This is a genomic window from Methylobacterium aquaticum, from assembly GCF_001043915.1.
GTDB lineage: Bacteria > Pseudomonadota > Alphaproteobacteria > Rhizobiales > Beijerinckiaceae > Methylobacterium > Methylobacterium aquaticum.
Map to the genome: position 1 here is coordinate 1 of NZ_LABX01000082.1, position 47,516 is coordinate 47,516.

At 70.4% G+C, this 47,516-nt stretch carries 45 protein-coding genes and 1 riboswitch; of the genes, 23 read left to right on the top strand and 22 right to left on the bottom strand.

Annotated elements, in window-relative coordinates:
• Positions 1 to 101: 101 nt before the first annotated feature.
• The 4 genes from VP06_RS11535 to VP06_RS11550 form a co-directional block, all read right to left on the bottom strand.
• On the bottom strand, positions 102 to 845 hold the full coding sequence (locus VP06_RS11535) for an ABC transporter ATP-binding protein (RefSeq protein WP_048463916.1): 744 nt from the start codon (positions 843 to 845) through the stop codon (positions 102 to 104).
• 16 nt (positions 846 to 861) lie between these two features.
• A complete protein-coding gene (locus VP06_RS11540; RefSeq protein ID WP_082167345.1) occupies positions 862 to 2,691 on the bottom strand; it encodes a branched-chain amino acid ABC transporter ATP-binding protein/permease in 1,830 nt (609 codons plus the stop codon).
• Positions 2,688 to 3,563: a branched-chain amino acid ABC transporter permease gene (locus tag VP06_RS11545; protein WP_048463917.1), complete on the bottom strand. Its 876-nt coding sequence runs from the start codon at positions 3,561 to 3,563 to the stop codon at positions 2,688 to 2,690. Before VP06_RS11545 ends, VP06_RS11540 begins: the two co-directional genes overlap by 4 nt.
• A gap of 107 nt (positions 3,564 to 3,670) precedes the next feature.
• Positions 3,671 to 4,831 carry an ABC transporter substrate-binding protein gene (locus VP06_RS11550; RefSeq protein WP_048463918.1) on the bottom strand — a complete coding sequence of 387 codons (1,161 nt, stop codon included), beginning with the start codon at positions 4,829 to 4,831 and terminating at the stop codon, positions 3,671 to 3,673.
• A 209-nt stretch (positions 4,832 to 5,040) separates the two neighbouring features.
• On the opposite strand from VP06_RS11550, the gene VP06_RS11555 reads away from it, so the two are divergent.
• The 4 genes from VP06_RS11555 to VP06_RS11570 all read left to right on the top strand — a co-directional run bounded on the left by VP06_RS11555 (position 5,041) and on the right by VP06_RS11570 (position 8,336).
• On the top strand, positions 5,041 to 6,111 hold the full coding sequence (locus tag VP06_RS11555; RefSeq protein ID WP_048463919.1) for a malate/lactate/ureidoglycolate dehydrogenase: 1,071 nt from the start codon (positions 5,041 to 5,043) through the stop codon (positions 6,109 to 6,111).
• Between the two features lie 74 nt (positions 6,112 to 6,185).
• Entirely contained in the window at positions 6,186 to 6,410 is a 225-nt protein-coding gene (locus VP06_RS11560; protein WP_048463920.1) for a BrnT family toxin, read from the top strand.
• A 127-nt stretch (positions 6,411 to 6,537) separates the two neighbouring features.
• Entirely contained in the window at positions 6,538 to 6,927 is a 390-nt protein-coding gene (locus tag VP06_RS34845) for a helix-turn-helix domain-containing protein (RefSeq protein WP_082167346.1), read from the top strand.
• A gap of 389 nt (positions 6,928 to 7,316) precedes the next feature.
• Complete coding sequence (locus VP06_RS11570; protein WP_082167347.1) at positions 7,317 to 8,336, top strand: SMP-30/gluconolactonase/LRE family protein; 1,020 nt, start codon at positions 7,317 to 7,319, stop codon at positions 8,334 to 8,336.
• A gap of 223 nt (positions 8,337 to 8,559) precedes the next feature.
• Here the strand turns inward: VP06_RS11570 and kce are convergent, their stop codons facing one another.
• From kce to VP06_RS11595, 5 genes are all read right to left on the bottom strand, one after another.
• Positions 8,560 to 9,489 (bottom strand): 3,5-dioxohexanoate:acetyl-CoA acetone transferase, encoded by a 930-nt coding sequence (gene kce / locus VP06_RS11575; RefSeq protein ID WP_048463922.1) that lies wholly within the window; start codon positions 9,487 to 9,489, stop codon positions 8,560 to 8,562.
• Between the two features lie 11 nt (positions 9,490 to 9,500).
• Positions 9,501 to 10,427: a 3-hydroxyacyl-CoA dehydrogenase gene (locus VP06_RS11580; RefSeq protein WP_048463923.1), complete on the bottom strand. Its 927-nt coding sequence runs from the start codon at positions 10,425 to 10,427 to the stop codon at positions 9,501 to 9,503.
• Positions 10,428 to 10,447: 20 nt separating this feature from the next.
• The gene (locus tag VP06_RS11585; RefSeq protein ID WP_048463924.1) at positions 10,448 to 12,973 is read right to left on the bottom strand and encodes a branched-chain amino acid ABC transporter ATP-binding protein/permease; all 2,526 of its coding nucleotides are present in this window, start codon (positions 12,971 to 12,973) and stop codon (positions 10,448 to 10,450) included.
• Positions 12,974 to 12,978: 5 nt separating this feature from the next.
• Positions 12,979 to 13,854 (bottom strand): branched-chain amino acid ABC transporter permease, encoded by an 876-nt coding sequence (locus tag VP06_RS11590; protein WP_048463952.1) that lies wholly within the window; start codon positions 13,852 to 13,854, stop codon positions 12,979 to 12,981.
• Between the two features lie 174 nt (positions 13,855 to 14,028).
• On the bottom strand, positions 14,029 to 15,309 hold the full coding sequence (locus tag VP06_RS11595) for an ABC transporter substrate-binding protein (RefSeq protein ID WP_048463925.1): 1,281 nt from the start codon (positions 15,307 to 15,309) through the stop codon (positions 14,029 to 14,031).
• A 165-nt stretch (positions 15,310 to 15,474) separates the two neighbouring features.
• Between VP06_RS11595 and VP06_RS11600 the strand changes: the two genes are divergently transcribed.
• Together VP06_RS11600 and VP06_RS11605 are read left to right on the top strand one after the other, a co-directional pair.
• The gene (locus tag VP06_RS11600; RefSeq protein WP_245291149.1) at positions 15,475 to 16,194 is read left to right on the top strand and encodes a GntR family transcriptional regulator; all 720 of its coding nucleotides are present in this window, start codon (positions 15,475 to 15,477) and stop codon (positions 16,192 to 16,194) included.
• A 15-nt stretch (positions 16,195 to 16,209) separates the two neighbouring features.
• Positions 16,210 to 16,977 (top strand): SDR family oxidoreductase, encoded by a 768-nt coding sequence (locus VP06_RS11605; RefSeq protein WP_048463926.1) that lies wholly within the window; start codon positions 16,210 to 16,212, stop codon positions 16,975 to 16,977.
• Positions 16,978 to 17,122: 145 nt separating this feature from the next.
• Here the strand turns inward: VP06_RS11605 and VP06_RS11610 are convergent, their stop codons facing one another.
• The 3 genes from VP06_RS11610 to VP06_RS11620 all read right to left on the bottom strand — a co-directional run bounded on the left by VP06_RS11610 (position 17,123) and on the right by VP06_RS11620 (position 23,622).
• On the bottom strand, positions 17,123 to 19,411 hold the full coding sequence (locus VP06_RS11610) for a putative bifunctional diguanylate cyclase/phosphodiesterase (RefSeq protein ID WP_048463927.1): 2,289 nt from the start codon (positions 19,409 to 19,411) through the stop codon (positions 17,123 to 17,125).
• 651 nt (positions 19,412 to 20,062) lie between these two features.
• A complete protein-coding gene (locus VP06_RS11615) occupies positions 20,063 to 21,484 on the bottom strand; it encodes a peptidase (protein WP_048463928.1) in 1,422 nt (473 codons plus the stop codon).
• Positions 21,484 to 23,622, bottom strand: coding sequence for a TonB-dependent receptor (locus VP06_RS11620; protein ID WP_048463929.1), 2,139 nt, complete (start codon positions 23,620 to 23,622; stop codon positions 21,484 to 21,486). Before VP06_RS11620 ends, VP06_RS11615 begins: the two co-directional genes overlap by 1 nt.
• Positions 23,623 to 23,888: 266 nt before the next feature.
• Positions 23,889 to 24,088, bottom strand: a riboswitch (cobalamin riboswitch).
• A 282-nt stretch (positions 24,089 to 24,370) separates the two neighbouring features.
• Here VP06_RS11620 and VP06_RS11625 point away from each other — a divergent pair.
• The 7 genes from VP06_RS11625 to VP06_RS11650 all read left to right on the top strand — a co-directional run bounded on the left by VP06_RS11625 (position 24,371) and on the right by VP06_RS11650 (position 28,685).
• Positions 24,371 to 25,585, top strand: a complete 1,215-nt coding sequence (locus VP06_RS11625; protein WP_048463930.1) for an ABC transporter substrate-binding protein — start codon at positions 24,371 to 24,373, stop codon at positions 25,583 to 25,585.
• A gap of 208 nt (positions 25,586 to 25,793) precedes the next feature.
• Positions 25,794 to 26,621: an aldo/keto reductase gene (locus VP06_RS11630; protein ID WP_048463931.1), complete on the top strand. Its 828-nt coding sequence runs from the start codon at positions 25,794 to 25,796 to the stop codon at positions 26,619 to 26,621.
• A 72-nt stretch (positions 26,622 to 26,693) separates the two neighbouring features.
• Positions 26,694 to 27,131 (top strand): acyl-CoA thioesterase, encoded by a 438-nt coding sequence (locus tag VP06_RS11635; RefSeq protein ID WP_048463932.1) that lies wholly within the window; start codon positions 26,694 to 26,696, stop codon positions 27,129 to 27,131.
• Positions 27,128 to 27,250 (top strand): ACT domain-containing protein, encoded by a 123-nt coding sequence (locus VP06_RS38725; protein WP_342586812.1) that lies wholly within the window; start codon positions 27,128 to 27,130, stop codon positions 27,248 to 27,250. The genes VP06_RS11635 and VP06_RS38725 overlap by 4 nt, the downstream gene beginning before the upstream one ends.
• Positions 27,223 to 27,531 (top strand): ACT domain-containing protein, encoded by a 309-nt coding sequence (locus VP06_RS11640; RefSeq protein WP_342586813.1) that lies wholly within the window; start codon positions 27,223 to 27,225, stop codon positions 27,529 to 27,531. Before VP06_RS38725 ends, VP06_RS11640 begins: the two co-directional genes overlap by 28 nt.
• A 169-nt stretch (positions 27,532 to 27,700) precedes the next feature.
• Positions 27,701 to 27,907: a hypothetical protein gene (locus VP06_RS11645; RefSeq protein WP_048463933.1), complete on the top strand. Its 207-nt coding sequence runs from the start codon at positions 27,701 to 27,703 to the stop codon at positions 27,905 to 27,907.
• A gap of 25 nt (positions 27,908 to 27,932) precedes the next feature.
• The gene (locus VP06_RS11650; RefSeq protein ID WP_048463954.1) at positions 27,933 to 28,685 is read left to right on the top strand and encodes a sulfite exporter TauE/SafE family protein; all 753 of its coding nucleotides are present in this window, start codon (positions 27,933 to 27,935) and stop codon (positions 28,683 to 28,685) included.
• Positions 28,686 to 28,692: 7 nt separating this feature from the next.
• Here the strand turns inward: VP06_RS11650 and VP06_RS11655 are convergent, their stop codons facing one another.
• Positions 28,693 to 29,262, bottom strand: coding sequence for a hypothetical protein (locus tag VP06_RS11655; protein ID WP_048463934.1), 570 nt, complete (start codon positions 29,260 to 29,262; stop codon positions 28,693 to 28,695).
• Between the two features lie 337 nt (positions 29,263 to 29,599).
• On the opposite strand from VP06_RS11655, the gene VP06_RS11660 reads away from it, so the two are divergent.
• The 4 genes from VP06_RS11660 to VP06_RS11675 all read left to right on the top strand — a co-directional run bounded on the left by VP06_RS11660 (position 29,600) and on the right by VP06_RS11675 (position 32,409).
• Positions 29,600 to 29,809, top strand: a complete 210-nt coding sequence (locus VP06_RS11660; RefSeq protein WP_063928379.1) for a hypothetical protein — start codon at positions 29,600 to 29,602, stop codon at positions 29,807 to 29,809.
• Positions 29,810 to 29,898: 89 nt separating this feature from the next.
• Positions 29,899 to 30,660, top strand: coding sequence for a 5-oxoprolinase subunit PxpA (locus VP06_RS11665; protein ID WP_048463935.1), 762 nt, complete (start codon positions 29,899 to 29,901; stop codon positions 30,658 to 30,660).
• Positions 30,661 to 30,664: 4 nt separating this feature from the next.
• Complete coding sequence (locus tag VP06_RS11670) at positions 30,665 to 31,387, top strand: 5-oxoprolinase subunit B family protein (RefSeq protein WP_048463936.1); 723 nt, start codon at positions 30,665 to 30,667, stop codon at positions 31,385 to 31,387.
• Complete coding sequence (locus VP06_RS11675) at positions 31,384 to 32,409, top strand: 5-oxoprolinase subunit C family protein (protein ID WP_048463937.1); 1,026 nt, start codon at positions 31,384 to 31,386, stop codon at positions 32,407 to 32,409. Before VP06_RS11670 ends, VP06_RS11675 begins: the two co-directional genes overlap by 4 nt.
• A 715-nt stretch (positions 32,410 to 33,124) precedes the next feature.
• Here the strand turns inward: VP06_RS11675 and VP06_RS11680 are convergent.
• Genes VP06_RS11680 through VP06_RS11690 form a run of 3 tightly spaced genes read right to left on the bottom strand, consistent with a single transcriptional unit; the run spans position 33,125 to position 35,443 of the window.
• On the bottom strand, positions 33,125 to 33,988 hold the full coding sequence (locus VP06_RS11680) for an intradiol ring-cleavage dioxygenase (protein WP_048463938.1): 864 nt from the start codon (positions 33,986 to 33,988) through the stop codon (positions 33,125 to 33,127).
• Between the two features lie 60 nt (positions 33,989 to 34,048).
• Positions 34,049 to 35,134, bottom strand: a complete 1,086-nt coding sequence (locus VP06_RS11685) for a maleylacetate reductase (protein WP_048463939.1) — start codon at positions 35,132 to 35,134, stop codon at positions 34,049 to 34,051.
• Between the two features lie 3 nt (positions 35,135 to 35,137).
• Positions 35,138 to 35,443: a Dabb family protein gene (locus VP06_RS11690; protein WP_048463940.1), complete on the bottom strand. Its 306-nt coding sequence runs from the start codon at positions 35,441 to 35,443 to the stop codon at positions 35,138 to 35,140.
• A 107-nt stretch (positions 35,444 to 35,550) separates the two neighbouring features.
• On the opposite strand from VP06_RS11690, the gene VP06_RS11695 reads away from it, so the two are divergent.
• Both VP06_RS11695 and VP06_RS11700 read left to right on the top strand, forming a co-directional pair.
• Positions 35,551 to 36,510 (top strand): LysR family transcriptional regulator, encoded by a 960-nt coding sequence (locus tag VP06_RS11695; protein WP_048463941.1) that lies wholly within the window; start codon positions 35,551 to 35,553, stop codon positions 36,508 to 36,510.
• A 121-nt stretch (positions 36,511 to 36,631) separates the two neighbouring features.
• A complete protein-coding gene (locus VP06_RS11700; protein ID WP_048463956.1) occupies positions 36,632 to 37,417 on the top strand; it encodes an IclR family transcriptional regulator in 786 nt (261 codons plus the stop codon).
• Positions 37,418 to 37,456: 39 nt separating this feature from the next.
• Here the strand turns inward: VP06_RS11700 and VP06_RS11705 are convergent, their stop codons facing one another.
• Entirely contained in the window at positions 37,457 to 38,263 is an 807-nt protein-coding gene (locus VP06_RS11705; RefSeq protein ID WP_048463942.1) for a sugar phosphate isomerase/epimerase family protein, read from the bottom strand.
• A gap of 106 nt (positions 38,264 to 38,369) precedes the next feature.
• The gene (locus VP06_RS11710; RefSeq protein WP_048463943.1) at positions 38,370 to 38,996 is read right to left on the bottom strand and encodes a nuclear transport factor 2 family protein; all 627 of its coding nucleotides are present in this window, start codon (positions 38,994 to 38,996) and stop codon (positions 38,370 to 38,372) included.
• A gap of 450 nt (positions 38,997 to 39,446) precedes the next feature.
• Between VP06_RS11710 and VP06_RS11715 the strand changes: the two genes are divergently transcribed.
• Both VP06_RS11715 and VP06_RS11720 read left to right on the top strand, forming a co-directional pair.
• Entirely contained in the window at positions 39,447 to 40,535 is a 1,089-nt protein-coding gene (locus VP06_RS11715; protein ID WP_053081725.1) for a Gfo/Idh/MocA family protein, read from the top strand.
• Positions 40,536 to 40,646: 111 nt separating this feature from the next.
• On the top strand, positions 40,647 to 42,008 hold the full coding sequence (locus tag VP06_RS11720; RefSeq protein WP_048463944.1) for an MFS transporter: 1,362 nt from the start codon (positions 40,647 to 40,649) through the stop codon (positions 42,006 to 42,008).
• 68 nt (positions 42,009 to 42,076) lie between these two features.
• Here the strand turns inward: VP06_RS11720 and VP06_RS11725 are convergent, their stop codons facing one another.
• A complete protein-coding gene (locus VP06_RS11725; RefSeq protein WP_425350905.1) occupies positions 42,077 to 42,748 on the bottom strand; it encodes a TetR/AcrR family transcriptional regulator in 672 nt (223 codons plus the stop codon).
• A 70-nt stretch (positions 42,749 to 42,818) separates the two neighbouring features.
• Between VP06_RS11725 and VP06_RS11730 the strand changes: the two genes are divergently transcribed.
• The gene (locus VP06_RS11730; protein WP_053081728.1) at positions 42,819 to 43,646 is read left to right on the top strand and encodes an alpha/beta fold hydrolase; all 828 of its coding nucleotides are present in this window, start codon (positions 42,819 to 42,821) and stop codon (positions 43,644 to 43,646) included.
• A gap of 105 nt (positions 43,647 to 43,751) precedes the next feature.
• Positions 43,752 to 44,669, top strand: coding sequence for an alpha/beta fold hydrolase (locus VP06_RS11735; protein ID WP_048463946.1), 918 nt, complete (start codon positions 43,752 to 43,754; stop codon positions 44,667 to 44,669).
• Positions 44,670 to 44,863: 194 nt separating this feature from the next.
• Here VP06_RS11735 and catC read toward each other — a convergent pair whose 3' ends face one another.
• From catC to catA, 3 genes are all read right to left on the bottom strand, one after another.
• A complete protein-coding gene (gene catC / locus VP06_RS11740) occupies positions 44,864 to 45,142 on the bottom strand; it encodes a muconolactone Delta-isomerase (protein ID WP_048463947.1) in 279 nt (92 codons plus the stop codon).
• 49 nt (positions 45,143 to 45,191) lie between these two features.
• Complete coding sequence (locus tag VP06_RS11745) at positions 45,192 to 46,331, bottom strand: muconate/chloromuconate family cycloisomerase (RefSeq protein WP_245291150.1); 1,140 nt, start codon at positions 46,329 to 46,331, stop codon at positions 45,192 to 45,194.
• A gap of 88 nt (positions 46,332 to 46,419) precedes the next feature.
• Positions 46,420 to 47,352, bottom strand: a complete 933-nt coding sequence (catA, locus tag VP06_RS11750; protein ID WP_048463949.1) for a catechol 1,2-dioxygenase — start codon at positions 47,350 to 47,352, stop codon at positions 46,420 to 46,422.
• Positions 47,353 to 47,516: the final 164 nt, after the last annotated feature.

A 47,516-nucleotide genomic window follows, 5' to 3' on the forward strand; every position in this document is an offset into this window, starting at 1 on the left:
AGAGCGCTTCACGATGGCGTTGCCATCGCGAAGCTTCTCTCGCTCTTTGATCTTGCCGCATCTTCTGCGACCAACCGGTGTCCATTTGGTCGAAAAACGCTTTAATGCGCCAAAGCCTCCACCTTGGCCCGCCCGCCGAGATACGCCGCGCGGATGTCGTCGTTGGCCCACAGGTCCTGCGGCGCGCCGCTGAGCACGAGCTGGCCGGTCTCCAGCACGTAGCCGCGATCGGCGACCGAGAGGCCCATCCGGGCGTTCTGCTCGACGAGGAGCACGGTGGTGCCGCGCCGGCGCACCTCGGCGATGATCGCGAACACCGCCTGGACGATGACCGGGGCGAGGCCGAGCGAGGGCTCGTCGAGGAGCAGGATGCGGGGCTTGGCCATCAGCCCGCGGGCGAGCGCCACCATCTGGAGCTGGCCGCCCGAGAGCGTCCAGCCGAGCGCGTCGCCGAAGCGGCGGATATCGGGAAACAGCTCGAACATGCCCTCCGCCTCGTCGCGGATCTGGCGGCTCGTGAGCCCCGTCCGGTTCGAGGCGCCCAGCATGATGTTCTCGCGCACCGTGAGGCCCGGGAAGACCCGGCGCCCCTCCGGCACATGCGCCACGCCGCGGCGCACGATCTCCTCGGGCTTGAGGCCGAGAAGCGACTGACCCTCGAACAGGACGTCGCCGCCGGCCGGCTTCACCAGCCCCGAGATGGTCTTGAGCGTCGTCGACTTGCCGGCGCCGTTGGAGCCGAGGAGCGTCACGACCTCGCCGGCCTCGACCGAGAACGAGATGCCGCGCACGGCCTCGATCTCGCCGTAGCGCACGGTCAGGTCGCGGATATCCAGGAGTGCCATCGTGTGTGTCTCCTGCTCACGCGGGGGCGAGATCGGTCTTGAGGCCGGCGCCCGGCCCCTCTGTGCTCTCCTGACCGAGATACGCCTCGATCACGGCGGGCTCGCGCAGCACCGTGACCGTCTCCCCGTCGGCGATGCGCCGGCCGAAATTCAGCACCGTGATGTGGCTCGCCACGTCGCTCACCAGGGTCATGTCGTGGTCGATGATCAGGATCGTCAGGCCCTTGGCGGCCATCCGGCGCAGGAGCACGGTGAGCGCGTTCTTCTCGGTCGAGTTGAGGCCCGCCGCCGGCTCGTCCAGGAGCAGCAGCACCGGGTTGCCGGCGAGCGCCCGGGCGATCTCGACGAGGCGCTGGTGGCCGTAGGAGAAGGACGAGATCGGCTCGTCGGCCCGCGCCTCCAGCCCGACGAAGGCGAGCGCCGCGCGGGCCCGCGCCTCCAGGGAGGCGCGGTCATGGGCGACGATGCCGTTGCCTGGCCGCTCGGCGCCGATCACCACGTTCTCGAGCGCGCTCATCGAGCGAAAGAGGCGGATGTTCTGGAACGTCCGCCCCAGCCCCGAGCCGGCGCGCTGGTGTGGCGCGAAGCGGGTGATGTCCTGCCCGTTGAGCCGCACCCGGCCGCCGGTCGGGGTGTAGAGGCCCGACAGCACGTTGAGCGTCGTGGTTTTTCCAGAGCCGTTCGGGCCGATCAGGGCATGGATGCCGCCGCGGGTCACCGTGAAGCTGACCTCGTCCACGGCCTTGAGGCCGCCGAAATGCTTGGACAGCCCCTCGACCTGGAGCACCGGGGCCGTCGAGGCCGCGTCCTGCGTCAGCGTCAGGTCCTGAGCCCGGGATGCGGCGGGTTTGCGCGGCCGCAGGCGCTTCACCTGATCGCCGAGGAAGCCCCAGATGCCCTCCGGCATGAACACCACGATCAGGATGACGGCGAGGCCATAGATCGCGAGATAAAGGCCCGGGATCTCCTTCAGGAACCGCAGCCATTCGGGGATCAGGATCAGCAGCCCGGTGCCGATCACCGCGCCGACCGGCGAGCCAACGCCGCCGAGCAGCGCCATGGTGAGGAAGACCACCGATTCGGCGAAGGAGAACTGGTCCGGGCTGATATAGGTGAAGCTGCCAGCAAACAGGCCACCGCCCAGGCCCGCCAGCAGCGCCCCGATGGCGAAGGCCATGACCTTGGTGCGATAGATGTCGATGCCGGTGACGCCCGCCGCCAGCTCGTTGTCGCGCACCGCCCGCATGGCGCGGCCGAGGCGCGTCTCGGGCATCCGCCACACCGCGTAGGCGACCGCCGCCAGCACGACGACGCAGAGCGCCAGGTAGCTCTGGCCGTCGGTGAACAGGCCGGGGCGCTTGATGTTCGGCACGCCGTCCGGCCCGTGGGTGACCGGGATCCAGTTGATCATGATCAGCGTCAGGATCTGCTGGAACGAGATCGTCACCATGGCGAGGTAATGGCCGCCGAGCCGCAGCGTCGAGGCGCCGAGGCCCGCGCCGAGGATGAGCGCCAGGACGAGGCCGATCGGCAGGCAGAGCCAGAAGCTGATGCCGAGATCGACCGTGCCGAGGCCGACCGCGTAGGCGCCGATGCCGAAGAAGGCGGCCTGCGCGAGGTTGATCTGCCCGCACAGGCCGAGCACGACCGTGAGCCCGATGACCGCGATGGCGTAGGTCGCGGCCTGCATCAGGATGTTGAGCACGTAGCCGCTGAACGGCGTCGTGGCGGCGAGGACCACCGCGACCGCCACCAGGGCGAGGTAGGCGAGGGTGCCGAGGGGAAAGCGGCGGGCGGGGGCCACGGACACCGGGTCCGCCGCGACGGGGCGAGGGGAGCCGGTCATGCTTTCTCCGCGATGCGTTCGCCGAAGATGCCCTGCGGGCGGAAGGCCAGGAAGGCGACGAGGACGATGAACGCGAAGGCGTCCTTGTAGGGCACCGAGACGTAGGCGGCGCCGAAGGTCTCGATGATGCCGAGCGCCAGCCCGCCGATGATCGCGCCGGTCACGTCGCCGAAGCCGCCGATGATGGTGGCGGCGAAAGCCTTGAGCGCGATGGTGGCGCCCATCTGGATCGACACGAACAACACCGGCGCCACCAGGATGCCGGCGATGCCGCCCAGCACCGCGCTGTACACGAAGGTCAGCATGATCATGCCGGCGACCGGGATGCCGAGGAGTGCGGCCATCTCCTTGTCCTGGGAGGTAGCTTGCAGCTTCTTGCCGAGGAGCGTGTGCTCGAAGAACCAGTACTGGAACGCCACCAGCACCGCGGTCACGACGATGATGAGCAGGTACTGGGTGTCGAGGAAGACTGGGCCGATCAGGAAGCCTTGCGTCTCGAAGACCGGCGGCAGCACCTGCGGCTGCGGCCCGTAGAGGGCGAGCGTGGTGTTGGCGAGGAAGATCGAGGCGCCGATGGTCGAGATGATCACCGGCAGGTAGGTGCGGTGGCGCAACGGATAATAGACGCCGAGATTGAACAGCGCCCCCAGCATCGCCATGCCGCCGATGGCGAGCAGGAAGGACAGCCAGTACGGCCATTGCAGATCGACGGCGAAGACCACCATCAGGAAGGCGGCGACCATCGAGAACTCGCCTTGCGCGAAGTTCACCACGTTGGTGGCGCGGAAGATCAGCACGAAGCCGAGCGCGACGAGCGCGTAGACGGCGCCGATGCCGATTCCCGTGAACAGAAGCTGGAGGATGAGGTCCATGCGGGCCCGCCCCGATCGGATGAAAAGGGTCGTGCCGCCGCGCCGGGCGCCGCGGCCGAAACGGTGTCGGGACGGCTCCCGCCATCCCGCTCGGGTCGTCCGAAAGGTCAGGCTTTGTAGAAGTCGATGCGCTTGTCGAACACGATGGTGCCCTTGTCGTTGCGCACCACGTTGTAGCCGTGCAGGCCGTCGCCGTTCTGGTCGAAATTGTAGGTGCCTTCGGCGCCTTCATGCCCGCGGATGGCGAGCAAAGCCTCGCGGATCGCCTTCGGGTCGGTCTTGCCGGCGGCGTTGATGGCTTTCGCCAGCACCGTCACGGCGTCGAAGGTCCAGGAGGACTGGTTGTCGGGGGCGAGCTTCATCACCGCCCGGTAGGCTTTGCCGAAGTTGCGCGCCGCGTCGCTCGATTCTTCCGCGTAATCCGCCACCCCGTAGGTGTTGTAGAGCGAGGGACCGGCGAGCTTGAGCGCCGTGACGTTGACGATCGAGGCCGAGCCGACCCACGGCGCCTGCACGCCGAGCTGGCGCAATTGCCGGGCGAAGATGCCGAGGTCGTTCTCGAAGGTGAAGTAGGAGCCGATCACGTCGGCGCCCGACTGGCGGATCGCCAGCACCACCGGCGTGAAGTCCTGGCTCTGGTTGGTGTAGCCCTGGTCGAGCGCCACCGTGGCACCGGCCTTGCCCAACGCCTCGGTGAGCGCCTTGGCGCCGCTGGTGCCGAAGGCGTCGGTCGAGTGGATGATCGCCCACTTCTTCTTGGCGAGCGTCCCGACGCCGTATTCGGCGATGACGCGGGCCGAGAAGCTGTCGTTCGGCCGGAAGCGGAACAGCCAGGGATTGCCGAGCTGGGTCAGCACCGGGTCGGTGCCGCCAAAGGCGACGGGCTTTCCGGTCTTGAGGATGTCCGGCGCCATGGCGTGGTTCTGGGTCGAGCGGATCGAGCCGAGGAACGCCACGAGATCGGGTTGCGAGGCGAGCTTGGAGAAGGCCAGCACCGCGCCCGGATTGGTGGTCTGGTCGTCCTCGGTGACGATCTCCATCGGCTTGCCGAGGACGCCGCCAGCCTTGTTGACGGCCTCCAGGGCGATCTTGGCGCCGTTGAGGGCGAAGCGGCCGGCATCGGCGCCGGGACCGGTCACCGGCAGCACCATGCCGATCCGCAGGGTACCCCCTTGCGCGCTCGCCGGCCGGATGATCGACGGCGCGACCACGCCGGCAACCGCGACCGTGGCCGCACTCTTCAGGAAAACGCGGCGCGTCGTCCTCATCGGCATGTTCCTCCCATGGGCATTGGCCGATGCTTCGAGGCCCGGCCTTGCCGGGGATGAGACACCGGCAGCGCTGCCATGTCCATCCCCCAGATCCCTTCCTTCAGGATTAAAAATGCCCGGGCAGATCTGCGCCGGACACCCTCGACCGCGGCCGCCGGCGCGGCCATTCTCCCGCCCGCCAGAATCAAGAATACCGGGAGGACGTCATGCAGATCTCAGCCAGCGGCCTGACCGCCTATGTGCGGGACATCTTTTCGCGAGAGGGCTGCTCGGAGGCGGAGGCCGGGCGGATCGGCCGCTATCTCGTCGCCGCCAACCTGACCGGGCACGACAGCCACGGGGTGATCCGGGTGCCGCGCTACGTCGCCTGGCTGCGGGAGGGCGAGGTCGAGGCCGACCGCACGCCGGAGATCGTGACCGACGGCCCGGCCTTCGCCCTCGTCGACGCGCATTACGGCTTCGGCCAGACCGCCGGCCCCTTCGCGACCGAACTCGGGATCCGCAAGGCGCGCGAGACCGGCGTCGCCATCGTGGCGTTGCGCCATGCCGGCCATCTCGGCCGCATCGGCGAATGGGCCGAGCAGGCCGCGAGCGCCGGCCTCGTCTCGGTGCATTTCGTCAACGTGGCGGGGAGCCTGCTCGTCGCGCCGTTCGGCTCGGTCGAGCGGCGCTTCTCCACCGCGCCCTTCGCGGCGGGTTTTCCGGTGGCGGGCGCCGAGCCGGTGATCCTCGACTTCGCCACCTCGGCGGTGGCCGAGGGCAAGGTGCTGGTCGCCTCGCAGGGCGGCAAGGCGCTCCCCGAGGGCGTGCTGATCGAGCCGGACGGGCGCCTCTCGGCCGACCCCGCGACGCTCTATGGTCCCCTCGACGGCCCCGACCGCGACAACCTCAAGGGCGCCGGCGCGATCCGGGCCTTCGGCGAGCACAAGGGCTCGGGGCTGGCGCTGCTCTGCGAATTGCTCGCCGGCGCGCTCACCGGATCGGGCACGGCGGGCCCGGGGGCGCGGCGGTTCTGCAACGGGATGCTGTCGCTCTACATGACGCCGGAGGCGTTCGGCTCGCAGGACGCGATGGTGCAGGAGACCCGCGCCTATCTCGACTTCTTCAAGGGCGCCCGGCCGGTGCCCGGCGGCGAGGTGCTGCTGCCGGGCGAGCCGGAGCGGCGGATTCGGGCGCAGCGTCTGGCCGAGGGCGTGCCGCTGCCGGATCCGGTCTGGGAGACGCTGCTGGCGGCGGGACGGCCGCATGGGCTGGATGGGGAGGCGTATCGGGGGTGAGGGGGCTGATTGGCCGACCCCGGCACGCCGTATGACGGCCTTGCGGCAGGTACGCTACGAGCTTACCTGGCCGCATGGATTTCGACTGGCACGACGGGAAGAGCGAGACGGTGCGCGCGGAGCGCGGCTTCGGCTTCGAGGATGCCGTCGGATTCGTCCTCGGCAGGACCGTCGAGTGGCAGGATCTGCGCCAAGCCTACGGCGAGCCTCGCATGATTGCGGTCGGTGAGGTCGGAGGCCGATTCGACACCATCGTCTATACGGATCGGGGGGCGGTGCGCTGGATCATCACCGCCTAAGCAGACTTGCGTCGGCAGGCCAACGCTTCGTCCGCTTAGGGTCTTGTTTGATCGCAGATTTTGCCGCCGAACCGGCGACCACTTCGGCGAAATCTGCTTAGCCCTCGAACAGGAAGGAGCGGACGCGATGGCGAAATTCAGTCTGAGCCAGGCGCTCCTGCATCGCCCCCAGGTGGACGAAGCCAAACTGGATGCGACGACGGAGGAGCATATCCGGGCCTATCAGGAGGAGGACGGCTTCGATCCGGATGTCGAGCTGGCTGCCGCGCGGGTCGTGCCGGGTCCTCGGGACGTGCGGGTTCGCCTGGGCCTGACACAGCGTGAGTTCGCGGAGGCGTTGCACATTCCTCTGGCGACGGTGCGCAACTGGGAGCAGGGCCGCACCGTGCCGGACGCGCCGGCCCGCGCCCTGCTGACCGTCGTGGCGCGGGAGCCGGAAGCGGCCTTGGCGGCTCTTGGTTCGGTCGTCGTGCCGGACGATGCCGATGAGGCAGCGGCTCCACCGTCGGCTCGGTAGTCTCGGGCAACACTCAAGCCCGTGCCGCTCCTGTGGCGGTCTCTCGTCGCGACACTCCGACAGCATGTCGGCCGGCATGCTGTCGATCACATCGAGAAGGATGGAGAGATCGGCCGGGCCCTCACTCCGGCCCATTCCGACATCGGGCTGGACCGTCTCGGCCTTGATGGGGCCGGAGCGTGATCGCTGCGGCAACCTGCACGATCGGTCCTCGCCGGCCCATCCGCCTCGTCTCCAGCCATGCCGCCTCTCACGAGCACACCGCGCCCCTGTCTCACGTCCCGGCTGCGGCACCATCCCCTCATCGACCAGAAAACCACGAGACACCACGCCCCGCTTCCTTACAATCCCCCGGTCCGGCGCGAAGACCGGACGGGAGGAGACGAGTGATGAACCGACGTGACGTCCTCGCGGGCGCCGCCGCCCTGGCTGCGACCACGGTCGCGGCGCGGGCCGACCGGCTGCCCCTCGGCGACCTGCCGGGCACCCGCTACCCCGACCCGCGGGTCGAGGCTTTGGACAAGCGCTTCCGCTACAAGGTCGGCAACGCCGCCATCGAGCGCATCGCCACCGGCTTCCGCTGGGCCGAAGGCCCGGTCTACTTCCGGGACGGCGGCTACCTGTTGTGGAGCGACATCCCGAACAACCGGATCATGCGCTGGCTCGAGAACGGCCATGTCAGCGTCTACCGGGCCAATTCCAACTACTCGAACGGCAATACCCGCGACCGCCAGGGGCGCCTTCTCACCTGTGAGCACGACACCCGCCGGGTCACCCGCACCGAGCCGAACGGCACGATCACGGTGCTGATCGACAGGTTCGACGGCAAGCCGCTCAACGCCCCCAACGACGTGGTGGTGGCGTCCGACAACGCGGTCTGGTTCACCGATCCGGGCTACGGCATCGACGGGTTCTACGAGGGCCACAAGGACAAGGCGGAGCTGCCGACCCGGGTCTATCGCCTCGATCCGGCGACCGGCCAGGCCAAGGTGGTGGCGGAAGGCATCGACCGGCCGAACGGCCTCGCCTTCTCGCCCGACGAGAAGACCCTCTACGTGGTCGATTCCGGCCTCACCCATGGCGGACGCTCGAACATCCGCGCCTTCACCGTCGAGGGCGACCGGCTCACCGGCGACCGGGTCTTCGCGGAAGGCTTCGCGCCGGGCTTCACCGACGGGGTGCGGACCGACGTCGACGGCAACGTCTGGTGCTCGATGGGCTGGGCCGACCCGAAGGAGGATGGCGTGCGGTGCTACGCGCCGTCCGGCGATCTGATCGGCAAGATCCACCTGCCGGAGACCTGCGCCAACCTGTGCTTCGGCGGACCGAAGAAGAACCGGCTGTTCATGACGGCGAGCACCTCGGTCTACGCGGTGTATGTGGAGACGCAGGGCGCGATGGTGCCGTAGGGAAGATTGAAACGACACTGAACGTGCCGTGAGCATGAACCCTTTCCCCTCTGTGGGGGAGGGGACACCGCGTCCGGATGAACTGGGGCCGTTCTGAAGGGCGCGACATCCTTCGATGTCGCGCGGCCCCTCTCCCGGCCCCTGCTGGCGCAGGGACCGCCCTCCCCCGCAGAGGGGGAGGGTTGGGCGCGCGGCGCCCGACAGTATACGTCCAATCAAAGCGCTAGAAATTCACCCGGTCGCCGCCCTTCAGCGCCAGGATCTCCCGCGCATCGTCCGGCGTCGCGACGTCGAGCCCCAGGCCCTCGATGATCTGGCGCGCCTTCAGGACCTGCTGGGCATTGGATTCTGCCATCCGGCCGGGCCCGATCCACAGCGAATCTTCCAGCCCCACCCGGACGTTGCCGCCGAGCGCGATCGCCTGCGCGGCGATGGGGAGCTGGTTGCGGCCCGCCCCCAGCACCGACCAGCGGTAATCGGCGCCGAACAGCCGGTCGGCGGTGCGCTTCATGTGCTGGACGTCCTCCGGATGCGGGCCGATGCCGCCGAGGATGCCGAACACGCTCTGGACGAAGAAGGGCGGCTTGATCACGCCGCGATCGGCGAAGTGGGCCAGCGTGTAGAGATGGCCGATGTCGTAGCACTCGACCTCGAACCGGGTGCCGCTCTCGGCGCAGGTCGTCAGGATGTGCTCGATATCCGCGAAGGTGTTCTTGAAGATCCGGTCGCGCGAACCCGCGAGATAAGGCTCCTCCCAGTCGTGCTCGAAGGTCTTGAACCGCTCCAGCATCGGAAAGAGGCCGAAATTCATCGACCCCATGTTGAGCGAGGCGACCTCGGGCTTGAAATGGGCTGCCGGCCCGAGGCGCTCGTCGATGCCCATGGTCGGGGCGCCGCCGGTGGTGAGGTTCACCACGCAGTTCGAGCGCTGCTTGATGACCTTCAGGAACGGTTCGAACGCCCCGGGCGACTGGTCGGGCTTGCCGGTCTTCGGGTCGCGGGCATGCAGGTGGACGATGGCCGCTCCCGCCTCTGCCGCGCCGATCGCGGCTTCGGCGATCTCGTCGGGGGTCACCGGCAGGTGCGGCGACATCGACGGGGTGTGGATCGCGCCTGTGACGGCGCAGGTGATGACGACTTTCCGCTTGGCCATGAGAGTTCCTCCTAAGAGTGGGCGCGCTTGTGCGCCATGAGGGCGGCGAGGCGCGCGTCGCGGCGCCGGCTGCGCTCCGCCGGCGGGGCGGGATCGGGGCCGCCGCCCCAGGCGGCATTGATGCGGGCGGCGCTGTCGGGCGACCACACCGAGGCCGGGGCCGGATCGGCGGCAAGGCGGCCATAGAAGCCGCCATAGCGGGCGGCGTAATCGGCCACGCCCCCCGGCGCGTTGAGGTCGATCGTGGCGAAGGGCCCGAGAAAGGACCAGCGCAGGCCCAACCCCTCGGCCACCGTCCGGTCGAGATCGGCCGGGCTCACCACGCCCTCGGCGACGAGGCGGAACGCCTCCGAGAGCAGGGCCCCCTGGAGCCGGTTGAGCACGAAGCCCTCGACTTCGCGATGCACGGTGACGGGGGCCTGCCCGGCGGCCTCGTAGAGGGCGCGGGCGCGCGCGATCACCGCCGGATCGGTCCAGGGCGCGCCGCAGAGTTCCACCACCGGCACGAGGTGGGGCGGATTGACCGGGTGGCCGACGAGGCAGCGGGCCCGCCCCGCGAGGCTTTCGGTGAACAGCGAGGCGACGATGGCAGAGGTCGAGGAGGCGAGGATCGTGTCCGGCCCGCACAGGGCGTCGAGTTCGGAAAACAGCGCCCGCTTGGCTTCGACGGTCTCGGGCCCGTTCTCCTGCACGAGGTCGGCGCCCGCCACCGTCTCGGCGAGGGTCGGACAGGTCCGGATCCGGGCCAAGGCCCCCGGCACGTCGGCGACGAGGCCGTGAGCTTCGAGCTGGCGCAGGGCCGCCTCGATGTGGTCCGGCGCGGCGTCCAAGGCCGCGGGATGGATGTCGGTGAGGCGGACGGCGAACCCGGCCCGGGCGAAGACCACGGCCCAGGACCGGCCGATCAGCCCGGACCCGACGACGGCGACGGTCGGCATCGAACCTCCTCCAGAATCAATCACAGCCACAGCACCTGACGGCGCAAGGAGAGGTCGTCACGCAGGGCCTGCGAGGGGCCGGTATGCATCACCCGGCCGCGCTCCAGCGCCACGGTCCGGTCGGAGAGGGCCAGCGCGAGGTCGAGGTTGTGGTCGACGATCACGATCGAGACCTCCCGGCGGAGCGCGTCGAAGGTCTCGAACAGGCTCTCGACCACCGCCGGGGCCAGCCCCTCGAACGGCTCGTCGAGGAGCAGCACCCGCACGTCGCCGGAAAGGGCGCGGGCCACCGCCACCATCTGCTGCTCGCCGCCCGACAGGTAGTCGGCGGGGGTGCGCCAGCGCTCGCGCAGGCGCGGGAAGTAGGACAGCACCCGCTCCTCGTCCCAGTGCACGCCGTTGCCGGTGCGCCGCTTGAGCCGGCCCAGCTCCAGGTTCTCGGCGACGCTCATCCCGGCGAAGAGCCCGCGCCCCTGCGGCACGTAGCCGATGCCGGCCTTCGCGATCGCCGCCGCCGAGCGGCCATCGAGGCGATCAGACCCGAGCCGGATGTGCCCGGCGGCGTGGGGCGCCAGCCCCGTGATGGTCTTGAGGCAGGTCGACTTGCCGGCGCCGTTGCGGCCGAGCAAGGCGACGATCTCGTGGGCGTGGACATCGAAGGTGACGCCCGAGAGGATGTGGCTCTTGCCGTAGAAGGTATCGACGCCGTCGAGCGACAGCAGCACCTGCGGCTCGGCGGCGCTCGGGCGGGCCTTCGCCGCCATCGCGGCGGTGCCGGAGCCGATATAGACCTCCTGCACCCGTGGCGAGGTGCGGGCATCCTCCACCGTGCCGTCGACCAGCACCGTGCCCTCGTTCATCACCGTCACGGCATCGGCGATCTGGAACACCCGGTCGATGTCGTGCTCGACCATCAGGACCGGCACCTCGGTCGAGACGCGCTTGATGATGTCGCCGATGCGGGTGCGCTCCGCGGCGGCGAGGCCCGCCAGCGGCTCGTCGAGGAGCAGCACCCGGGGCTTCGTCGCGAGCGCGACCCCCATGTCGAGCAGGCGCTGGCCGCCATAGGAGAGCGAGCCGGCCTCGGCCCGCTCCAGCCCGGTGAGGCCGAGCCAGCGCAGGATCTCGGTGGTCTCGGCCGCCGCCTCCCGGTCCGCACGGGCGTCGCGCCAGGGATCGAAGCGGCCGGGGCGCCGCCCCTGCACGGCAAGCCGGATGTTGTCCTCGACGGTGAGGGCCGGGAAGAGATTGGTGATCTGGAACGAGCGGCCGATGCCGGCCTCGCAGATCCGCTCCGGCGCAAAGCCGACGATCGAGCGGTCGGCCAGGGCCACGGTGCCGGAATCGGGCTGAAACATCCCGGAGATCAGGTTGAAGGCGGTGGTCTTGCCGGCGCCGTTGGGCCCGATCAGGGCGTGCAGCGTCCGGTCGCGGACCGCGATGGTGACGCCGTCGACCGCCTTCAGCCCGCCGAAGCGCTTGGCGATGCCGCGGGCGGCCAGAATGACCCCGTCGACCACGCCGTCGGGCCGCAGGAACGGCGGCAGGTTCTCCGGCAGCCCCGCCTTGCGCCCCGCCATGGCGGCGTCCTCGGTGGCGGGCGGCCGGACCATCCGGTACAGCCGCCGGCCGATGCCGACGAGCCCGTCGGGCGAGAACAGGATGAAGCCCACGAAGAGGAGGCCGAACCAGAACAGCCAGTTGGCGGTCCAGATCGACAGCATCTCCCGGAACAGGATGAAGAACAAAGCCCCGATCGCCGGCCCGGCAAAGCCCCGCATGCCGCCGATCACCACCATGGCGAGCAATTCGCCCGAGAAGGCGGAGCCGAGCGGCTCGGCCGAGGCGAAGCGGTGGGTGAAGACGCTGAGCACGCCGGCGAGCCCCGTCACGGTGGCGGAGACCGTGAAGGCGACGAGCTTGTAGCGGTTGGTCGGATAGCCGAGGAAGCGCGCCCGCTGCTCGTTCTCGCGGATCGCCTCCAGCACGGTGCCGAGCGGCGAGCGGCGGAAGCGCGAAAGCCCCACGGCGACCGCGAAGCCGACGACGGCCACGAGCCCGTACCAGGTCCAGGCCGCATCGAGGTCGAGTCCGAGGAGCCGGGTCCGCTCGACGCCGCCATAGCCGCTCTCGCCGCCGGTGAGCGCGGTCCAGCGGAACGCCACCGTGAAGGAGAGGGCCGACAGGGCCAGCGTCAGGAGCGAGAAGTAGACGCCGCGGCGGCGCAGGATCAGCAGGCCGAGGAGGAGGGCGGCGAGCGCCACGACCACGAGGGCGAACAGGGTCGGCGGCACCAACGTGCCGGGAAAGAGCTGGCGCTGGCCGATCGCCGCCGCATAGGCGCCGATGCCGAAGAACGCGCCGTGGCCGAAGGAGACGAGGCCGGTCTGCCCGACCAGGATGTTGAGCCCCAGGCAGGCCACCGCGAACACCACCACGTCGGTGGCCGAGGTGAGGGTGAGGCCGAGGGCCGACAGGCCGAACGGCAGGGCCACGAGGGCGACCGCGATCAGCGGCAGGGTCAGTCTCTCGCTGCGATCCGTCATCGTCGTCACTCGAACCGCAGGATGCGCTCGCCGAGCAGGCCGCGGGGCCGCACGAGCAGGATGACCGCCATCAGGGCGTAGATCGCCGCCTCGGCGAAGCCCGGATAGACCAGCACCATCAGGCCGCGGACGACCCCGACGATGAGCGCGGCCAGCACCACGCCCCAGAACGAGCCGAGCCCGCCGATCACCACCACCACGAAGGCGCCGGTGAGCACCTCCGCGCCCATGGCCGGATGGACGCCGGAGATCGGCGCCAGCATCACCCCGGCGAGAGCCGCGAGGCCGACGCTGAGGCCGACCACGGTCGCCATGTAGGGCTGTAGCGAGATTCCCAGAGCCGCGACCATGTCGGGGTTCTGGACCCCGGCCCGGACCACCCGCCCGAAGGTGGTGCGCTGGAGCAGGAACCACACGACCGCCACCGCCACCACCACCGCCGCCAGGATGGTGAGCCGGTAGCGCGACAGCACGAAGTCGCCGAGGAGGATCTGCCCGCGCAGGGCCTGGGGGATCGAATAGGGCAGGGGCGGCGCCCCGAAGATCATCCGCAGGCCCTGCTCGGCCACCATGGCGAGGCCGAAGGTGAGGAGCAGCGAGAGGATCGGGTCCGAGCGGTAGAAGCGGCGGAACAGGAACCGCTCGACCACGAGGCCGATCGCCGCGACGAGGACAGGCGCCGCCACGAGGGAGCCGCCGAAGCCGAGGGCGGGCGAGAGCTGAATCGTCAGGTAGGCGCCGATCGCGTAGAATGCGCCGTGGGCCAGGTTGACGATGCCGCCCAGGCTGAAGATCAGCGACAATCCGAGCGCAATCAGAAGATGGATGGCGCCCAGGAACAGGCCGTTGACGACCTGCTCGACGGCGAGGGTGAGGAAGATCACGAGGGTTAGTTCCGAGAGAGAAGGAGCTTCTTCGTTTCGAGATCGCCGGCTGCTTCAAGATCAAGTGCGGGGTCCCCGCTCCCACACCTTGCAGCGATCCGGGGCAAGCCCCGGATCGCCTGGAGAGGGGCGGCGCGCCTTACCGTGCCGGCGTCGGAGCACCGGCAGACGTCACCCCTCCAGCTTGCACGCCGCCTCCTCCGCCGTCGGCGCCAGCACCTCCATGTCCTCGTTCGGGCCGGGAATCGCCGGGGTGGAGGTGAAGAGGTCCCACTTGTCCTTGACCTTGTCGGCCGGGAGCGCCGTGATCGCGTACATCTCGCTGATGAGCTGGTGGTCGCGGGCGCGGAAATAGGCCGGGCGGGGCTTCTGCACGTCGAACTTCGCGCCGCTCTCGAGATACGAGACCAGCGTCGGCCCCTCGGTCGACTGGGTGTCGGCCATCGCCTTGGCGACGATCTTGACGGCGTTGTAGTCGCCCCAGGCCTGATTCTCCGGCGGCTTGCCGTACTTCTTGGTGAAGGCGGCGACGAAAGCCTTGGCGGAGGGCGTGTCGACCTTGTGATGCCACAGGCACGGCCAGGTGCCGGCGAAGTTGCCGGGACCGGCGCCCCAGGCGAGCGCGGTGTCGAAGCCGAAGCCGGCAACCGGAAAGGGCAGGCCGTACTCGGCGTATTGCTTGAGGAAGTTGGTGATCTGGTTGCCGGCGAGGTTCGAGATCACGAGATCCGGCTTCGCCTGCCGGATCTTGATCAGGTAGGCGGAGAAGTCGGTGGCGTCGGTCGGCACCAGCTCGTCCGCCGCAAAGGTGCCGCCCTGGCTCTGCATGAACCCCTTGGCGACCCGCAGCAGGTCGTGGCCGAAGGCGTAGTCGGCGGTGAGCGAGTACCAGCGCTTGCCCTTGACCAGCCCGCCCTCGGTCAGCGAGCGGCCGACCGCCTTGACGTACATCGAGTTCGCGCCCTCGACGTGGAACATGGTGCGCTTGCAATCCTGCCCGCGCAACGCGTCCGAATTGGCGCCGGTGTTGAGGAAGATCGTCTTGCCCCGTTGCGCCACCTGGCCGATGGCAAGCGCCGAGGCCGACGAGATCTCGCCGACGATCGCCGCGACCTTGTCCCGCTCGATGTAGCGCTCGGCCTTGCCGGAGGCGGTCTGCGGGTTGACCGAATCCTCCGTGAGGAGTTCGATCCTGCGGCCGTTGATGCCGCCCGCGGCGTTGATCTCCTCCGTGGCGAGCTGGGCCGCCATCACGGCGTATTCGCCGAGAGGCCCGAGGAAGCCGGTGCGCGGCGTGAGGTGGCCGATGCGGATCGGCTGCCCGCTTTGCGCCCGCACGAGCCCCGGCATCGCCAGCGCGGCGCCGGCCGCGAGGCCGCCCTGCACGAGGCGGCGGCGCGTGATGAGGTGGCCCGCGCTGGGGTGGCGCCTGGAGGTGAAGCCCTGCGTCATGGTGCGTGTCCTGCCCAAGATCGCATCACGGTCGTTCGGGTTGCCGTGATCTGTGATCACACTTAGGCTGGCATCAAACGGCGCGCCTGTCGAGACGGTCCACACCGTCCGCAGGCGTCGATCGGGGAAACGTCAGGGGAGGTCCGTCGCTTGGAGAGGCGGGACTTGCATGCGCCCGGGCGGGAGCCACGGGCGGGCGACCGGCCTGAGCCGGAGGGCGGGCTGGCGCGGATCACCCTCGGCACTCAGGTCTACGATGCCCTGCGCGACCTGCTGATCGCCGGTGGGCTGGCGCCCGGCGAGCGGCTGTCCCTGCGCACGGTGGCGGAGCGGCTCGGCACCTCGATGATGCCGGCCCGGGAGGCGGTGTCGCGGCTCGTCGCCGACGAGGCCCTGGAGGTGCTGCCGAATCGCGCGGTGCGGGTGCCGGTCATCACCCTGGACAAGTTCCGCGAGCTGACCCGGGTCCGCATCGCCGTCGAGGGTTTTGCGGCGGCGGAGGCCGCGCGGGCGGTGGGACCTGGCGCCCTCGCGGCGATCCAGGCGCATGATGCGGCGTTCCGGCACGAGGTGCGATCGCCCGAGCCCGATCTGGAGCGGGCGATGCGGGCCAACCGCGACCTCCACTTCGCGGTCTACGAGGCCGCCGGCCTGCCCTCGCTCGTCGCGATCATCGAGGGGCTGTGGCTGCGCATCGGCCCAGTGCTCAACCTCGACATGCGCTCCTCCCCCCGCCGCCTCGCCGAGGGCGGGGCCCAGGCGCATCATGCCGCCCTGGTGGCGGCGCTGGCGGCGGGGGATGCCGAGGGCGCCCGGGCGGCGCTCAGTGCCGACATCGCCGGCAGCGCCGCCTTCATTGAGACGACCGGGCGGCTCGCCCCCTGAACACGGAGACCGATCATGGAGATGGGATTGGGCGGCCTGACGGTGCTGGTCACCGCGGGGGCCGGCGGCATCGGGCTCGAAGTGGCGCGGGCCTTCGCGGAGGAGGGGGCGCGGGTCCATGTCTGCGACGTCGACCGCGTGGCGCTGGCCGCCCTGCCCGCCGGCATCACCGGCAGCCATGCCGACGTCGCCTCGCGCGAGGATGTCGCCCGGCTGTTCGCGGAGGCGGACCGCGCGCTTGGCGGGCTCGATTGCCTGGTCAACAATGCGGGCATTGCCGGGCCGACCGGGCGCGTCGAGGAAATCGCCCCGGAGGAGTGGGACCGCACGCTCGACATCTGCATCACCGGGCAGTTCAACTGCGTGCGCCTGGCGGTGCCACGGCTGCGGGCGAGCGCCAACCCGTCGATCGCCAACCTGTCCTCGGCGGCGGGCCGGTTCGGCTTTCCGCTCCGCACGCCCTACGCGGCGGCGAAATGGGCGGTGATCGGCTTCACCAAGTCGCTGTCGCGGGAACTCGGGCCGGACGGCATCCGGGTCAACGCCGTGCTCCCCGGCATCGTCGCGGGAGATCGCCAGCGCCGAGTGCTGGAGGCCAAGGCGCAGCAGCGCGGGATCAGCGTCCCGGAGATCGAGCAGGCGGCCTTCGCGGCGGCCTCGATCAAGGATTACGTCACCGCCCGCCAGATCGCCGACCAGATCCTGTTCCTGGCCTCCGAGCGGGGCAAGACCATCTCGGGCCAGGCGCTGGCCGTCGATGGCGATCTCCAGATGCTGACGTGACCGCCGCCATCGTCCCGGTCACGCACGGGTCCTGGACGCCCGGGACCCTCGGCCGGACGGCGGCGGTGGATCGCGACGGTCTTCCCCCGCGGGACGCCCCGACGAGCGATCCGCCATCGGACCCTGCGACGCCGCCCCCGATCCCTCACGCCGCCATGGTCTCGGCCTTCTGGGTCTCGGCACACCAGCGGCCGATCAGCGCCTTCGCCTCCGCGGCGGGAACTGGCCGGCTGAACAGGTAGCCCTGGACTTCGTCGCAGCCGAGAAGCGCGAGAACCCGCTGCTGGTCGACCGTCTCGATACCCTCGGCGGTGGTCCGCATGCCGAGCACCCGGGCGATGTCGATGACGGCGCGGACGATCGCGGCGTTCTGCGCGCCCGTGCCGAGCCCGGTGACGAAGCTGCGGTCGACCTTGATCCGGTCGAACGGGAAGCTCCTCAGGTAGTTGAGCGAGGAGTAGCCGGTGCCGAAATCGTCCATCGCCACGTGCAGGCCGAGCGCCTTGAGGTCGCGCAGGATGGCCAGCGTCGCCTCGCCGCTGTCGAGCAGCATCTGCTCGGTGATCTCGAGTTCGAGGCGGTGGGCCGGCAGGCCGGTCCGCTCCAGGACCCCGCGCACCATCCCGACGAGGTCCGGGCCCGAGAACTGCACCGGCGACAGGTTGACGGCGATCTTCAGGTGCTCGGGCCAGGTCGTGGCCTGGTGGCACGCCTCGGCCAGGGACCATTCGCCGATCGCGTGGATCAGGCCACATTCCTCGGCGATCGAGATGAACAGCGAGGGCGGCACGTTGCCCCGCTCCGGGTGCCGCCAGCGCGCCAGCGCCTCGAACCCGGCGATCTCCCCGGTCTTCAGGACGATGGAGGGCTGATAATGCAGCTCCAGCTCTCCGCGCTCGATCGCCCGGCGCAGGTCGGCTTCGAGCTGGCGTCGTTCCGCCAGCCCCTCGCTCATCTTCCGGTCGTAGAACTCATAGCTGCCGCGCTTGCCCGCCTTCACAGCGTAGAGCGCGAGGTCGGCGGCGATCAGCAGGTCGTCGGCGCTCCGGCCGTCCGCCGGGCCGACCGCGATGCCGATGCTGACGCTGGAGCGGATCTGGTGGCTGCCGATCTCGAAAGGTGGCAGGATCGCCTCGGCGATGCGCTGCGCCACGGCCTCGATGGCCTCCCGGTCGCCAGCACGGGGCATCAGCAGGGCGAACTCGTCGCCGCCGAGCCGGGCCAGGATCTGGCCGGGCGCGAGCACGGCGGCGAGCCGGTCGGCCACCGCCTGAAGCAGCGTGTCGCCAACCTTGTGGCCGAGGGTGTCGTTGACGATCTTGAACCGGTCGAGATCAAGGAACATCACCGCGTAGGTGGCGTCCGGCGTGCCCCGGGCCGCCTCCGCCATTGTCTCCAGCGAGGCGCGGAATACCCGGCGGTTCGGCAGGTCGGTCAGGGGATCGAGGGAGGCGAGCCGCGCGACCCGGGCCTCGGCCTCGGAGCGCTTCGCCTCGATGCGCAGGAGCTTCTCCACCGCGATCCCGACGAGGAGCGTCAGCAGGGCGGCCACCAGGGCGTCCATCCGCAACGTGGCGCGGGAGTCCTTATAGATCTCGCTTTCCGGCACGCTGACGCTCACCCAGAGCGGATGCTCGCGCACCTTGCGGATCGTCACCAGACGGCTCTCGGCGCCGTCCGGCATCTCCAGGGTGAAGGTGCCGGACCGGCCGGAGCGGATCTTCTGATAGGTCTCGGTCCGCCCGAGATCGGCGCCGACCCCGAAGCCGCCGCCGACGCCGCCGCTGGAGCGCACCACCCCGTCGCTGCCGATGAGCGAGATCGAGGCCGGGGTGCCGAGATCGATCTTGTCGTAGAACTGGGTCAGATGGCTCGGGTTGAGGGAGGCCACCACCACGCCGCCAAAGCGTCCGTCCGCCCCGGTGAAGCGGCGGCTGATCTGCACCGAGACCCGGCCGCTCGCCCGGCCGATCACCGGGCGGCTGATGTAGAGCACGTCGTCGGGGCTCTCGACATGGATGCGGAAATGGTCGCGATCGCTGAGATCGGTCGCTGGCGGCGGCTGCGGCCCGGCATTGGTCGCCCGCATCACCCCGTCCGGCCCGATGATCGCCACCTGCACGATGATCTCGCTCAGGAGATCCGTCGTGTTCACGATCGTCGCATAATCCTCCTTGTCTCTGCGGTTCTCGATGCTGCGGCGCATGTAGAGCAGCGACTTGTCGATTTCGCCGATTGAGCGCAGGACGTTCTCCTCGAACACCATCGCGAAATTGTACGTGGTGCGCTCGGAATCCTGAAGTGCGCCCCTGACGTCGTTCTCGTGCTTGGCCGCGACGCCGATCCACAGGAGCAGCACCACCATCAGGCCCAGGATCACCGGCCCACGGCGCTCCGCCAGGAATCTCGGAAATTGCTTGAGGTGCAGGGCCATCCCGGCTCGTCCAGCGGCTTCGATCGTGGTCATTATGCAACCCGAACGTTATCGGTATCTGAATCGCCGTCCGTCATTCTGACATTTTTGCGGTCCGTCACAAGGAGATAGCTTTGACAATCCGGGTCTTGACTGATCTGCTGCGTGGTATTGTGAGATGATTTTCGGCTTGTGTGGTTAGAATTTGAGCAGGGCATGCCGTCGTGGCGGCGGACGACCCCCACGTCGACGTGTCAAGACAGCGACGCCGATGGAAGTCGATGCGTGGCGCCACAACCGGTGGTCGTTTTGATGCCCGCCACGTCGTTGGTCCTGCACGCCGAATCCGTTCGGGTCCAGCGCCGTCATATCTACAAGTCACCAGGTTAACGTAGTCAATCGTGCTTGCTGCAAGCGTCGAGGCGGTGTGAGTGACCCGCTGATCCGCCGCCCGGCCCTGCTCGGTCTTGGCGCTGTCTTCGTGATCGCCGTCACGAGATGAGGCAGCGTATTCGATCCACTTCACAACGACATGACCGTGTAGCCGGAGTCACGCGGCGGTCTCGCTCGACGGATTCGCCAGAAACGGGGCGGCTTTGCAATCGGCGTCGAACCGGACGCGAGATCGTTGCGTGTCCTTTCGGGCCGGGCAGGCGAGACACGCTGTCGTGCTTACATGCGGCGACGGAGGCGGCGCCAGCCGAGAACCGTGCCGCTCACGGCCATCACCAGGCCGAGGGCGCTGACGGCGACGATCACGGTCAGCCGCACGGCCGGGCGCTGCGCCAGCGGCCCGGCATCGAGGGTGTGCAGGGCATCGAACAGCCAGCGGTTCGCCCGTCCGCTGCGGTCCGTCCGCCCCAGGATCGCCCCGGTCGCGGGATCGATGTGGAACCAGGTCGCGGCCGGGTCGTCGAAGGCGAGGCGCAGGACCGGCAGGACTGGGGCGCCATGGCGATCGTACCAATAGGCATCCGGCGTCTCGATGCGTGTCACCGACCGGAGCGCCGCCCCCGGCCGCATCGCCCTCGCCGCCGCCACGACGGCGTCCGGCGTCAGGGCGGTGCCGCAGCACGGGGCTGCGCCGCCGGGGCCGGTGGCGACGACGAGGGGGTGCCCGCCGATCCAGACGGCGTCGAGGGCGACGGTGCCGGTGGGCGCCCGGGCGAGGTCGTCGAGGCGCGCCGGGAAGACCGGCGCCGCCTGCCCCGCATAGGCCGTCCGCATGGCGGCATCGGGCCTGCGCGGCCCGAACCAGCCGCGCGGGTTCATCGACAGCCAGCCGCTGAGCAGGAAGGTCACGACGACGAGGCCGCCCGCCACCCCTGCCAGATGGTGCCAGGCGGCCCAGCCGCGATAGGGCGTGAGCCGGCCGCGCATCAGCCGGACGAAGCCGAGGACATAGCCGGTGATGGCCCCGGCGAGCGCGATGCCGGAGATCCAGAGGACCACGTCCTGCCACAGGCCCGCCCGCGCCCGCAGCGGCGTGAGGTAGATCCAGTGGGTGACGGCGCCGGCCCAGTTCCACACCCGCTCGGTCCGGGTGGTGTCGAGGGCGAGGTCTCCCGTGGCGACCGACAGGTACAGCTCGGTCCCGGCCGCATCGCCCAGGGCCACGCGCCGGAACGGCCGCAGCGGGTCGTAAGCCGCCGTCACGGTCCACTGGTCGCGGGTGACCGTGCCGAGATCGGTCACGTGGCGCGTCACCGGATGGGTGGCGGCGAGCGCCGCCGCGCTCTCCGCGGTGAGCGGCGGGACGGCGTCGCCCGTCACCGCCGAGAGGGCCTGGCGCCCCCCATCGGCCCGCGTGATCCAGTAGGCCGGCTCCGCTCCCCGCATCGCCAGGGTGAGGCGGGCGGGAAAGCGGTCGAGGCCGGCCCGCGCCAGCGCCTCCTGCGGCGTCAGCCGCACGGCGTCGAGGCGCAGCGGCCTCGACGCCGCGACCCGCTCCGCCCCGGTGAGGGCCGGGAAGCCGACGGCCAGCATCACCAGCCCGGAGCCGAACCAGGCGAGGATGAAGAGGCCGGTCGCGATGCCGAGCCAGCGATGGCCGAGATGCAGCCATCGCTTCAGGCGCTTGACCACGCCCTTCATCAGAACGTGACGTGGTAGGCCAACTCCACGGAGCGCGGGCGCCCGAGCAGCCAGGAATTGGTGTTGCCCGAGACCGCGTAGAGCTGGTCGGTGAGGTTGTAGCCGCGCAGCGACAGACGCGAGGCCGGCGTCACCTGCCAGTCCAGGCTGGCGTTCAGCAGCGTGTAGCCCGGCCGGCGAAAGGTGTTGGCGAAGTCGCTGAAGACCGGCCCGACATCGTTGACGCCGACCCGCGCCACCCAGCCCGGCGCGAAGGCGTAGGAGAGCCAGACATTGGTGACGCGCTGGGGCACGTTGACCGGGACCTTGCCGGAGAACGACACCGCCGCCCCGTCGATGGTCTGAGCGAAAGTGTCGTAGCGCGCCCGCAGCAGGGCGGTGTTGGCCTCGATGCGCCAGGCGTCCGAAAGCTGGTAGGCGAAAGCGACCTCGACGCCGCGGGAGGACTGGCTGCCGACCTGGGCGACCTGCGTCGGCCGATCGGGAAGCGGGGTCAGGAGGTTGTCCTTGCGGATGTGGTAGCCGGCGAAGGTCCACTCGCCGCGCCCGCCATCGAACAGGCCCTTGGCGCCGGCCTCGACCTGCTCGCCGGTGGCGAGCTGGAACTGCGACTGCGCCACGCTGGTGGTGATCAGGCTGCCGAGGGGATCGGCGGCGGTGGCATATTGGGCGTAGAGGGCGAGGTCCGGCGTCGGGGTGTAGATGGCGGCGGCGCGGGTGCTGACGGAATCGAAGGTCTTCTCGAAGGCGGTCGCCGCGAGCGGCCGGCTCACCGCCACCCGGGGCACGTCGTAGCGCACGCCCGTCACCAGGGCGAGCTGCGGCGTCAGCTCCAGCCGGTTCTCGGCGAAGACCGAGGCCTGGCGGGTGCGCGAGACGATGTCGGTCCGGGTGCCCGTGAGGTTGACGAAGCTGCCTTGGGAAAAATTGTATGGATCGACGGTGCTCTCGCCTCCGAACGGCGCATTGCTGTCGCGCCGGAAATCGATGTGGTTGACGTCGAAGCCCACGACCGTCGACGTCTTGAAGCCGAACAGGCTGCCACGGAACGTGGCGTCGAGACGGTTGCCGATCTGCTCCTGGTGGTGGAAGATCTCGATGTAGTCGCTGCGCCGGATCAGCCCGGTCGCCGGCTGGTAGGTGTATTGCTCGACGTCGCGCCAATGCCGCTCGGTCGAGAGGCGATAGGCGGTGTTGCGGATCGTGATGTCGGGGGTGGGATTCCACTCGGTGCGCAACTGCGTCCAGTTGTCGAACCAGGCGATCTGCGAATCCCGGATGTTGTAGTTGGTGAAGCGCAAGCGGTCGGGCACCCGGTCGCCGATGAGCGGCGAGCCCCAATAGCGGGTCGGCTCGTTATAGCCGAGGTCGTGCGAGAGCGTGACGCTCAGATCGGGCGCCGCCCGCCAGGTCACCGCGGCCGAGAGGGCGAGATTGCGAAAATCGCCGTCGGGCTTCACCCAGCCGTCGGCCCGGTTGCCGCTGAGGTTGAGTCGGTAAGCGAGGTTCTCGCCGACCGGCCCGCCGGTGTCGAGGGCGAGGCGTGCGAGGCCGTCCGAGCCGATCGCCGCCCGCGCCTCGCCGATGGGCGTGAAGACCGGCTTCTTCGGCACCACGTTGACGATGCCGCCGATCGCCCCCTCGCCATAGAGCACCGAGGCCGGGCCGCGTAAGACCTCGATCCGTTCCGCCGACCAGGTGTCGAACGGGAAGGTGACGGTGCCGGCCCCGACATAGAGCCGCGTGCCGTCATAGAGCTGCTGCACCGAGCCCGATCCGGCAAAGCCCCTGGCCGTGAAGGCGAGGTTGCCGTTGCCGGGCGCCGCGATGCTGGTGATGCCGACGGCGTTCTGCGTCACCGCCTCCTCGACGGTGTTCTGGCCGCGGGCCCGGATGGTCTCGCCGCTGATGATGTCGAGGCTCGCCGGGGTCTCGAACGGGGTGAGGCCGAGGCGGCTGCCGGAGCGCGACGGCGTCGCGAGGTTGAGGCCGGGCGCGGCCTCCTCGCGGGGGCGGCCCCCCGCGACGTCGATGCGGTCGAGGGCGAGTTCCTCGGCGGCGCCGGGCGCGGCCGCCAGGAGCGGAGCGGCGAGGCTGGCGGCGAGAGTCGTGGAACGGCGGGCGCGGCGCGCGGGCATGGGGAGGAGGTCCGAAGCTGGCAGAGGCGCCATCCGTAACCGACCACCAAAGAAATGTAACGTTATAATGTTACATTCTTTCCCTCTCCAGCGAGGCATGGGTTGCGCCGGGCGCAATCGGCCTGTGACAGGGCGGAGGAAGGCGAGCGGCATGGCGGGACGGCGCGGGGCTGTGGCACGTCACCGCGAACGAAGCCCTCCACCGCCACCCCTCGGGATGGCGGCGTTCGGACACCCGTCAGGACACCCCGCCCGACGTGTTTCGCGTGTGACCACGGCTGACGGCAGGTCTCCTGGCTCACGGGTCGTCGCCTGCCATCGTCTTCCCAGGGACCCGTGCGGGTCCCCAGTGACGCGATGTGATGGAAGGCTCACCGCTCACAGTTGCGGGGGCAGCCGCGGCCTCGGGCAAGCCCTCACCGCGTTCCCTTTTGATCCCCGAAGGGAACCGTCGCGGAAAAGCTTAGCGGTTCGGTAACGAAGGAGCAATGGTGGCGGGGAGCACGATCGCCAAGTTCGCAACGTCGTGCCAGAACACCTCCCTCTCTGCGGGGGGCGGTTCAGGCGCGAGCGAGTCGCGCGACGATCGGAGAGGTTGGCGCATCGCCCGGCGGCAGCCCCCACCTTTCTTGGCCACGCCGCCCGATCCCGCATCGACGCCGCGCCGCACCCCTGACATACAGGGCCCGAACCGGCCCGCCCGGGCCGCGAACAAGCTCTGACAAGAAGCTCCCTGGGAGGTTCCCCGATGTCGTTCCGCTCACGGGTTGCCGGCGCCGCCGGCCTCGCCCTGTCGCTGGTTCTCGGCACGTCCGCCCTCGCGCAGGACGCCAAGGCGCCGATCAAGGTCGGTGTGCTCAGCGACATGAGCGGGCCCTTCGCCGATCAGGCGGGCACCGGCTCGGTGGCGGCGGCCCAGCTCGCCGTCGAGGATTTCGCCAAGGAGGCCGGCGAGCTGAAGGTCGAGGTCGTCTCGGCCGACCACCAGAACAAGCCCGATATCGGGCTCGCCACCGCCCGGCGCTGGCTCGATCAGGACGGCGTCTCGACCATCGTCGACCTGCCGAACTCGGCGGTCGCGCTGGCGGTCTCCAACCTCATGCGCGAGCGCCACCGGGTGGCGCTGGCCTCCAGCGCGCTCACCTCCGACCTCACCGGCAAAGCCTGCGCGCCGACCACGGTGCAGTGGGTCTCGGATACCTGGGCGCAAGGCTCGGCCACCGCGCGGGCGGTTGCCGGCCGCGGCCTCAAGTCCTGGTACTTCGTCACCGTCGACTATGCGCTCGGCCACGCGCTGGAGCGCGACGCCACCGTGGCGCTCAAGGCGGCCGGCGGCACCGTGAAGGGATCGAGCAAGCACCCGCTCAATGCCGGCGACTTCGCCTCGCCGCTGCTTGCCGCGCAGGGCTCGGGCGCGCAGGTGCTGGCGCTCGCCGATACGGGCGCCGACATGATCAACGCCGTCAAGCAGGCGGCGGAGTTCGGGGTGATGCCCGAGATGCGGCTCGCCGCCCTGTTCGTGCAGCTTTCCGACGTCCATGCCCTCGGCCTCAAGGCCGCGCAGGGGCTTCAACTCGCCACCGCCTTCTACTGGGACCGCACCGACGGCACCCGCGCCTTCGCCAAGCGCTTCGCCGAGCGGATGAACGGCCGGATGCCGACCGAGAACCATGCCGGCGTCTATTCCTCGACCCTGGCCTACCTGCGGGCGGTGCGCGACACCGGCACGATCGAGGGCGAGAAGGTCGTGGCTGCGATGCGCGAGAAGCCGATCGCCGATCCGCTGTTCGGCACCGTCACGGTGCGCCAGGACGGCCGCGCGGTCCACGACGTGTTCCTGTACGAGGTGAAGAACCCGGCCGACAGCAAGGGCCCCTACGATTACTACAAGCTCCTCGACACCGTGCCGGGCGACCAGGCGTTCCGGCCGATGGCCGAGGGCGGCTGCGCGCTGGTGAAGTAGTCCGCAGCGCTCGACATCGGCGGGGCCCGACCCAGATCAGGGGCTCGCTCACCGGTAATACCAATGGTCGAAAGAAAACGACCTTTGGTTCCGTTCTCCAATTTTCGCTCAGCCTTTGGCTTAGGATCGAAACTTTGAGATGGTTCATCGGCCCGATGCGTCAGCATCGTGGGCCGATGGTATGAGGCCCTGCCGAGAGTCCCCGACCATGACCGATGCCGTTCTGACCCTCAACGACGGGAAGCGCATCCCCCAGCTCGGCTTCGGGGTTTGGCGCCTCTCCGACGACGAAGCCCCGGCGATCGTCGGGGCCGCCCTCGCGGCGGGCTACCGCTCGATCGACACCGCGGCGATGTACGGCAACGAGGCCGGAATCGGCCGGGCCATCGCGGCCTCCGGGCTGCCGCGCGACGAGATCTTCGTCGCCACCAAGGTCTGGAACGACCGTCACGGCTACGACGAGACCCTGCGGGCCTGCGAGGAATCCTTGAGCCGCCTCGGCCTCGACCATGTCGATCTCTATCTCGTCCACTGGCCGGTGCCGCAGCGCAACGCCTATGTCGACACCTGGCGCGCCCTGATGCGCCTGCGCGAGGATGGCCGCGCCCGCTCGATCGGCGTCTGCAACTTCACCATCGAGCACCTCAAGCGTGTGATCGACGCCACCGGATCGACGCCGTCGGTCAACCAGGTCGAGCTGCATCCGCGCTTCCAGCAGAATGCGCTGCGCGCCTTCCACCAGGAGGCCGGCATCGTCACCGAGGCGTGGGCGCCGCTCGGTCGCGGCGGCGTGCTCGACGATCCGGTGATCCAGGCCATCGCCTGGAAGCACGGCCGCAGCCCGGCCCAGATCATCCTGCGCTGGCACCGGCAGAACGGCATCGTGGCGATCCCGAAATCCGCCACCCCCGCCCGCATCCGCGAGAACCGGGAGATCGAGGATTTCTCCCTCGATGCCGACGATCTCGCCCGCATCAAAGCCCTCGACGATCCGGCGGGGCGGATGGGGCCGGATCCGGAGACCTTCGGGGCGTGAGCGCGGCTTGATTGGCGGCGGTGGACCGGCCTACGCTCGCCGCTCCCCCGATCGTCCAGAGAGGCTTGTCCGTTGAGCGGCCGCACGCCCCCCGAGACCCGCGCCGCCTACCGGCGCTTCGTGCCGATCACCACCCGATGGGCCGACAACGACGTCTACGGCCATATCAACAACGTGGTCTATTACGCCTTCTTCGACACGGCGGTGAACAGCGTGCTGATCGCCGACGGGGCCCTCGAGATTGCGAAAAGCCCGGTGATCGGCCTCGTGGTCGAGACCGGGTGCCGCTACTTCCGCTCGATGGCGTTCCCCGACCGGGTCACGGCCGGGATCCGGGTGGCGCATCGCGGCACGTCGAGCGTCCGCTACGAGGTCGGGCTTTTTCGCAACGACGAGGACGAGGCGGCGGCGCAAGGCCACTTCGTCCATGTCTATGTCGACCGGGCGACCCAGCGCCCGGTGCCGCTGCCGGAGGCGCTGCGGCGGGTGCTGGAGCCGCTGGCCGGATGACCGCCGAGGCCGATCTCGGCCGGCTCCTCGCCGGGATGCGGCCGGAGCTGCGCCCCGGCACCGACGTCTTCGTGACCCTGGATGAGGCGCAGTGCCGGCGGGCCTCGCCCCGGCGGTGATGAAGTTTCTCGAGGCCGAAGGCACGACCCTGATCCTCGCCGAGGCGGAGGCCGCGCGGGCCGGGCTGCCCGCCACCTTCCCGTGCCGCTGGATCACCCTCGCGGTCCATTCCGCGCTCGGCGCAATCGGCTTCCTCGCCGCCGTGACGGCCCGCCTGGCGGCAGAGGGCATTGCCGTCAACGCCGTCTCGGCCTTTCATCACGATCACCTGTTCGTGCCGGTGGCGCGGGCCGAGGAGGCGATGTCGGTGCTGCGGGCTTTGTCCGGGTCCGCATCATGACGCTTCGTGGAAGTCCGGACCGCAGCAACTTCAAAAGCCGGTGTGCGCGGGTGCTCCGGTGTTCTGCCCCGATCCTTCGATCTCCACGAAGGCACCGTTCGCCCCTTACGGCTTGTTGCTCTCTGCGCCGACGCCCAAGCTGACGGCCTCACCACCGGAGGAGGTTGTCATGCCGCCGCGCATCCCGCTCAGTCCTGGGGGCCCGGGTCCGCTCGGGCTCATCGCCCTCGCCCTGGCGATCCTGGTGGCCGGCCTCGTCCTCGAAGGGCACCCGGTCGATGCCTCGGTCGCGCCCCTCGCCCCGCCGGCCGAGGCGTCCGCCCCGGCGCTGCCGAGCCCGGAGACGATGCTCCAGGACCTGGCCGGCCGCGACTGACGGAAGGAATCCCGTGACCGATCTTCTGTCCAGCACGTCCGGCCCGCTCGGCTGGGCGATGATCCTCGCCACCTTTCTCGTCGCCGGCTTCGTCAAGGGCACGATCGGGCTCGGCCTGCCCACGGTGGCGGTGGGGCTGCTCGCCATCGTGATGAGCCCGGCCCAGGCCGCTTCCCTGCTGATCGTGCCGTCTTTCGTCACCAATGTCTGGCAGCTCCTCGCCGGGCCGCGCTTCGGCGGCCTGCTGCGCCGGCTGTGGCCGATGATGGCGGCGGTGGCCGTCGGCACCGTGGCGAGCGCCGGGCTGATTGCCGGCGCCCAGGGGCCGGGCCCGGCGAGCGCCCTCGGCCTTGCCCTGGTGGCCTATGCGGTGGTCGGGCTGGCCGGCCTGTCGGTGCGGGTGCCGGGCGGTGCCGAGCCCTGGCTGTCGCCGCTGGTCGGGCTCGTCACCGGCGTCGTCACCGGGGCGACCGGGGTCTTCGTGATCCCGGCCGTGCCCTATCTCCAGGCGCTCGGCCTCGACCGGGACCAGCTGATCCAGGCCCTCGGCCTGTCCTTCACGGTCTCGACCGTCGCCCTCGCCGCCGGCCTGGCGCGGGAAGGCGCGCTGCCGCTCGCCGCCGGCGCCGCCTCCCTCGTCACCCTAGGGCCGGCCCTTCTCGGCATGGCCGTGGGGCAGTGGCTGCGCGGCCGGGTCTCGGCGCCGACCTTCCGGCGCGCCTTCCTGATCGGCCTCCTGCTGCTCGGCGCCCATCTGGCCTTGCGGCCGTGGCTGTGAGCGCGGGCTACTCGTCCTCGTCGTCGAGAGGAGGCAGGATCGGCATCCGGCGGCCCATCGTGCCCTCGACGGTGGCGCGGCGCATCACCAGGAAGCCGCCATCCCCGGCCCGGCGGATCCGGTTGGCGCGGGCATCGACCCAGAGGTCGACGCCGCGGTCGTCCGCGAAATCCGGCGGGAGCGGGCGGGCGAGCCGCACCGGACCCGTCGCGAAGCCGCGCCGGACGGGGACGACCCCGCGGGCAAGGGGCTGACGCCGGGACGCCTCGGCGCCCGTCCGACGGTTCGGGCGCGCTGCGACGCGCTCCCGCCGTTCGGCCTTTCGCCGCGCGAGCGCCGGGCGCTCCGCCTTCCGCGGCCGGGACACGGTCGTCGCGGCCGGGGAGGCCGCCCGCGCCGACGCGGCGGCAGAGGCATCGGCGGCGGGGGCAGGCTTCGCCGCCTGCGCCTCGGCGGGCTTGGCGGGCGGGTCGCTCCAGGGGCGGGAGGCGGCCGGCTCCTGCGCCCGCCCTGGCGGCGCGCACAGGATGCCGAGCAACAGGGCAAGGCCGGCCGAGCGGCGCAGTCCGTCACGCATCGATCGCACCTCCGCATCGGCAGCCGCCGCCTGCCACGCTCCAGGGTCCCGCGGCTCGGCGCGGGCCGCAGATCATGTCCCATGGCGGTCGTCGCAACCTGACCGTGTCCGGGACAGTAGTGGCCCGGTCCGGTGGCGTCCATGTGCGACCGGGATGAATCCACGTCACTGTTTCACAGAGAGGCGCCCCGCTCCGTCACGCACCAAGCCATGAGGTCTCACAAGCGTGATGGAACTTCATTAACCATCCTGCGTTCCGCCGCCGGCATCGTCCGTCCCGTCCGCCGGGCCCGCCGCTTGCCACCGCGCCGGCATGACCTCTTCGGGACACTCCGCCATGATCCAGTTCGACACGAAGGCGTCCGTGATGGGACAGACCGTCACCGCCGCCGCGTCATACGAGGCCAGGCTGCGCCAGGCCGCCATGGTGTTCACCCTGGCGGTCGGCGTGCCGCTGGTGCTGGCCTGGTTTGGCCTCATCGGCTGGGGCGTGCTCTGGCTCGCCCGGAGCGCCCTGGATCTGTCGGTCAGCGCCCTGGCGCTCTGACGGGCGGGGCGCCGCGGCCCGCGGGTTGCAGGAGCTCCGGGGCGGTGCCAGGAACAGGCATCCGCCGCGCTTGCCTGGAGGCCCCCGCCATGCTGTCCATCGACCTCAATTCGGACCTCGGCGAGGGCTTCGGCGATTACCGCTGCGGCGACGACGCGGCGATGCTGGAGGTCGTGACGTCGGCCAACGTCGCCTGCGGCCTGCATGCGGGCGATCCCGAGATCATGGCCCGCGCCTTCGCCATCGCCCGCGAGCGCGGCGTCGCCGTCGGCGCCCATCCGGGCTATCCGGACCTCTGGGGCTTCGGGCGCCGGGTCCTGCCCTTCACTCCCGGCGAGATCGAGCGGCTCGTCGCCTATCAGGTCGGCGCCGCGGCGGCCCTCGCGGCCTATGCCGGCCACCGCCTCACCTACGTCAAGGCGCATGGCGCGCTCGCCAACCTGGCGGCGGTGGAGCGCGAGGTGGCGGATGCCATCGCCAAGGCCGTCAAGGCCGTCGATCCCTCCCTGGCCTTGCTCGTCCTCGCACTCTCCGCCCAGCTCGCGGCCGGCGAGGCACAGGGGCTCGAGGTGCACCAGGAGATCTTCGCCGACCGGGGCTACACCGAGGCCGGGCTCCTGATCCCCCGCGGCCAGCCCGGCGCCCTCATCACCGACGAGGCAGACGCCGCCGAGCGGGTGCTCGCCATGGTGCAGGAGGGGGCGATCATCGCGGCGAGCGGCCGGCGCCTGCCGACGCCGATCCGCTCGGTCTGCGTCCACGGCGATTCCGCCCACGCCGTCGCCACCGCCCGCGCGGTGCGCGCCCGGCTCGAAGCCGCCGGCGTGCGTCTCGCTCCGTTCCGGGCCTGATCCGATGCAGAGCCCCCGCCTCCTCGATGCCGGCGAGGCCGCCCTGGTGGCGGAGTTCGGCACCACCGTCGACCCGGCGATCCACGACCGGGTGCTGGCCCTCGACGACGCCTTGCGCGCCGCACCGCCCGAGGGCCTGCGCGAGACGGTGCCGACCTACCGCTCGCTGATGATCCACTACGATCCCCTGGTCCTGGACCGGGACGACCTCGCCGACCGGGTGCTGGCTCTGGCCGCACAGCCCGGGAAGGCCCGGCCCGGTGCCGCCCTCTGGACGCTGCCCTGCTGCTACGACCCCGTTTGCGCCGAGGATATCGGCGCGGTCGCCCAGGCGACGGGACTTTCGGTCGAGCGCGTCGCCGCGCTTCATGCCGGGGCGGAGTACCGGGTCTACATGTACGGCTTCGCCCCGGGCTTCGCCTATCTCGGCGGGCTCCCGGCGGAGCTGGCGGTATCGCGCCGCGCCACGCCGCGTCCGCCCCATCCGGCGAATGCCCTGATCATCGGCGGCGGCCTGGCGGGGGTCGGCACCTTTCCGATGCCGACCGGCTGGTACGTCGTCGGGCGCACCCCGGAGCGGCTCTACGCGCCACACCGGCCCGAGCCGTTCCCGGTCGCCGTCGGCGACACGCTCCGCTTCGACGCCATCGACGCCGCGACCTTCTCCGCCCTTGAGCGCCGCGCCGCCGCCGGCGAACTCGTCGCCCGGCGCCGGGAGGCCGCATGAATCCTCGTCTCAGCATCCTCTCCGCCGGCCCGGGCGTGACGCTCCAGGATGGCGGCCGCCACGGCTATCTGCGCTACGGCATCACTGCCGCGGGGCCGATGGACCCGCTCGCCCACGCCACCGCGCACCGGGCCCTCGGCAACGCCCTCGGGGCTACGGCCGTCGAAGTCTCGCTCGGCGGCGTCGAGGTGACGGCGGAGGGCGGGCCGCTCGGCCTCGCGCTCGCAGGCGGCGAGTTCCGGGTCAGCCTCGACGGCGCGCCCCTGCCGCCCTCCTGCGCGCTCACGCTCCATCCCGGCAGCCACCTCGTGGTGCGGCCGGGCCGGGCCGGGGCCTGGGCGTATCTCGCCGTGGCGGGCCGGTTCGATCTCGAACCCACCCTCGGCTCGACCGCGACCCATACTCGTTCCGGCTTCGGCGGCCTCGACGGGCGGGCCCTGCGGGCGGGCGACCGGCTGACGGTGGCGGAGGCCCGCCCCGGCCCGGCCGATCCCCAGGCCCTGGTCGCGCCCTGGCTCGTCCGCCCGCCGGAGGAGATCCGGGTGGTGCTCGGCCCCCAGGACGATTTCTTCGCCGAGGACCAGATCGCCGCCTTCCTGGCCGGGCCCTGGACGGTGACCACCAAGGGCGACCGGATGGCCTGCTTCCTCGATGGCACGCCGCTCACCCACGCCAAGGGCTACAACATCGTTTCGGACGGCATCGCCATGGGGGCGATCCAGGTGCCGGGGGAGGGCTGGCCGATCGTCCTGATGGCCGACCGGCAATCCACCGGCGGCTATCCGAAGATCGCCACGGTGATCGGCCCGGATCTCGGGCGGCTCGCGCAGGCGCAGGGCGGCACCCGGATCCGCTTCCGGGCCGTCGACCGTGCCGAGGCCGTGGCGGCCCGGCGCGCCGAGGCCCAGGCGCTCGCCGGCCCGGTGGCGATGGAGCCCCTGATCCGCACCGATTTCAGCGCCGAGTTCCTGCTCGGCCGCAACCTGATCGGCGGTGTGGTGGATGGGGTCCAGGTGCCCTAAGCAGATTTCGCCGAAGTGGTCGCCAGTTCGGGAGAAAAAACGTCTGCGATCAAACAAGAACCTAGAGCACGGCCCGATCACGTTGCAATCGGGCAGTGCTATAGGTCTTTGATTTTGCCGCATTTTCTGCGACCGACCGGTGTCCACTTGGTCGGAAAATGCTCTAAGCGGGCAAAGCGGTAAACGGGCAAATTCGCGGGTGTTGGGGTTTGCTCAAGCTGTCCAGGTGTGAGTGAGGATTGGCATGACGGTGCCGGATCGCGGGCGGGCCGTAGCGCAGTACGTAAGCCTGGAATTTCGATGACGTAAGCGGCGGATGGTCCATGCACCATCCTCAAACGAATGATACCGACGGTCGAAAGAAAACGACCTTTGGTTCCGTTCTCCAATTTTCGCTCAGCCTTTGGCTTAGGATCGAAAATTTGAGATGGCTCATCGGCCCGATGCGTCAGCATCTTGGGCCGATGGTATGAGTGGAAAGGCTGCCGCTGGGCCGGCGACGCTTGAGGGTCCGTTGTGGAGCAACGAGCGGCCACTCGCGTACCCGCGATCGAAGGTCGGCATCTGGCGCAGTCCGGACCTGATGACGGCGCGCCAGCCGTCGTCCCGAACATCTGCTGGAAGAACGTGCCGTGCAGGGCGGCGCATCCGGCGAGGACCCGCGATGGGCTCGATCGCACTTCTGGTCGGCCCCTGCCCGTCGATCCGTGCCGGATCAGGCGGCCTTCAGGCCGAAATCGTAGGTGAGGTGGCGGAAAGGCCGCTCCATCGCCCGCCCGTCCGGCGCCCGTCCGGCCGGATGCTCGGCGAACTCGGCGATCAGCGAGGTCTTCACCCCGAATACCGCGTCCGAATCGAGCCACGGGCTGTCCGCCGCGAAGACGTGGGTGATCAGCGTCTCGTGGCCGGGCGCCGCGATCATGAAGTGCACGTGCGCCGGCCGGTTCGGATGGCGGCTGGTGGCGTTCAGCATCTCGCCGACCGGCCCGTCGGCGGGGATCGGGTACCAGGCCGGCATCACGGTCCAGAAGTGGAAGCGCCCCTCCGCGTCGGTGCGGAACTGCGCCCGTCCGGCGAGCCCGCCGAGCGCGTCGAGCTGCTGCACGTCGTAAGAGCCATCGTCGTCGGCGTGCCAGACGTCGACGGTGGCGCCCGCGAGCGCCCGTCCGTCGGCGGACGCGACCGAGCCGGTGACGAGGAGCGGCGTGCCCTCGAGCGGGCCGGCGATGTCGGCGCCGTTCGGCCGCTCGGGCGCCTCCGCGACGTAGAAGGGGCCGAGCACCGTGGTCTCGGTTGCGCCCTCCGGCATGCGATGGTTGATGGCGTCGACCAGCATCGAGACGCCGAGCGTGTCGGAGAGCAGGATGAATTCCTGGCGGTGCTGGTCGCATAGCTGCCCGGTGCGGGTCAGGAAGGCGATGCCGGCCTGCCACTCCTCGAAGCTCAGGTCGACGTCGCGCACGAAGTCGTGCAGGTGGCGCACGAGGCTCGTCAGGATCGCCTTCAGGCGCGGGTCCGGCGTCTCGGCGAAGCGGTCGACCACGGCCTGCGTGATGGTGTGCTCGTTGAAGTCGCGCATCGGCGCCTCTCCCGTCCTGGGCGTTCCCACGCGGGCGCTGTCCCGCGCCCGCCCATGATCTTACACCGCCGCGTCCGGACGGCGCCCGTGGAACGCGTTGTCGAGCAGCCGGCGGATCGCGCCCGGCTCCAGCGGTCGCGGATTCCAGTAGGAATTCGCCACCGCCGCCTCGGCCGCCCGGTCGAGCCCCGCCTCCGGCATGCCGATCGTCTTCAGGGCGGTGGGTACGCCGAGCGAGGCGGCGAGATCGTGGAGGCCTTGCGGCCCGTCCGCCGCCCCGAGCGCGCGGGCGACCCGGGCCATCGCCTCCGGCGCGGCTGGGGCGTTGTAGGCGGCGGCGTGGGGCAGCACGACCGCGTGAGTTGCGGCGTGCGGGAGATCGAAGGAGCCGCCGAGCACGTGGCAGAGCTTGTGGTGCAAAGCCATGCCGACTGTGCCGAGGCAGGCCCCGGCGAGCCACGCGCCGTAGAGCGCGTCCGCCCGCGCCGTCCGGTCCTGCGGTGCGGCCGCGATCGCCGGCAGGGCACGGGCGAGCGCCCGGATCGCCTCCTCGGCCATCAGCGAGACGATCGGGTTGCGGTCCTGAGCGTAGAGCGCCTCGACCGCGTGCGCGACGGCGTTGAGGCCCGACGTCGCCGTGAGGCTCAAGGGCAGGCCGAGCGTCAGGTCGATGTCGTAGACCACCACCTCCGGCAGGATCTTCTGCGATTTCTGCGTCGTCTTGACCTTCTGGCCCGGCTCGGCCCCGTCGCGGGTCTCGCCGAGGATCGGCGTCATCTCCGAGCCCGCATAGGTCGTCGGCACCACGATCTGGTCGAGGTCGGTGCGCAGCGCGATCGCCTTGCCGAGCCCGGTCGTCGAGCCGCCCCCGACCGCGATCACGCAATCGGCGTCGAGCGCCCGCACCCGCGCCACCGCGGCCTCGGTCACGGCGACGGGCGTGTGCATCACCGCCTCCGCGATCACCCCGACGGCGCGCTCCCCGAGCAGGCCGGCGAGCGCCTCGGCCTGTCCGCGCTGGCCGGGCGTCGAGAGCACGACCGCGCGGGAGCGCCCGAGGGTCTCCATCTCGCGCGGCACCTCCGCGAGGGTGCCGTGCCCGAGCACCACGCGGGTCGGCAGGCCGGGAAAGCGGAACCCCTCCATCGTTCAGGCCCCCACCACGTAGTCGACCTGATGCCGGCTGATCCGCAGGCCCTCCAGCTCGGCCCGCACACGGCCGTGCTCCGGGTGGTCGCGATAGGCGTCGAGAGCCGCGGGACTGTCGAACTCGGTGTAGAGGACGACGTCGCAGGCGTCGTCGATCCGGCTCTCGTCGAGCCCGACTTCAAGGTGGAGAAGCCCGGGGATCCGGCCGCGCAGGCCCTCGAAGGCGGCGCGCACCCGCTCGGCATTGGCCGCCTTTGCGGTCGGCGACGTGCCGGCCATCCGCCACATCACGATGTGCTTGATCATCCGACCCGTTCCCGTTGCGTGGCAGCTCCGTTCCCCGATTGTTAAGTTTTTCGCTGCCGGGTCATAAGATGGTCCGCGCGTGAATCAGTTTTGCAGGATCTGAGAAAATGGATCGTCTCGGCCAGCTCGACCTCTTCGTGGCGGTCGCCGAGATCGGCAGCATCAGCGGGGCGGCGGAGGCCCGCGGCATGTCCATCGCCGCGGCGAGCCGCACGCTCGCGGCCCTGGAGGAGCGGCTCGGCGTGCTGCTGGTGCGGCGCAGCACCCGCACCCTCTCGCTCACCGACGAGGGCGGCAAGCTCCTGGTGCGCGCCCGCAGCATCCTGGCGGACGTGGCCGACAGCGAGGCCGAACTCACCGGCGCGGCGCTCGCTCCGAGCGGCCTGCTCCGGGTCAGCGCCTCGCTCTCCTTCGCGCTGCTGCACATCGCGCCGCGGCTGCCGGCCTACCACGCCCTCTACCCGAACGTGCGCGTCCACGTCGAAGTCTCGAACCGCTACGTCGACTTGATCGATGCCGGGATCGACGTCGCCATCCGCACCCGCGAGTTCGAGCCCGACCGCGCCATCACCATCCGGCGCCTCGCCGAGACCCGCCGCATCCTCACGGCCGCCCCGGCCTATCTGGCGAAGGCCGGCATGCCGCTCCACCCCCTGGATCTCGCGCAGCACGCCCTGCTGCTCTACGTCTACGCCAACAACCCCAACGAGCTCGGCTTCACCCGTGGGGCCGAGACGGTGCGGGTGCCGGCCCACGGCCTGCTCGAATCGAACGACGGCCAGATCCTGCGCGCGGCGGCCCTGAACGGACACGGCGTCCTGGTGCAACCGACCTACATCGTGCACGACGACGTCATGGCGGGGCGCCTCGTGCCAGTCCTCGACGACTGGGACCTGCCGCGGCTTCGCATCAACTTCGCCTACCCGACCCGCAAGCACCTCTCGGCCAAGGTCCGGTCCTTCATCGCCTTCGTGGCCGCCGATTTCGAGGCGAACGCCTTTACCCACCGCTGGACCGGGGCGACGCAGCGGCCCGCCGCCGGGGCTCCGTCATGCATGGGGCGGTGAGAGTGCCGCTGCCTGCGCGAGGTGATTGTCGGGCCGGGCGTTGCGGATGCCTCGACATGATGCGGGCGGCCGCGGCGGCACGCCGTTGCTCGCGCCTCCGAAATTCAGATATATGAACAGGATGAGCCGCGACGCCGATCACACCCCTGCGACCGTCAAATCCGCCGACCGCGTCCTGACCCTGTTCGAGCTGCTCGGCACCGGCAGCCGCGAGATGTCGCATACGGACATCGCGGCCGCGCTCGACATCCCGAAGAGCAGCCTGACGCAGCTCTTGAAGAACCTCGTCGGGCGCGGCTGGCTCGCCTACTCGCCGAGCACGAAGGGCTACTCTCTCGGGGACGCCTTCACCAGGCTGGCGCGCCGCGCCGGTCGGGCGCGGGATCTCGTCGAGTGCGCCGGGCCGGTGCTCGCGGAACTGACGGCCCGCACCTCGGAGTCGAGCGCGATGAACGTGCTCAAGGACGACAGGGCCGAGGTGGTGGCGACGGTGCTCGGCCCGCAGCGGCTGGTGTCGCACATGCGGCTCGGCGACGTGGCGCCGCTCTACGCCACCTCCGGCGGAAAGGTCATCCTCGCCTACCTGTCGCCGGAGCGTCAGGAGCAATACCTGAGTCGGGTGGCGTTCGTCCGGGCGACCCCCACCACCATCCACTCCGCGCAGGTGCTCCGCGACCAGCTGCACGAGATCAGGCGACAGGGCGTCGCCTTCTCGTTCGACGAGTGGACGCCCGGGATCACCGGCGCCGCGCGCCCGATCCTGTCCCGGTCCGGCGAGGTGATCGCCTCGATCAACGTCGCGGTCCCGTCCGTCCGCTTCGACGACAAGCTGCGCAAGAAGATCGCCGCCGCGCTGCTCTGGGCCGTCGAAGCGGTGCAGGGCGAGGTGCGGCAGGACGCGGCCTGACGGCCCGGTGACGGGTCTCGTCGAGAGCTTGCGCGTCTTTCAGCGGCCGAGACGGGCCAGCAGGCTCCGGCTGGCCGCGAAGGCCGCCTTCGCGCGCGCGGCGGGCGGCAGGCCGGCCGCGGCAGCCGATGGCGCCTCGACGGCGATGACGGCGTCCCGCGGTACGGCGTGGAGGAGGGCCATGAGCGGCAGCCCACCTTCGCCCGGAAGGAGCCGGCCGCCGCGCGCCTCGTCCCGCAGCGCCGCACGTGCCGGGATCGCCGCCGGGGCGTCGCAGAGATGGACGAGGCTGAACAGACCGGGATCGTAGCGGGCGAGATCGGACGGGCTGCTCCCCGATCGGCTCAGATGCAGTGCGTCGACGAGGATGCCCGCGTCGGCCGGCCTCACCCGGGTCAGCAGCGCATGGGCGTCGCCGAGTGTCCGGACCTGCGTGTAGGGCAGGAATTCCAGCATGACGCGCAGGCCGCAACGGGCGGCCGCCTCGCAGAGTTGCCCGAGATGGTCGACCAGGCGCGACTCGTCGGAATCGTTGCCCGAGACGATGACGGAGCGCGCTCCGAGCGCTGCGGCGACCTCCAGAACCGGCAGGAGATCCGCGACCCGGGTCTCGGGGGTGATCCAGATCGCCTCGACGTCCCGGAGTGCGACGGCGCGCGCCCGCAGCCGCTCCCGGATCGCGCGCTGCAGGGCGGCGTCGCCGACGACCGGAACGATGGGCGCCGCTCCGGGCGGCGCGACGAGCCGCAGGCCGACCCCGTCGAACCCGGCATCAGCCGCGGCGTCGATCAGGGCGAGCGGATCGGCATCGATCACGGAGAAATGCGCGAGCGATAGCAGGGACATCGGATCCTTCCTCGGCGAATCTCGGGCGACCGCCCCGAGGCGGGCATCGTGCGTGAGGGGGCCTGGATCCGCGCGCGACTCCAAGACGTCCTCCGCGGCGAAGTCATCACAGCGCCAGCGGCTCGCCCCGCAGCCAAGCCTCGCCATGGCGGTAGAGCGCCGCGACCTCCGGCCCGGTCAGCCCCGGCATGCTCCGCTTGACCGTGTAGCCGATGCGCGTCTGCAGGTAGGCGAGGTGGCGGTAGCCTTCGGGAAAGCTCGCGAGCAGCGCGTGATCGAGAATCGGCACGGCGCCTGGCGTCACCGGATCCATGCGGTCCTTCTCGTAGATCGGTTGACGCAAGACGATCCCCCATCGCCCCTGCCGCTTGCACAGGAAATCGTAGAAGCGGCCGGTACAAACGACGTCGACCATCACACCTTCGACCCGGGCGCGTTGCGAGATCGTCATCTTCGTCTGTGAGATCGCGCGGACACCGGCGAGATCGATCGAGATCCCGCCGAGAAAATGCAGAATATTGATGCCCTTGGCGAAGCCCGCCTGGCTCATGGCAATGAACTCGTCGGCGGTGCCCTGCGTCCAGGTCGCCATCATGCGGCCCTCCGGGTCCCACACCGTGCGGAACCGCTCCCAGTCGCCCGCATCCCGCCAGACGACCCAGTCCTGCAACAGGTCGCGGATCTGGCGGCGATCCGCTGCCTCGCTCCCGGGCCCGTGTTCGACGTCGCTCATCCGCTCGCCTCATAGTTCATATATAAAAACAATTTCTGTGTATGATCAGTGTCGCCGCTCCTGTCAATGAGGTGGAGCCTGGCAAATGTCCATTCCGTGGGTGCGACGGCATCACCCACGGCTCAAGGGCGGCAGGGCAGGAGCGACGAGGCGAGCGCGCCGATCGTGGACTTGCATCACGTCCGTTCCGGTTGGGTCCGCTGCCGCTCGATGGCAGGTGTCCAGGATGGCAGGTGTCCAGAATGGCAGGTGTCCAAGCCAGCCTTGACGGCGCGTTCTTCATATGAAACAGTTCATAAATAGAAACAAGCATCGTGGTCGGGACGCCGCGCCTCAGCGAGGCGGCAGACGGCTTCGAGACACGCCGACAGGGCGTGCGCCGCGCCACCCGACCCTTGCCTCGATCCACGCCCGGCCGCGGTAGCGCCGTCATCGAGAAGGAAACGTCACGTGAGGACGCCCCGCACGCTTCACATCGGCATCGTCGGTCTCGGCGCGATCGGTCGAACCCATGTCAGGGTTCTGCGCATCGCGGATCCGACCGTCGTCCTGTCGGCCGTCGATCCGGGCGCAGGGGCCGCGGCGGCGGCAAGGAGCCTCGGCATCACGCATTACAGCGATCTCGACGACATGCTCGATGGCGCGCGGCCGGATGCCGTGGTGGTGGCTGCCCCGACCGACGACCATCTGGCGATCGCGTCGGCCTGCATCGCACGGGGTATTCCCGTTCTGGTCGAGAAGCCCATCGCCGCGAACGTCGCCGATGCCGCGCTCCTGACGCGCCGCGCCGCCGAGGCGGGCGTGCCGCTCCTGGTCGGTCATCACCGCCGCTACAATCCCGTCGTGCAGGACGCGGCCCGTCACGTCGCCCGCGGCGAGATCGGGCGCGTCACGGCCGTGACGGTGATGTACGCGTCGCGCAAGCCCGACACGTATTTCGACATCCCGTGGCACCGCGAGCCGCAGGGCGGCGGTCCGATCCTGATCAACCTGATCCACGAGATCGACCAGCTGCGCTTCATCCTGGGCGAGATCGTCAGCGTCCAGGCCATCGCCTCGTCGGGCGTCCGGCACCTGCCGGTCGAGGACACCGCGGTCGTGCTGCTGCGCTTCGCCTCGGGCGCGCTCGGAACGATCTCGCTCTCCGACTGCGTCGCTTCACCCTGGTCCTACGACCTCGTGTCGGGCGAGTTCGACCTGATCGCGGATCGTCCCGGACTGATCGGCCGCGGGACCGACGACACGCACTTCATCATGGGAACCGAGGGATCGCTGACCCTCCCGCGGCTGCGGCGCTTCCGCTTCGGCGGCGAGCCCGGATGGCATCAGCCTCTGGAGGTGCGCGAGGCGGGACGGGTCGGCGCCAACGTCTACGCCCTCCAGGCCGCTCATTTCCTCGACGTCGTGACGGGCGCGGCCTCGCCCCGCGTCACGGGTGAGGACGCGACCCGGTCTCTCGCCGTGACGCTGGCGATCAAGGAGGCGGCCGCGACGGGCCGCGAGGTACCGGTGCCGGACGGCATCGTCCCTTCGCCCTGACATCCGTCACGCCGGTGGCGAAGGCTCGCGCCGGCTTTGCGATCGGCGTGCTCACGCTCGCGGTGGTTCGTATCCGCCGGTTCTCACAATAAATCGGGAGGAGAGTCTGTCATGGCGGCATCAGCTCGCATCGACATCCAGGATTTCGTCGACCAGCGCCGTGTCGGGCGATTCCAGTGGCGGGTCTTCGCCCTGTGCCTCGGCGTGCTCGTCCTCGACGGGCTCGACGTCGCGGCCGTCGGCTTCATCGCGCCCGCGCTCACTCATGCGTGGGGCATCTCGCGCGAGGCCCTGGGACCGGCTCTCGTCGCCGGGCTGCTCGGCATGGCCCTGGGCGCGATCGCCGGCGGCCCCGCGGCCGATCGCGTCGGGCGGCGGCGCGTCATCATCGCCGCCATGCTGGTCTTCGGCACGATGAGCCTGCTCTCGGCCCTGAGCACCGGTGTCTGGGAACTCGCCCTGTTCCGGTTCCTGACGGGGCTGGGCCTCGGTGCGGCGCAACCGAATGCCGCGACGCTCGTGGCGGAATACGCCCCGCAGCGGCGGCGCTCCCTGTTCGTGTCGCTCCTCTACAGCGGCCTCACGCTCGGCGCCGCCGGCGGTGGGTTCCTCAGTGCCGCGCTCGTCGGCCATTACGGCTGGCAGTCCGTCTTCGTGGTCGGCGGGATCCTCCCGATCCTGCTCGGGATCGTCTGCATCGGGCTTCTGCCGGAGTCGATCCGGTTCCTGGTGCTGCGCCCCGAGCACCGCACGGCCCTGGTGGCCGTCGTCAACCGCATCGCGCCCGGGACCGCGGACGAGCGGACGGTCTTCGTCGTCTCCGAGCCGGCCGACAGGCGGCGCAACGCCGTCGCCCTCATCGTGGCGCCGCCCAACCGGCTGCCGACGCTGGCGCTGTGGGCCGGCTTGTTCATGAACCTGCTGACGGTCTACTGGCTCAACAGCTGGCTGCCGATCATGGTCCGGGATGCCGGCTTCAGCCTGTCGGAGGCGGCCGTGATCGGCGCCATGATGCAGGTCGGCGGGACCCTCGGGAATCTCACGATCGGGTGGGGGATGGACCGTTTCGGGGGCCACGCGACGCTCGTCGGGATGCTGTGCGGCGCCGGACTCTTCGCCCTGCTGCTCGGCGCGGCGCCGGCCGACGGCCATGTCCTGACGGCCCTGCTGTTCGGCCTGGGATTCTGCATCAACTCGGCGAATACGGGCTGGACCGCGCTCGCGGCGGCGTTCTACCCGACCGAGATGCGGGCTACCGGGATGAGCGTGATGACCGGCATCGGCCGCTTCGGCGCGATCTTCGGTGCCACGGTCGGGAGCCTCATCCTCGCCGGCGGCTGGAGCTTCGGCCAGATCTTCCTGGTGCTGACCATGCCGATCGCCCTCGCGGCGGTCGCGGCGGCCACCAAGGCGCGCACGACCGGTCACGCGCCGGCCGCCACGGAGCCGGTCGCCGTCGGCTCGACCCGCTGATCCCGGAAGGGGAGGGGGACCTTCCGGGGGCACCAGCCTCCCCCGGGGACGGTGCCGGGCGGGCGGCGTCAATCCTGCCCGGAGGGACGGCTGCTGCGCGCACCCTTCCGCCCCTGCGGGCCGGGACCGGCCGCACCGTCCCGTGGAGGACGCGCGCCGATCCCGTCCATCACCCGCGCGACGATGCCCTCGAGCGCGGCGCGGTCGGCGCCGTCGCGAGCCTGCACCGCGAGACCCTGCAGCACCGTGGCGAGGTAGTTCGCCATCTCGCCGGCCTCCGGCGGGTCGATCCAGCGGGCGAGGCTTCGGGCGATGGCATCCCGCATCGCGCGCCGCCGAGCCAGAAGATCGCGCGCCAGGTCGTCGTGCTCGGCCGCGCACTGGATCAGGCCGGACGAGACCATGCAGCCGCGCTCGCCGTCCGGATCGCTGACCGCCCGCACGGCCGCCCGCAGGAGCCCGCCGACGGCCTCCTCCAGGGTCCTCGCCGCGGCAAGACCGTCAAGGGCGCCCGGGCGCAGCGCGTAGCGGTCGAGCGCCTCGCGGAAGAGCCCGGCCTTGCTGCCGAAGGCGGCGTAGAGGCTCGGCGGCGCAATCCCGATCGCGGTGGTCAGATCCGCGACCGAGACGCCCTCGTAACCGTGTCGCCAGAACAGGCGCATCGCCGTCTCGACGGCGCCGTCCCGGTTAAAGCTGCGCGGGCCCCTTCGCCCGTCGCGGACCTTTTTATCCATAGCGATCACTAAAGACCTCTTGACCGGACCGCACAAGCCGATATCGTTTAGCGATCACTACAAACAAGAGGCGACGATGGTCCCTTCCTCCCACGGCGGGCGCTTCGGCATCCGCACCGTCGACGGGCTTGAGCTCGTGGCGGAGCGTCACGGCAACCAGTCCGGTCCGGAGATCGTCCTGGTTCACGGGCTCGGCCAGAGCTCTCTCAGCTGGTCGCGGCAGACCGAAGGGCTTTTGGCGGAGACCTGTCACCTCGTGGCCTACGATCTGCGCGGGCACGGGAACTCGTCGAAGCCGGACAGCCTCGCCGCCTACGAGGATGCCGCGCTCTGGGCCGATGATCTCCACGCCGTGATCGAGGCCGCCGGCTTTCGCCGCCCGATCGTGGTCGGCTGGTCCCTCGGCGCGCTCGTCGCCGGCCACTACCTGCTGCGCTACGGCCACGACCGCGTCGCGGCGGTCAACGTCGTCGGGGCGGTCACGAAGCTGGCGCCCGAGCTTCTCGGCGTTGCGGCCCTCGCGCACCGCGATCCGCTCGCCTCGCCCGACCTGGCGACGCGCTGCGACGCCGTCGCCAGCTTCCTGTCGGCCTGCTTTGCCGTTCCCCCGCCCGAAGCCGAGTTCCGCCGCATGCTGGCCTTCAACGCCATGGTGCCGCGCGAGATGCATCAGGCGGTCGGACGCATCGGCCACGAGGGATTGGACGAAGCCTGGGCCGCAGTGCCGCGCCTGCTGGCGACCTGGGGCGACGAGGACCGGCACGTGCGTCGCGAGATGTCGGCCCGCCTGCTCGCCCTCAATCCAGCCGCGCGCCTCTCCGTCTACGAGGGCGCCGCGCACGCTCCCTTCTACGAGCGGTCGGAACGCTTCAACCGCGAACTCGCCGCCTTCGCGGCCGGCTGAGCGCGGGCGGCCGAACGGCGCCTCTCCGACCGGGGGCGATGCTGCCGCTCACGCCGTCCCACGGACCCGGCCCCCGGTCGCGCTCCCGAGCAGGATCTCTCCCCGATGCGTCCGTCTCCCGACACCTCACCCGCCTTCTTCCCCGAGTTCCGCCACCTCGACGTCGAGGCCGGCACGGTTCGCTTCGCCGGTGCGATCGGCGGTCACGGGCCGCCGGTGCTGCTGCTCCACGGCTATCCGCAGACCCATGTCGCTTGGCGCAAGGTCGCTCCCGCCCTGGCGTCCCGCCACACAGTCGTCGTCCCGGATCTGCCGGGCTACGGCGCCAGCCGGCCGCTCGGGTCCGCCCTGCGCTGGACCAAGCGGCGGGTCGGGGATGCGCTCGTCGCGCTGATGCGGAGTCTCGGCCACGACCGCTTCGACCTCGTCGGTCACGACCGGGGCGCGCGGGTCGGCTACCGCCTCGCCCTCGACCACCCGCGCTGCGTCACCGCCTTCGCGTCCCTGACGGTCGTGCCGACGCTCGATGCCCTGGCGGGGGTCGACCATCGCTTTGCCGCGCGCAACTTCCACTGGTTCCTGTTCGCCCAGGAGGCGGACCTGCCCGAGCGCCTGCTCGCGGCTGATCCCGACGCCTTCCTCGATCGGGCCCTCGACCGGATGACGGGTGGTCGCGACATCATCGAGGCGCCCGCCCGCGAGGCCTATCGGAGCGCTTTTCGCGATCCTGTCGTGCGTCACATGATCTGCGAGGATTACCGGGCGGCCCTCGACGAGGATCTCGCGCTCGACGCGGCGGACCGGTCCGCAGGACACCGGCTGTCCTGCCCGGTGCGGGTGCTCTGGCCCGAAGCCGAGGCGATCTCCGGGCGTCCGTCCCCGGTCGAGATCTGGCGCCGCTGGGCCGACGACGTCGATGGTCGCGGCATACCGGGCGGCCATCTGCAACCGGAGGACGCGCCGGACGAGGTGCTGGCACAGCTCGGCCCCTTCCTCGGCCGACGAGAGAGGCCGACAGCCTGATCCCGGCCATCGAGGAGTCGATGGCGCCCGCGGCAGCGCCGCGGGCTGAGCGGTCGACCCCGAGATCCGGGCCTGCGCCCGGCAGCAGGTCGCGCGACCATCCCTTCTCGAGGGTCCGCGAGGGCGGTCGACCTGTCGCCCGCCTCCGCGGCCGACCGACCGCGCGTTCACGAGATCACGGACCGGTCATGATGTCAGCGGAGCGACGAGGGGTGCTGCGCGAGCGGTGTCACGTCGATGCTCATGAACGGAAAGAGCGGCAGGGACGTCAAGATCCGATGCAGCTCGTCGTGATCTGCGACATCGAAGATCGAGACGTTCGCGTAATGCCCGGCGATGCGCCACAGGTGCAGCCACTTGCCGTCACGTTGAAGCTCCTGCGCGATGCGCTTCTCCTCCACCTTCAGCTGCTCGAAGTCGACGCTGCGATGATCGACGGGCGGATGAACGTCCATCCTGACGTGATAAAGCATGGGCTGGATCCCTCTCGTGGGTCGTGAAGGCTGGCTGCCGCGGGACGGCTCAGCGCCTGGCGAATTTGTCGATCTGTCCCTCGTCGAGGAGGACACCGAGACCAGGTCCGCTCGGGATGTGGACGTGGAAATCGGCGAAGTGCAGCGGCTCCCGGACGAGATCCTCCCTCAGGATCTGCGGCCCGAAATGCTCGCAGCCCCAGGCCAGATCCCGGAAGGTCGAGAAGACCTGGAGGTGCGCCGCCGCGCCGACCGAGCTTTCGAGCAAGCATCCGCCGTAGAGGCCGATCCCCGCGGCCTCGGCGACCGCCGCCACCTTGCGAGTGCCGAGGAGCCCGGCATGCTTGACGATCTTGAGCGAGACCGCGTCGGCGGCGCCAGCGCTCGCCACCCTCAGCATGTCGTGGGCGTCGAACACCGATTCGTCCGCCAGCAACGGCGGAACGTCCGGGCGCTGCCGCAGGCGAGCCATGGCCGGCACGTTCCAGGCGGGCACCGGCTGCTCGACGAGCCGGACGCCCAGCTCCCTGAGCACCGGCAGGCACCGCGCCGAGGCCGCCTCGTCCCAGGCCTGGTTCGCGTCGACGATGAACTCGGCGCGTCCCGCCAGCGCATCGACGAGCCGCCGCATCCGGTCCAGGTCGACCTCCGGCGCTGCGGCGCCGATCTTCACCTTGAAGGTCCGGTGCAGGCGCCGGTGCAGCTTCTCCCGGGCCTCCTCGATCTCCTGGCCGACATCGCCCGAGGCGAGGGTCCACAGGACCGGGATCCTGTCGCGCACGGCGCCGCCCAGCAGGGTCGAGGCCGGAACGCCGAGGGCCTTGCCAACGGCGTCGAACAGGGCCGTCTCGACCGCCCCCTTGGCGGCGTTGTTGCGCTTGGCGGCGAGATCCATCCGCCGCCCGGCCTCCTCGAAGAGGTCGGCCCTCATCCCCTGGATCGCGGGACCGAGATAGGCGTCGATATTCGCCTTGATTGCCTCGACGCTCTCCTCGGACCAGCGCGGCCCCCCGAGGGTTGCCGCCTCGCCGATGCCCTCCGCGCCGCCGGCGAGGCGCAAGCGCACCAGCACGTAGTTCTGGGCCGTGACCGAGGTTTGCGACAACTTGTGTTGTCGCAAAGTCGGAACGTCGACGATGATCGTCTCGATCGCCTGCACGACCAGGTCGCGCTGCGCCGCAGCGTCCATGTCTCTCGCGATAGGCAGCATGACGCAAAGTCCGATGATTGTGAGCGAGGGTCGCGGCGGCCGGGAGCGCCGCCGCGAGTTCGAGAGTTCAGGCCGCGGTCGCGTGCTCGCGCAGGACCACCGCGTCGGGCAGGTGGTCCGCCTCCCGGTTGAGCGTGAAGTCGAAGGTGAGCGTCGAGAACGGGGCGTTCAGCCCGTGCCGCGCGATCGCCTCCGGGTCGGCCTCGCGCCGGGCCTCGACGATGAGCTCGTCGCGGGTCGCGAAAGCGAAGTCTTCGTGGAGATACTTGTCCCCGGCGATGTTGATCTGCGTCGTGAGCTTGCGATAGCCGGGTGCCTCGACGAAGAAGTGGATGTGCGCCGGGCGCTGCCCGTGCCGCCCGATCCGGTCGAGAAGCGCCTGGGTGGTCCCCTCCGGCGGACAGCCGTAGCCCGCCGGCATGATCGAGCGGAACCGGTAGCGCCCGTCCCGGTCCGTCTCGATCCGGCGGCGGAGGTTCCAGGCCGATTGCGACGAGTCGAAGAACGAGTACCCACCCTTGGTGTTGGCGTGCCAGACATCGACGATGGCGCCCGGGATCGGGTTGCCGTCCGGATCGCGGACCTGCCCGTCCATGACGATCGTCTCGGCGTCGCTCTCCGGGTCCTGGTCCAGCCGGACCTCCCCGCGCTCCAAGGGGGCGCCGGCCAGCCACAGCGGGCCCTCGATCGTGCGCGGCGTTCCCCCCTGCAATCCGGCCTTGCGCTCCTCCTCGTCCATCAGGATGTCGAGGAAGTGCTCCAGCCCCAGGCCCGCGACCAGGAGACCCGCCTCGTTCGATTGCCCGAGCCGCGTGACGTAGTCGACCGCGCGCCAGAACTCGGTCGGCGTGACACCGAACTCCTCGATCGTGCGGAACGCATCGGCCAGGACGCGGCGGATGATCTGCTTCAGGCGCCTGTCGCCGGTGTCGGTGTCGAGCCCGGCCGCCTTGTCCAGGAGCGCCTGGACGTCGATGCGGTGCATGAGGGAGTCGGTCATCGTTTCCTCCTTGGTCGATCTCGTTCGTCGTCGGTTCGGCCGAGACTGATACCAACGGTCGTTGAAAACGACCTTTGGTGCCGGTCTCGAATTTTGACCAAGTCTTTGGCTTGGCATCGAAAATTCGAGATTGGGTCAGCGGCCGGATGCGTCAGCATCTTCGG

Excerpts from the sequence above, each read along its gene's own strand:
- kce (WP_048463922.1), bottom strand. The coding sequence starts at position 9,489 with ATGGCCAAGCGGAAAGTCGTCATCACCTGCGCCGTCACAGGCGCGATC.
- VP06_RS11655 (WP_048463934.1), bottom strand. The coding sequence starts at position 29,262 with ATGCGTGACGGACTGCGCCGCTCGGCCGGCCTTGCCCTGTTGCTCGGC.
- VP06_RS11665 (WP_048463935.1), top strand. The coding sequence starts at position 29,899 with ATGCTGTCCATCGACCTCAATTCGGACCTCGGCGAGGGCTTCGGCGAT.
- VP06_RS11645 (WP_048463933.1), top strand. The coding sequence starts at position 27,701 with ATGCCGCCGCGCATCCCGCTCAGTCCTGGGGGCCCGGGTCCGCTCGGG.
- VP06_RS11535 (WP_048463916.1), bottom strand. The coding sequence starts at position 845 with ATGGCACTCCTGGATATCCGCGACCTGACCGTGCGCTACGGCGAGATC.
- VP06_RS11540 (WP_082167345.1), bottom strand. The coding sequence starts at position 2,691 with ATGACCGGCTCCCCTCGCCCCGTCGCGGCGGACCCGGTGTCCGTGGCC.
- VP06_RS11745 (WP_245291150.1), bottom strand. The coding sequence starts at position 46,331 with ATGGACGCTGCGGCGCAGCGCGACCTGGTCGTGCAGGCGATCGAGACG.
- VP06_RS11720 (WP_048463944.1), top strand. The coding sequence starts at position 40,647 with ATGGCGGCATCAGCTCGCATCGACATCCAGGATTTCGTCGACCAGCGC.
- VP06_RS11695 (WP_048463941.1), top strand. The coding sequence starts at position 35,551 with ATGGATCGTCTCGGCCAGCTCGACCTCTTCGTGGCGGTCGCCGAGATC.
- VP06_RS11680 (WP_048463938.1), bottom strand. The coding sequence starts at position 33,988 with ATGCGCGACTTCAACGAGCACACCATCACGCAGGCCGTGGTCGACCGC.
- VP06_RS11675 (WP_048463937.1), top strand. The coding sequence starts at position 31,384 with ATGAATCCTCGTCTCAGCATCCTCTCCGCCGGCCCGGGCGTGACGCTC.
- VP06_RS11625 (WP_048463930.1), top strand. The coding sequence starts at position 24,371 with ATGTCGTTCCGCTCACGGGTTGCCGGCGCCGCCGGCCTCGCCCTGTCG.
- VP06_RS11670 (WP_048463936.1), top strand. The coding sequence starts at position 30,665 with ATGCAGAGCCCCCGCCTCCTCGATGCCGGCGAGGCCGCCCTGGTGGCG.
- VP06_RS11545 (WP_048463917.1), bottom strand. The coding sequence starts at position 3,563 with ATGGACCTCATCCTCCAGCTTCTGTTCACGGGAATCGGCATCGGCGCC.
- VP06_RS11610 (WP_048463927.1), bottom strand. The coding sequence starts at position 19,411 with ATGGCCCTGCACCTCAAGCAATTTCCGAGATTCCTGGCGGAGCGCCGT.
- VP06_RS11690 (WP_048463940.1), bottom strand. The coding sequence starts at position 35,443 with ATGATCAAGCACATCGTGATGTGGCGGATGGCCGGCACGTCGCCGACC.
- VP06_RS11730 (WP_053081728.1), top strand. The coding sequence starts at position 42,819 with ATGGTCCCTTCCTCCCACGGCGGGCGCTTCGGCATCCGCACCGTCGAC.
- VP06_RS11630 (WP_048463931.1), top strand. The coding sequence starts at position 25,794 with ATGACCGATGCCGTTCTGACCCTCAACGACGGGAAGCGCATCCCCCAG.
- catA (WP_048463949.1), bottom strand. The coding sequence starts at position 47,352 with ATGACCGACTCCCTCATGCACCGCATCGACGTCCAGGCGCTCCTGGAC.
- VP06_RS11570 (WP_082167347.1), top strand. The coding sequence starts at position 7,317 with ATGAACCGACGTGACGTCCTCGCGGGCGCCGCCGCCCTGGCTGCGACC.
- VP06_RS11615 (WP_048463928.1), bottom strand. The coding sequence starts at position 21,484 with ATGAAGGGCGTGGTCAAGCGCCTGAAGCGATGGCTGCATCTCGGCCAT.
- VP06_RS11710 (WP_048463943.1), bottom strand. The coding sequence starts at position 38,996 with ATGAGCGACGTCGAACACGGGCCCGGGAGCGAGGCAGCGGATCGCCGC.
- VP06_RS11705 (WP_048463942.1), bottom strand. The coding sequence starts at position 38,263 with ATGTCCCTGCTATCGCTCGCGCATTTCTCCGTGATCGATGCCGATCCG.
- VP06_RS11585 (WP_048463924.1), bottom strand. The coding sequence starts at position 12,973 with ATGACGGATCGCAGCGAGAGACTGACCCTGCCGCTGATCGCGGTCGCC.
- catC (WP_048463947.1), bottom strand. The coding sequence starts at position 45,142 with ATGCTTTATCACGTCAGGATGGACGTTCATCCGCCCGTCGATCATCGC.
- VP06_RS11580 (WP_048463923.1), bottom strand. The coding sequence starts at position 10,427 with ATGCCGACCGTCGCCGTCGTCGGGTCCGGGCTGATCGGCCGGTCCTGG.
- VP06_RS11595 (WP_048463925.1), bottom strand. The coding sequence starts at position 15,309 with ATGACGCAGGGCTTCACCTCCAGGCGCCACCCCAGCGCGGGCCACCTC.
- VP06_RS11550 (WP_048463918.1), bottom strand. The coding sequence starts at position 4,831 with ATGAGGACGACGCGCCGCGTTTTCCTGAAGAGTGCGGCCACGGTCGCG.
- VP06_RS11605 (WP_048463926.1), top strand. The coding sequence starts at position 16,210 with ATGGAGATGGGATTGGGCGGCCTGACGGTGCTGGTCACCGCGGGGGCC.
- VP06_RS11620 (WP_048463929.1), bottom strand. The coding sequence starts at position 23,622 with ATGCCCGCGCGCCGCGCCCGCCGTTCCACGACTCTCGCCGCCAGCCTC.
- VP06_RS38725 (WP_342586812.1), top strand. The coding sequence starts at position 27,128 with ATGACCGCCGAGGCCGATCTCGGCCGGCTCCTCGCCGGGATGCGGCCG.
- VP06_RS11555 (WP_048463919.1), top strand. The coding sequence starts at position 5,041 with ATGCAGATCTCAGCCAGCGGCCTGACCGCCTATGTGCGGGACATCTTT.
- VP06_RS11685 (WP_048463939.1), bottom strand. The coding sequence starts at position 35,134 with ATGGAGGGGTTCCGCTTTCCCGGCCTGCCGACCCGCGTGGTGCTCGGG.
- VP06_RS11700 (WP_048463956.1), top strand. The coding sequence starts at position 36,632 with ATGAGCCGCGACGCCGATCACACCCCTGCGACCGTCAAATCCGCCGAC.
- VP06_RS34845 (WP_082167346.1), top strand. The coding sequence starts at position 6,538 with ATGGCGAAATTCAGTCTGAGCCAGGCGCTCCTGCATCGCCCCCAGGTG.
- VP06_RS11660 (WP_063928379.1), top strand. The coding sequence starts at position 29,600 with ATGATCCAGTTCGACACGAAGGCGTCCGTGATGGGACAGACCGTCACC.
- VP06_RS11735 (WP_048463946.1), top strand. The coding sequence starts at position 43,752 with ATGCGTCCGTCTCCCGACACCTCACCCGCCTTCTTCCCCGAGTTCCGC.
- VP06_RS11560 (WP_048463920.1), top strand. The coding sequence starts at position 6,186 with ATGGATTTCGACTGGCACGACGGGAAGAGCGAGACGGTGCGCGCGGAG.